60 protein-coding genes and 4 pseudogenes (2 of these 64 only partly in view) are annotated in these 54,242 nt (G+C 71.8%); 35 read left to right on the forward strand and 29 right to left on the reverse strand.

Translation table 11 applies throughout. The features are described from left to right. Both ACH47Z_RS06250 and ACH47Z_RS06255 read left to right on the forward strand, forming a co-directional pair. Window positions 1–2,803 carry the 3' portion of a sarcosine oxidase subunit delta family protein gene (locus tag ACH47Z_RS06250; protein ID WP_399071063.1) on the forward strand. Its footprint begins 449 nt before the window's first position, so 2,803 of the gene's 3,252 nt are visible here — the last part of the coding sequence; its start codon lies beyond the left edge, outside the window; its stop codon occupies window positions 2,801–2,803. Next, window positions 2,796–3,425 carry a sarcosine oxidase subunit gamma gene (locus ACH47Z_RS06255; protein ID WP_399071066.1) on the forward strand — a complete coding sequence of 210 codons (630 nt, stop codon included), beginning with the start codon at window positions 2,796–2,798 and terminating at the stop codon, window positions 3,423–3,425. The genes ACH47Z_RS06250 and ACH47Z_RS06255 overlap by 8 nt, the downstream gene beginning before the upstream one ends. 86 nt (window positions 3,426–3,511) lie before the next feature. On the opposite strand, the gene ACH47Z_RS06260 is transcribed toward ACH47Z_RS06255, so the two are convergent. Continuing rightward, window positions 3,512–4,309, reverse strand: coding sequence for an IclR family transcriptional regulator (locus ACH47Z_RS06260; protein ID WP_399071068.1), 798 nt, complete (start codon window positions 4,307–4,309; stop codon window positions 3,512–3,514). A 115-nt stretch (window positions 4,310–4,424) separates the two neighbouring features. After that, window positions 4,425–5,297 (reverse strand): formyltetrahydrofolate deformylase, encoded by an 873-nt coding sequence (purU, locus tag ACH47Z_RS06265; protein WP_399071070.1) that lies wholly within the window; start codon window positions 5,295–5,297, stop codon window positions 4,425–4,427. Between the two features lie 449 nt (window positions 5,298–5,746). Between purU and ACH47Z_RS06270 the strand changes: the two genes are divergently transcribed. The 4 genes and pseudogenes from ACH47Z_RS06270 to ACH47Z_RS06285 form a co-directional block, all read left to right on the forward strand. Beyond that, complete coding sequence (locus ACH47Z_RS06270) at window positions 5,747–6,880, forward strand: aromatic ring-hydroxylating dioxygenase subunit alpha (protein ID WP_399071072.1); 1,134 nt, start codon at window positions 5,747–5,749, stop codon at window positions 6,878–6,880. Between the two features lie 128 nt (window positions 6,881–7,008). Further along, the gene (locus tag ACH47Z_RS06275; RefSeq protein ID WP_399071074.1) at window positions 7,009–9,846 is read left to right on the forward strand and encodes a SpoIIE family protein phosphatase; all 2,838 of its coding nucleotides are present in this window, start codon (window positions 7,009–7,011) and stop codon (window positions 9,844–9,846) included. 168 nt (window positions 9,847–10,014) lie between these two features. Then, a complete protein-coding gene (locus ACH47Z_RS06280; protein WP_399071076.1) occupies window positions 10,015–11,196 on the forward strand; it encodes an NAD(P)/FAD-dependent oxidoreductase in 1,182 nt (393 codons plus the stop codon). 170 nt (window positions 11,197–11,366) lie between these two features. Beyond that, a pseudogene (locus ACH47Z_RS06285) lies at window positions 11,367–11,486 on the forward strand (L-serine ammonia-lyase, iron-sulfur-dependent, subunit alpha); the annotation flags it as partial. Between the two features lie 54 nt (window positions 11,487–11,540). On the opposite strand, the gene ACH47Z_RS06290 reads toward ACH47Z_RS06285, so the two are convergent. From ACH47Z_RS06290 to ACH47Z_RS06305, 4 genes are all read right to left on the reverse strand, one after another. Beyond that, window positions 11,541–13,130 (reverse strand): MFS transporter, encoded by a 1,590-nt coding sequence (locus ACH47Z_RS06290; RefSeq protein ID WP_399071078.1) that lies wholly within the window; start codon window positions 13,128–13,130, stop codon window positions 11,541–11,543. A 15-nt stretch (window positions 13,131–13,145) separates the two neighbouring features. Continuing rightward, window positions 13,146–14,558, reverse strand: a complete 1,413-nt coding sequence (locus ACH47Z_RS06295; RefSeq protein ID WP_399071080.1) for an alpha/beta hydrolase — start codon at window positions 14,556–14,558, stop codon at window positions 13,146–13,148. A 166-nt stretch (window positions 14,559–14,724) separates the two neighbouring features. Further along, entirely contained in the window at window positions 14,725–15,552 is an 828-nt protein-coding gene (locus ACH47Z_RS06300; RefSeq protein WP_399071386.1) for a PaaX family transcriptional regulator C-terminal domain-containing protein, read from the reverse strand. Window positions 15,553–15,613: 61 nt separating this feature from the next. Beyond that, window positions 15,614–16,711 carry a DUF5937 family protein gene (locus ACH47Z_RS06305; protein ID WP_399071081.1) on the reverse strand — a complete coding sequence of 366 codons (1,098 nt, stop codon included), beginning with the start codon at window positions 16,709–16,711 and terminating at the stop codon, window positions 15,614–15,616. Between the two features lie 99 nt (window positions 16,712–16,810). On the opposite strand from ACH47Z_RS06305, the gene ACH47Z_RS06310 reads away from it, so the two are divergent. The 6 genes from ACH47Z_RS06310 to ACH47Z_RS06335 all read left to right on the forward strand — a co-directional run bounded on the left by ACH47Z_RS06310 (window position 16,811) and on the right by ACH47Z_RS06335 (window position 20,828). Beyond that, window positions 16,811–17,281 carry an aminoacyl-tRNA deacylase gene (locus tag ACH47Z_RS06310; protein ID WP_399071083.1) on the forward strand — a complete coding sequence of 157 codons (471 nt, stop codon included), beginning with the start codon at window positions 16,811–16,813 and terminating at the stop codon, window positions 17,279–17,281. Between the two features lie 8 nt (window positions 17,282–17,289). Continuing rightward, window positions 17,290–17,925 (forward strand): LysE family translocator, encoded by a 636-nt coding sequence (locus tag ACH47Z_RS06315; protein ID WP_399071085.1) that lies wholly within the window; start codon window positions 17,290–17,292, stop codon window positions 17,923–17,925. Window positions 17,926–18,299: 374 nt separating this feature from the next. After that, the gene (locus tag ACH47Z_RS06320; protein WP_399071086.1) at window positions 18,300–18,491 is read left to right on the forward strand and encodes a hypothetical protein; all 192 of its coding nucleotides are present in this window, start codon (window positions 18,300–18,302) and stop codon (window positions 18,489–18,491) included. Between the two features lie 163 nt (window positions 18,492–18,654). Beyond that, a complete protein-coding gene (locus tag ACH47Z_RS06325; protein ID WP_399071088.1) occupies window positions 18,655–19,188 on the forward strand; it encodes a hypothetical protein in 534 nt (177 codons plus the stop codon). An 85-nt stretch (window positions 19,189–19,273) separates the two neighbouring features. Beyond that, entirely contained in the window at window positions 19,274–19,696 is a 423-nt protein-coding gene (locus ACH47Z_RS06330) for a YciI family protein (RefSeq protein WP_399071090.1), read from the forward strand. Next, window positions 19,689–20,828 carry an RNA polymerase sigma factor gene (locus tag ACH47Z_RS06335; RefSeq protein ID WP_399071092.1) on the forward strand — a complete coding sequence of 380 codons (1,140 nt, stop codon included), beginning with the start codon at window positions 19,689–19,691 and terminating at the stop codon, window positions 20,826–20,828. The genes ACH47Z_RS06330 and ACH47Z_RS06335 overlap by 8 nt, the downstream gene beginning before the upstream one ends. A gap of 82 nt (window positions 20,829–20,910) precedes the next feature. Here the strand turns inward: ACH47Z_RS06335 and ACH47Z_RS06340 are convergent. The 3 genes and pseudogenes from ACH47Z_RS06340 to ACH47Z_RS06350 form a co-directional block, all read right to left on the reverse strand. Beyond that, window positions 20,911–21,071: pseudogene (locus tag ACH47Z_RS06340) on the reverse strand (ATP-dependent endonuclease); the annotation flags it as partial. 119 nt (window positions 21,072–21,190) lie between these two features. Further along, the gene (locus ACH47Z_RS06345) at window positions 21,191–21,721 is read right to left on the reverse strand and encodes a hypothetical protein (protein ID WP_399071094.1); all 531 of its coding nucleotides are present in this window, start codon (window positions 21,719–21,721) and stop codon (window positions 21,191–21,193) included. 208 nt (window positions 21,722–21,929) lie between these two features. Continuing rightward, window positions 21,930–22,550, reverse strand: a complete 621-nt coding sequence (locus ACH47Z_RS06350) for a TetR/AcrR family transcriptional regulator (RefSeq protein WP_399071095.1) — start codon at window positions 22,548–22,550, stop codon at window positions 21,930–21,932. Between the two features lie 46 nt (window positions 22,551–22,596). Between ACH47Z_RS06350 and ACH47Z_RS06355 the strand changes: the two genes are divergently transcribed. Further along, window positions 22,597–23,043, forward strand: coding sequence for an SRPBCC family protein (locus ACH47Z_RS06355; RefSeq protein WP_399071097.1), 447 nt, complete (start codon window positions 22,597–22,599; stop codon window positions 23,041–23,043). 124 nt (window positions 23,044–23,167) lie between these two features. Then, window positions 23,168–23,674: an SgcJ/EcaC family oxidoreductase gene (locus tag ACH47Z_RS06360; protein ID WP_399071099.1), complete on the forward strand. Its 507-nt coding sequence runs from the start codon at window positions 23,168–23,170 to the stop codon at window positions 23,672–23,674. On the opposite strand, the gene ACH47Z_RS06365 is transcribed toward ACH47Z_RS06360, so the two are convergent. The 3 genes and pseudogenes from ACH47Z_RS06365 to ACH47Z_RS06375 form a co-directional block, all read right to left on the reverse strand. Next, complete coding sequence (locus tag ACH47Z_RS06365) at window positions 23,640–24,323, reverse strand: sensor histidine kinase (protein WP_399071101.1); 684 nt, start codon at window positions 24,321–24,323, stop codon at window positions 23,640–23,642. The genes ACH47Z_RS06360 and ACH47Z_RS06365 overlap by 35 nt on opposite strands. Before the next feature lie 388 nt (window positions 24,324–24,711). Continuing rightward, window positions 24,712–25,035 (reverse strand): annotated as a pseudogene (locus tag ACH47Z_RS06370) (response regulator); the annotation flags it as partial. Window positions 25,036–25,082: 47 nt separating this feature from the next. Then, window positions 25,083–26,075 (reverse strand): cation diffusion facilitator family transporter, encoded by a 993-nt coding sequence (locus tag ACH47Z_RS06375; protein ID WP_399071104.1) that lies wholly within the window; start codon window positions 26,073–26,075, stop codon window positions 25,083–25,085. 254 nt (window positions 26,076–26,329) lie between these two features. Between ACH47Z_RS06375 and ACH47Z_RS06380 the strand changes: the two genes are divergently transcribed. The 7 genes from ACH47Z_RS06380 (at window position 26,330) to ACH47Z_RS06410 (ending at window position 31,206) form a co-directional block, all read left to right on the forward strand. Then, window positions 26,330–26,911 carry a hypothetical protein gene (locus ACH47Z_RS06380; protein ID WP_399071106.1) on the forward strand — a complete coding sequence of 194 codons (582 nt, stop codon included), beginning with the start codon at window positions 26,330–26,332 and terminating at the stop codon, window positions 26,909–26,911. A gap of 44 nt (window positions 26,912–26,955) precedes the next feature. Continuing rightward, entirely contained in the window at window positions 26,956–27,375 is a 420-nt protein-coding gene (locus tag ACH47Z_RS06385) for a hypothetical protein (RefSeq protein WP_399071108.1), read from the forward strand. 44 nt (window positions 27,376–27,419) lie between these two features. Further along, entirely contained in the window at window positions 27,420–27,851 is a 432-nt protein-coding gene (locus ACH47Z_RS06390) for a CBS domain-containing protein (RefSeq protein ID WP_399071110.1), read from the forward strand. Window positions 27,852–27,913: 62 nt separating this feature from the next. Continuing rightward, the gene (locus tag ACH47Z_RS06395) at window positions 27,914–28,462 is read left to right on the forward strand and encodes a type 1 glutamine amidotransferase domain-containing protein (protein WP_399071112.1); all 549 of its coding nucleotides are present in this window, start codon (window positions 27,914–27,916) and stop codon (window positions 28,460–28,462) included. Window positions 28,463–28,573: 111 nt separating this feature from the next. Beyond that, window positions 28,574–28,993, forward strand: a complete 420-nt coding sequence (locus tag ACH47Z_RS06400; protein ID WP_399071115.1) for a CBS domain-containing protein — start codon at window positions 28,574–28,576, stop codon at window positions 28,991–28,993. Window positions 28,994–29,020: 27 nt separating this feature from the next. After that, entirely contained in the window at window positions 29,021–29,815 is a 795-nt protein-coding gene (locus ACH47Z_RS06405) for an alpha/beta fold hydrolase (RefSeq protein ID WP_399071117.1), read from the forward strand. Continuing rightward, window positions 29,812–31,206 (forward strand): hypothetical protein, encoded by a 1,395-nt coding sequence (locus ACH47Z_RS06410; protein WP_399071119.1) that lies wholly within the window; start codon window positions 29,812–29,814, stop codon window positions 31,204–31,206. Before ACH47Z_RS06405 ends, ACH47Z_RS06410 begins: the two co-directional genes overlap by 4 nt. Here the strand turns inward: ACH47Z_RS06410 and ACH47Z_RS06415 are convergent. Beyond that, window positions 31,184–32,011 (reverse strand): SigB/SigF/SigG family RNA polymerase sigma factor, encoded by an 828-nt coding sequence (locus ACH47Z_RS06415; protein ID WP_399071120.1) that lies wholly within the window; start codon window positions 32,009–32,011, stop codon window positions 31,184–31,186. The two genes, ACH47Z_RS06410 and ACH47Z_RS06415, sit on opposite strands and share 23 nt — an antisense overlap. Before the next feature lie 255 nt (window positions 32,012–32,266). Here ACH47Z_RS06415 and ACH47Z_RS06420 point away from each other — a divergent pair, with 255 nt between their 5' ends. The 3 genes from ACH47Z_RS06420 (at window position 32,267) to ACH47Z_RS06430 (ending at window position 33,828) form a co-directional block, all read left to right on the forward strand. Continuing rightward, the gene (locus tag ACH47Z_RS06420; protein WP_399071122.1) at window positions 32,267–33,004 is read left to right on the forward strand and encodes a UdgX family uracil-DNA binding protein; all 738 of its coding nucleotides are present in this window, start codon (window positions 32,267–32,269) and stop codon (window positions 33,002–33,004) included. Between the two features lie 41 nt (window positions 33,005–33,045). Continuing rightward, window positions 33,046–33,378, forward strand: coding sequence for a DNA-formamidopyrimidine glycosylase family protein (locus ACH47Z_RS06425; protein WP_399071124.1), 333 nt, complete (start codon window positions 33,046–33,048; stop codon window positions 33,376–33,378). Window positions 33,379–33,441: 63 nt separating this feature from the next. After that, a complete protein-coding gene (locus ACH47Z_RS06430) occupies window positions 33,442–33,828 on the forward strand; it encodes a zinc finger domain-containing protein (protein ID WP_399071388.1) in 387 nt (128 codons plus the stop codon). 13 nt (window positions 33,829–33,841) lie between these two features. On the opposite strand, the gene ACH47Z_RS06435 is transcribed toward ACH47Z_RS06430, so the two are convergent. The 8 genes from ACH47Z_RS06435 to ACH47Z_RS06470 all read right to left on the reverse strand — a co-directional run bounded on the left by ACH47Z_RS06435 (window position 33,842) and on the right by ACH47Z_RS06470 (window position 38,522). Beyond that, window positions 33,842–34,081 (reverse strand): hypothetical protein, encoded by a 240-nt coding sequence (locus ACH47Z_RS06435; RefSeq protein WP_399071126.1) that lies wholly within the window; start codon window positions 34,079–34,081, stop codon window positions 33,842–33,844. Between the two features lie 27 nt (window positions 34,082–34,108). Beyond that, window positions 34,109–35,110 (reverse strand): Ku protein, encoded by a 1,002-nt coding sequence (locus ACH47Z_RS06440; protein ID WP_399071128.1) that lies wholly within the window; start codon window positions 35,108–35,110, stop codon window positions 34,109–34,111. A 76-nt stretch (window positions 35,111–35,186) separates the two neighbouring features. Beyond that, complete coding sequence (locus ACH47Z_RS06445) at window positions 35,187–36,278, reverse strand: glutamate--cysteine ligase (RefSeq protein WP_399071130.1); 1,092 nt, start codon at window positions 36,276–36,278, stop codon at window positions 35,187–35,189. Between the two features lie 26 nt (window positions 36,279–36,304). Beyond that, window positions 36,305–36,670 carry an ANTAR domain-containing protein gene (locus ACH47Z_RS06450; protein ID WP_399071131.1) on the reverse strand — a complete coding sequence of 122 codons (366 nt, stop codon included), beginning with the start codon at window positions 36,668–36,670 and terminating at the stop codon, window positions 36,305–36,307. A 220-nt stretch (window positions 36,671–36,890) separates the two neighbouring features. Next, window positions 36,891–37,571 (reverse strand): SDR family oxidoreductase, encoded by a 681-nt coding sequence (locus ACH47Z_RS06455; protein ID WP_399071133.1) that lies wholly within the window; start codon window positions 37,569–37,571, stop codon window positions 36,891–36,893. 47 nt (window positions 37,572–37,618) lie between these two features. Further along, a complete protein-coding gene (locus tag ACH47Z_RS06460; protein WP_399071135.1) occupies window positions 37,619–38,050 on the reverse strand; it encodes a GNAT family N-acetyltransferase in 432 nt (143 codons plus the stop codon). Continuing rightward, window positions 38,047–38,172, reverse strand: coding sequence for a hypothetical protein (locus ACH47Z_RS06465; protein ID WP_399071137.1), 126 nt, complete (start codon window positions 38,170–38,172; stop codon window positions 38,047–38,049). Before ACH47Z_RS06465 ends, ACH47Z_RS06460 begins: the two co-directional genes overlap by 4 nt. Further along, entirely contained in the window at window positions 38,148–38,522 is a 375-nt protein-coding gene (locus ACH47Z_RS06470) for a winged helix-turn-helix transcriptional regulator (protein WP_399071139.1), read from the reverse strand. The genes ACH47Z_RS06465 and ACH47Z_RS06470 overlap by 25 nt, the downstream gene beginning before the upstream one ends. Before the next feature lie 113 nt (window positions 38,523–38,635). On the opposite strand from ACH47Z_RS06470, the gene ACH47Z_RS06475 reads away from it, so the two are divergent. The 3 genes from ACH47Z_RS06475 to ACH47Z_RS06485 all read left to right on the forward strand — a co-directional run bounded on the left by ACH47Z_RS06475 (window position 38,636) and on the right by ACH47Z_RS06485 (window position 40,989). Beyond that, on the forward strand, window positions 38,636–39,493 hold the full coding sequence (locus tag ACH47Z_RS06475) for an alpha/beta fold hydrolase (RefSeq protein WP_399071140.1): 858 nt from the start codon (window positions 38,636–38,638) through the stop codon (window positions 39,491–39,493). A gap of 52 nt (window positions 39,494–39,545) precedes the next feature. Beyond that, a complete protein-coding gene (locus ACH47Z_RS06480; protein ID WP_399071143.1) occupies window positions 39,546–40,367 on the forward strand; it encodes a maleylpyruvate isomerase family mycothiol-dependent enzyme in 822 nt (273 codons plus the stop codon). Window positions 40,368–40,443: 76 nt separating this feature from the next. After that, complete coding sequence (locus ACH47Z_RS06485) at window positions 40,444–40,989, forward strand: GNAT family N-acetyltransferase (protein ID WP_399071145.1); 546 nt, start codon at window positions 40,444–40,446, stop codon at window positions 40,987–40,989. Between the two features lie 33 nt (window positions 40,990–41,022). Here ACH47Z_RS06485 and ACH47Z_RS06490 read toward each other — a convergent pair whose 3' ends face one another. The 3 genes from ACH47Z_RS06490 to ACH47Z_RS06500 all read right to left on the reverse strand — a co-directional run bounded on the left by ACH47Z_RS06490 (window position 41,023) and on the right by ACH47Z_RS06500 (window position 42,885). Further along, window positions 41,023–41,802: a VOC family protein gene (locus tag ACH47Z_RS06490; protein ID WP_399071147.1), complete on the reverse strand. Its 780-nt coding sequence runs from the start codon at window positions 41,800–41,802 to the stop codon at window positions 41,023–41,025. A gap of 119 nt (window positions 41,803–41,921) precedes the next feature. Continuing rightward, window positions 41,922–42,134, reverse strand: a complete 213-nt coding sequence (locus ACH47Z_RS06495) for a hypothetical protein (protein ID WP_399071150.1) — start codon at window positions 42,132–42,134, stop codon at window positions 41,922–41,924. Between the two features lie 52 nt (window positions 42,135–42,186). Further along, window positions 42,187–42,885 (reverse strand): pyridoxal phosphate-dependent aminotransferase, encoded by a 699-nt coding sequence (locus ACH47Z_RS06500; RefSeq protein WP_399071390.1) that lies wholly within the window; start codon window positions 42,883–42,885, stop codon window positions 42,187–42,189. Window positions 42,886–43,205: 320 nt separating this feature from the next. Here ACH47Z_RS06500 and ACH47Z_RS06505 point away from each other — a divergent pair, with 320 nt between their 5' ends. Then, window positions 43,206–43,805 (forward strand): CGNR zinc finger domain-containing protein, encoded by a 600-nt coding sequence (locus ACH47Z_RS06505; RefSeq protein WP_399071152.1) that lies wholly within the window; start codon window positions 43,206–43,208, stop codon window positions 43,803–43,805. Window positions 43,806–43,938: 133 nt separating this feature from the next. On the opposite strand, the gene ACH47Z_RS06510 is transcribed toward ACH47Z_RS06505, so the two are convergent. From ACH47Z_RS06510 to ACH47Z_RS06520, 3 genes are read right to left on the reverse strand one after another with little or no spacing between them, the layout of a single operon-like run. Then, window positions 43,939–44,157, reverse strand: coding sequence for a hypothetical protein (locus ACH47Z_RS06510; protein ID WP_399071154.1), 219 nt, complete (start codon window positions 44,155–44,157; stop codon window positions 43,939–43,941). Between the two features lie 44 nt (window positions 44,158–44,201). Next, window positions 44,202–44,477 (reverse strand): Gfo/Idh/MocA family oxidoreductase, encoded by a 276-nt coding sequence (locus ACH47Z_RS06515; RefSeq protein WP_399071156.1) that lies wholly within the window; start codon window positions 44,475–44,477, stop codon window positions 44,202–44,204. Beyond that, complete coding sequence (locus tag ACH47Z_RS06520; RefSeq protein WP_399071159.1) at window positions 44,474–45,628, reverse strand: Gfo/Idh/MocA family protein; 1,155 nt, start codon at window positions 45,626–45,628, stop codon at window positions 44,474–44,476. Before ACH47Z_RS06520 ends, ACH47Z_RS06515 begins: the two co-directional genes overlap by 4 nt. A 112-nt stretch (window positions 45,629–45,740) precedes the next feature. On the opposite strand from ACH47Z_RS06520, the gene ACH47Z_RS06525 reads away from it, so the two are divergent. The 5 genes and pseudogenes from ACH47Z_RS06525 (at window position 45,741) to ACH47Z_RS06545 (ending at window position 51,082) form a co-directional block, all read left to right on the forward strand. Then, window positions 45,741–46,748, forward strand: a complete 1,008-nt coding sequence (locus tag ACH47Z_RS06525) for a LacI family DNA-binding transcriptional regulator (protein ID WP_399071161.1) — start codon at window positions 45,741–45,743, stop codon at window positions 46,746–46,748. A gap of 57 nt (window positions 46,749–46,805) precedes the next feature. After that, on the forward strand, window positions 46,806–47,762 hold the full coding sequence (locus ACH47Z_RS06530; protein ID WP_399071163.1) for a virginiamycin B lyase: 957 nt from the start codon (window positions 46,806–46,808) through the stop codon (window positions 47,760–47,762). A gap of 28 nt (window positions 47,763–47,790) precedes the next feature. Beyond that, window positions 47,791–48,915 (forward strand): hypothetical protein, encoded by a 1,125-nt coding sequence (locus ACH47Z_RS06535; protein ID WP_399071165.1) that lies wholly within the window; start codon window positions 47,791–47,793, stop codon window positions 48,913–48,915. A gap of 86 nt (window positions 48,916–49,001) precedes the next feature. Next, window positions 49,002–49,671, forward strand: a pseudogene (locus ACH47Z_RS06540) (hypothetical protein). Between the two features lie 352 nt (window positions 49,672–50,023). Then, on the forward strand, window positions 50,024–51,082 hold the full coding sequence (locus ACH47Z_RS06545) for a cation diffusion facilitator family transporter (protein ID WP_399071166.1): 1,059 nt from the start codon (window positions 50,024–50,026) through the stop codon (window positions 51,080–51,082). A gap of 46 nt (window positions 51,083–51,128) precedes the next feature. On the opposite strand, the gene ACH47Z_RS06550 is transcribed toward ACH47Z_RS06545, so the two are convergent. After that, entirely contained in the window at window positions 51,129–51,533 is a 405-nt protein-coding gene (locus ACH47Z_RS06550; RefSeq protein WP_399071168.1) for an ArsR/SmtB family transcription factor, read from the reverse strand. A 111-nt stretch (window positions 51,534–51,644) separates the two neighbouring features. Here ACH47Z_RS06550 and ACH47Z_RS06555 point away from each other — a divergent pair, with 111 nt between their 5' ends. Continuing rightward, entirely contained in the window at window positions 51,645–53,618 is a 1,974-nt protein-coding gene (locus tag ACH47Z_RS06555; protein WP_399071170.1) for a heavy metal translocating P-type ATPase, read from the forward strand. Further along, window positions 53,615–54,028, forward strand: a complete 414-nt coding sequence (locus tag ACH47Z_RS06560) for a (2Fe-2S) ferredoxin domain-containing protein (protein ID WP_399071172.1) — start codon at window positions 53,615–53,617, stop codon at window positions 54,026–54,028. Before ACH47Z_RS06555 ends, ACH47Z_RS06560 begins: the two co-directional genes overlap by 4 nt. A gap of 24 nt (window positions 54,029–54,052) precedes the next feature. Here the strand turns inward: ACH47Z_RS06560 and ACH47Z_RS06565 are convergent, their stop codons facing one another. Further along, a protein-coding gene (locus tag ACH47Z_RS06565) for a TetR/AcrR family transcriptional regulator (RefSeq protein ID WP_399071174.1) crosses the window boundary here: on the reverse strand, window positions 54,053–54,242 show its 3' end. 566 nt of this gene lie beyond the right edge of the window; only the last 190 of its 756 coding nucleotides appear in the window; the start codon falls outside the window, past its right edge; its stop codon occupies window positions 54,053–54,055.

The following is a 54,242-nucleotide window of genomic DNA, read 5'->3' on the forward strand; positions in this document are numbered from 1 at the left end:
CACCCCCACCGGCGGCCGCATTGCTCGCGACACCCCCCTCACCTTCATCTTCGACGGCACCGAATACCAGGGCTACCGCGGCGACACCCTCGCCTCCGCCCTCCTCGCCAACGGCGTCATCCAGGCCGCCACCAGCATCAAGCTCGGCCGCCCCCGCGGCATCTTCTCCGCCGGCGTCGAGGAACCCAACGCGGTCGTCCAGATCGAGGCCCCCTTCCCCGAACCCATGCTCCCCGCCACGACCGTCGAGCTCTACGACGGCCTGGTCGCGAGCAGCCTCCCCGGCCAGGGCCGCCTCGCCACGGAACCCGACCCCGCCCGCTACGACGCCGTACACGCGCACTGCGACCTGCTGGTCGTCGGCGCCGGCCCGGCCGGCCTCGCGGCCGCGGCGGCGGCAGCGCACACCGGCGCACGCGTCATCCTCGCCGACGACCAGCCGGAACCCGGCGGCAGCCTGCTCGGCACCGGGGAACACCTCGACTGGGTGGAGACGACACGCGCCCGGCTGGAAGCCGCCCCCGAGGTACGCGTCCTGTCCCGGACCACCGTCTTCGGCCACTACGACGACAACCACCTCCTCGCCGTCGAGCGCCGTACCAACCACCTCGGCGCCGAAGCCCCGGCCCATGTCTCCCGCGAGCGGGTCTGGCGCATCCGCGCCCGGCGCGTTGTCCTCGCCACCGGCGCCCACGAGCGCTCGCTGGCGTTCGGCGACAACGACCGCCCCGGCGTGATGCTGGCCGCCTCGGCCCGGACGTATCTGCACCGGTACGGCGTCCTGCCGGGCCGGCACGCGGTCGTGTTCACCACCAACGACAGCGCCTACGCCGCCGCGCTCGACCTGGCGGCGGCCGGAGTGGACGTCGCGGCGATCGTCGACACCCGCCCCGAGCCGGGTGAGTGGGCCGAGCGGGCCCGGTCCGCCGGGATCGAGGTGCTGGCCGGCCACGCGGTCACCGGCACGCAGGGCGGGGCCCGCCTCACCGCGGTGACGGTCGCCCCGTTCGGGGAGTCCGCCGGACAGCGGGAGTTCGCCGTCGACCTGCTCCTGGTCGCCGGCGGCTGGAACCCGGTCGCCCACCTGTTCAGCCAGGCGGGCGGCAAGCTCCGCCACGACGACGTGCTCGGCACGTTCGTCCCCGACAGCTGCCGTCAGGCCGTCGAGGCGGCGGGCAGCGCGAACGGGGCCCTCGACCTCGCCACGGCTCTCGCGCAGGGCGCGGCGGCCGGTGCCCGCGCGATCGGGGCGGAGGGCTACACGGCCCAGGCGCCCGCCCTTCCGGCCGTGGCCGCCCAGCCGTACACCCCGCCCATGCAGGTCTTCACCGTTCCGAGTGCCACCGATGCCCCCCGGTTCGTCGACCTCCAGCGTGACGTCACGGTCGACGACCTGGCGCGGGCGACCGGGGCGGGCCTGCACTCGGTGGAGCACACCAAGCGTTACACCACGGCCGGTACCGCCAACGACCAGGGCAGGACGGGCGGAGTCCTGGCGAGCGGGGTGGTCGCCGAACTCCTCGGCGTGGACGTCTCGGCGCTCGGCCTGCCCACCTTCCGGCCGCCGTACACGCCTGTCTCCTTCGCGACGCTCGCGGGCCGGGACCGTGGTGCGCTGCACGACCCGATCCGTACGACCGCGCTGCACGGCTGGCATGTCGAGCACGGCGCGCTCTTCGAGAACGTCGGCCAGTGGAAGCGGCCCTGGTACTACCCGCGGGCGGGCGAGGACATGGAGACCGCCGTGCTGCGCGAGTGCCGCTCCGCCCGCGAGGGCGTGGCCTTCATGGACGCCTCCACGCTCGGCAAGATCGACGTCCAGGGCGCGGACGCCGCGCAGTTCCTCGACCTGCTCTACACCAACATGATGAGCACCCTGAAGGTCGGCATGATCCGCTACGGCGTGATGTGCCGCCCGGACGGGATGGTGTTCGACGACGGCACGGTCATCCGGCTCGCCCAGGACCGCTTCCTGGTCACCACCACGACCGGCAACGCGGCGGCCGTGCTGGACTGGATGGAGGAGTGGCTGCAGACCGAGTGGCCCGATCTGCGGGTGCACTGCACGTCGGTCACCGAGCAGTGGGCGACCGTGGCGCTGGTCGGCCCGCGTTCGCGCGAGGTTCTCGGCTCGCTGGCACCCCAACTGGCCGTGAGCAACGAGGACTTCCCCTTCATGGCGTGGCGCGGGACGACGGTCGCCGGCCTCGACGCGCGCGTGTGCCGGATCAGCTTCTCCGGCGAACTCGCCTACGAGATCAATGTGTCGCCCTGGGACGCCCTCGAGCTGTGGGAGGCCGTGTACGAGGCAGGCGCCCCGTACGGCATCACCCCGTACGGCACCGAGACGATGCACGTCCTGCGCGCCGAGAAGGGCTACCCGATCATCGGCCAGGACACCGACGGCACGGTCACCCCGCACGACCTCGGCATGAGCTGGGCCGTGTCGAAGAAGAAGCCCGACTTCATCGGCAAGCGCTCCTACGCCCGCGCCGACACCGTACGCCCCGACCGCAAGCACCTGGTCGCGCTGCTCCCGGAGGACTCCGGCGCCTTCCTCCCGGAGGGCACGCAACTGGTCGCCGACAGCGAACTGCCCGCCCCGCCCGTGCCGATGCTCGGCCACGTCACCTCCAGCTACCGCAGCGCGGCGCTCGGCCGGACCTTCGCGCTCGCCCTGATCAAGGGTGGCCGGGACCGGATCGGCGAGCGCCTCTACGCACCCGTCGGCGACCGGCTGCTGCCGGTGACCGTCGCCAGTCCCGTCCTCTACGACCCCGAGGGAGCCCGCCGCGATGGCTGACACCGCCCAGATCGCCCGGCAGCGCAGCCCGTTGGCGCATGCCGCCGACCGCCTGGCCGCCGTGACCCGCTCCTCCGGGGGCGCGGTCCGGCTGGCCGAAGTCCCCTTCCTGGCCCAGCTGAACGTCCGCCTCGACGCCAAGAGCCCGGCGGCGGACGCCGTAGGACTCGCCCTCGGCCTCCAACTGCCCCTGGAATCCAACACGGTGGTCCGAGCCGCTGACCTGACCGCGGTATGGCTGGGCCCGGACGAATGGCTGGTGGTGGGACAGCCCGGCGCCCAGCGGGAGTTGGAGAGCCGGATCCGTGTGGCGGCGGGCGACGAGCACGTCTCGGTGACCGACGTCTCCGCCCAGCGCACCACCCTCCTGGTCACCGGCCCCCGCGCCCGCGACCTGCTGTCCCACGGCTGCTCGCTGGACCTCCACCCGAGCGCCTTCGGTCCCGGCCGCTGCGCCCAGACGACCCTGGCCCGCGCCCAGGTCGTCCTGGTCGCCCGCGACGAGACCAGGGCGGGCTTCTGGGTCCTGGTGCGCTCCACCTTCGCGGGCTACCTGACGGACTGGCTGCTGGACGCGGCGGTGGAGTACACCGATGGGCCGGCGGCCGGTTCCGCCGCCTGATCGCTCCGCTCGGTACAGGAGGAGGCGGGCCGCATCGCCGGTGACGGCGTCGGCCCGCCTCGCTCGCTCGCCGCCGGCAGCGGCTCTCAGCCCAGGTGGCCCATCCGGTGGCTGATCTCCCGCGCGCCCTGGAGCAGGGCCGGTGCGAGCTCGTGGAGGCGCTCCTCGGTGAAGCGGTACGCCGGTCCCGAGGCGCTGAGGGCGGCGATGACCTCGCCGTCCCGGGCGCGGATCGGCGCCGCGATGGCGTGCAGCCCGATCTCCAGTTCCTCCAGCGTCACCGCGTAGCCACGCTCGCGTGCCTCGGCGAGGTTCTTCTCGAGCTTCGTCCTGGCGGTGAGGGTGTGCGGCGTCAGCCTCTGCAACCCGGAGGCCGCGAGCACGCGGTCCCGGGCCGGCGCCGACAGGTGGGCCAGCAGGATCTTGCCGCTGGACGTGGCGTGGACCGGGGTGAGCTGACCGACCCAGTTGTGCGTGCCGACCGCGCCGGGGCCGCGTACCTGGTAGAGGTTGACCGCGTAATGCTCCTGGAGGACCGCGATGTTGACGGTCTCGCCGATCTCCTCGATCAGCCGCTCGCACACCGCCCGGCCCTGCTGGGTGACGTCGAGCCGGCCCGTGACCGCGCCCGCGAGGCGCACGATCCCGAAGCCCAGCCGGTACTTGCCCCGTTCGGCCGCCTGCTCGACCAGACCGCGTGCCTCGAGCGCGCCGAGCAGACGGAACGCGGTCGACTTGTGGACGTCGATCTCGGCGGCGACCTCACTGACGCCCGCCTCGCCGCGCTGGGCCAGAATCTCCAGGACGCTTACCGCACGGTCGACGGACTGCACCCCGTTCACAGCGGGACCCGCTGTTTCGCCATCTGCCGGGTAGTTGCTCATAGCGCAACTATACGCAAGCGGAGGTGTGCGGCGAGGGGACACGGTGACTGTTCGGGGGGTCCGTTGGGCACTGGACGCCGACTGTCCCCCCCGGCACTCTAGGACTGCCCATTCGTCAGCGGAAGACGACCGTGCAGCGGCCGTTGACCAGCACACGGTTCTCGCTGTGCCACTCCACGGCGCGGGCGAGCACCTGGGCCTCGACGTCACGGCCGAGGGTGACCAGTTCGTCCGGGGCGTGCGAGTGGTTCACGCGGACGACGTCCTGCTCGATGATCGGGCCTTCGTCGAGGTCGGGCGTGACGTAGTGCGCCGTGGCGCCGACGAGCTTGACGCCGCGCTGGTGCGCCTGGACGTACGGCTTGGCCCCCTTGAAGCTCGGCAGGAAGGAGTGGTGGATGTTGATGGCCCGGCCGTCGAGCTTCTTGCAGAGGTCGTCGGAGAGGATCTGCATGTACCGGGCGAGCACCACGAGGTCGATGTCCAGCTCGTCGACGAGCTGCAGCAGCCGGGCCTCCGCCTCCGCCTTGGTCTGGGGCGTCACCGGGATGTGGTGGAAGGGGATGCCGTAGTTCTGCGCCAGGGGCTCGAAGTCGCGGTGGTTGGAGACGATCGCCGGGATGTCGATGTTGAGCGCGCCCGTGGACCTGCGGAAGAGCAGGTCGTTCAGGCAGTGGCCGAACTTGGACACCATCATGAGCGTGCGGGTCGGGGTCGCGGCGTCGCGCAGCTGCCAGGTGATCCGGTAGGCCTCGGCGACCGGGGCGAAGCCGGTGTGCAGATCCTCCAGTGAGACCCCCGGATCCGAGACGTCGAAGTGCACCCGCATGAAGAAGCGGTCCTGAAGCCGGTCGTCGAACTGCTGGCTCTCCAGGATGTTGCCGGAGTGCGTGACGAGATACGTGCTCACGGCGTGGACGAGACCGGCCCGGTCAGGGCACGAAAGGGTGAGGACGAACTCGCGGCCGGGCTGCGGTCGAGGAGACATGACATCCTCCCTGGGTGCGCAATGCGCAACGGTGTGGGTTATATGCAACATGGTCGGGCGCGAGTGGGTGACTGGTCAAGAGCGCCGCCGGCCTCTTCTTCGGCGCCGTCACCGGCAAGCGGCGCAGCGCCACGCCAGGACAGCCCGCCGGAGGGCGGCGCCTCTTGACAGGGGTCCCCCTGGAGCGGACAGTTTCACCGAGTGTTGCTTATGGCAATGCACAGCGCGTAATACGCAACAGCTCCCACCTTCGGTCGTCGCGCCCGGCGACTTCGTCGTCCTCAACTGGTGTGCGGTGTGCGGAAAGTGCCGGTCCTGTCACCGGGGCAAGCCGTGGTACCGGGAAGGACCGAGCTGTCCCCGGCCCTGGCCATCGGCACCACCGATCACCCCATCGCCCTCTTCGACCCGCGCCGCGTGCGCGTCCGACACGTCCCGAGGTGACACCGATGACCACGACCGATCTGCCCTCGAGCCTGATCTCCACCCTGGCCGGGGAGTACTACACCGACCCCGCCGTCTTCGCGCTGGAGCAGGAGCGCGTCTTCGAGGCCATGTGGTTCTGTGTGGCGCGGGCCGCGGAGCTGGACAGGCCCGGTCGGTTCCGCACCTGTCAGGTCGGCCGGGAGAGCGTGCTGGTCTCCCGCTCCCGGGACGGCTCGGTCAAGGCGTTCCTGAACATCTGCCGGCACCGCGGCGCCAAGCTGTGCACCGAGGAGTCCGGCGAGGTCAAGCGGGCCTTCCAGTGCCCGTACCACGCCTGGACGTACGGCCTGGACGGCAAGCTGGTCGCCGCGCCCAACCTGACCTCGATGCCGGACCTCGACCGGACCGCGTACGGCCTGGTCAACGTCCATGTGCGGGAGTGGCTGGGCTATGTGTGGGTGTGCCTGGCCGACAACCCGCCGTCCTTCGAGCAGGACGTCATCGGGGCCGTGATCGAGCGGCTGGGCGACACCGAGTCGATCGAGAACTACGGCATCGAGGACCTCAAGGTCGGCCGGCGCATCGCCTACGACGTGAGGGCCAACTGGAAGCTCGTCATCGAGAACTTCATGGAGTGCTACCACTGCGCCACCATCCACCCCGAACTCACCGAGGTCCTGCCGGAGTTCGCCGACGGCTACGCGGCGCAGTACTACGTCGGACACGGCGCGGAGTTCGGCGAGGAGGTCAGGGGCTTCACCGTGGACGGCTCCGAGGGCCTGGACCGCATTCCCGGGGTCGCCGAGGAGCAGGACCGGCGCTACTACGCCATCACCGTCAAGCCGCAGGTCTTCATCAACCTCGTGCCCGACCACGTGATCTTCCACCGGATGTACCCGCTGGCGCACGACCGCACGGTGATGGAGTGCGACTGGCTCTACCTGCCGCACGTCGTCGAGAGCGGCAAGGACGTGGACCGGTCGGTGGAACTCTTCCACCGCGTCAACCAGCAGGACTTCGACGCCTGTGAGCGCACCCAGCCCGGGATGAGCTCGCGCGCCTACACCAAGGGCGGTGTCCTGGTGCCCAGCGAGCACCACATCGGCGAGTTCCACACCTGGCTGCGGGACAAACTCGACGTACGGCCCGTCGGCTGACCCCGCAGCCGCCCCCTACCGCCCGTCCACCTGCCGCTCGGCCCCTCCGGCAGGTGGACGGGCCCGTCGCCCGTACGGCCGTACGTACGCCCCGACACGTCCCGCCCGGGGCCACCCATACTGGAGACATGGCCATGCATCGGCGTGCGGCCCGGTCGCCGGGCGCGGCGCGGTCGGCCAGGCCCGCGGGGTGGTCCGGGCTCCAGGGCCGGCCGCGAGCCCCGCAGCGGCCACGGGCCCGTCTGCCCTCCGTCCTGAGCGTGCGCAGCGTCGCCGGACAGTTCCTCGTCCTGCAGGTGGGGGTCGTCCTGCTGCTCGTGGTCGCCGCGGTGGTGGCCCTGGTGCTCCAGGGCCGCAGCACGAGCCTTCAGGAAGCCAGGCAGCGCTCGCTCGTCGGCGCCGAGATGTTCGCGAACGCTCCGGGGACGCTGAGCGCCATGAAATCGGCCGACCCCAGCGCCCTGCTCCAGCCGCGCGCGGAGGAGGCCCGGAAACAGGCCAAGGTCAACTACGTCATCGCGTTCAGCCCGTCCGGCATCCGCTGGACCCACCCCGACCCGCGCCTCATCGGCAAACGCGTCGTCGGCTCCTACGCGGACGCGCTGGCCGGCAAGGTGCACCAGGCCACGTACAACACACCCGGCGTCGGCCGTGCCGTGGACACGATGGTCCCCGTCACCGACACCGACGGAAAGGTCGTCGGAGTGGTGTCGGTCGGCATCACGGTCAAGACCGTGAACATGCGGGTGATGGAACAGCTGCCACTCCTGTTCGGTTCCGCCGCCGTCGGGCTCGCGCTGGTCACGGGCGGGTCGGCCCTGGTGAGCCGGCGACTGCGGCGGCAGACGCACGGCCTGGAACCGGCCGAGATGACGCGGATGTACGAGCACCACCACGCGGTCCTGCACTCGGTCCGGGAAGGTGTGCTCGTCATCGGCGGCGAGGGACGGCTGCTGCTGGCCAACGACGAGGCCGCCCGCCTGCTGGAGCTGCCCGAGGACGCGACGGGCCGGCGCGTCACCGACCTGGGCCTGTCCCAGCCGGCCGCCGCGCTGCTGGCCTCGGGCCGGGCCGTCAGTGACGAGGTGGTCCGGGCCGGCGAGCGGCTGCTCGCGGTCAACGTGCGCCCGACCGCCCCGCACGGCGGGCCGCGCAGCTCCGTGGCGACCCTGCGGGACACCACGGAACTGCGGGCGCTCGCGGGCCGTGCCCGGATCGCGGGGGAGCGCCTGCAACTGCTCTACGACGCCGGGGTGCGGATCGGCACCACCCTCGATGTGTCCGGCACGGCCGAGGAACTGGCCCGGATCGCCGTGCCCCGGTTCGCGGACTACGCCACCGTCCAGCTGCGCGACGCGGTACGACGCGGCGAGGAACCGGACGGGACCAGCCTGACCATGCACCGTGCCGCCGTGCGCGGCATCCGGGACGACCATCCGCTGTACCCGGTGGACGAGACCATCACCTGGCTGCCGACGATGCCGCAGGCGCAGGGGCTGCGCGGTGGCCACGCCGTGCTGGAGCCCGATCTGCGCGCGGCGCGCGGCTGGCGGGCGCAGGATCCCGAACGGGCGCGCCGCGTCCTGGACTTCGGGATGCACTCCCTGATCACCGTGCCGCTGCTGGCCCGTGACATGGCGCTGGGTGTGGTCGACTTCTGGCGCTCGGAGCAGGACCCCTTCACCGAGGAGGATCTCGCCGTCGCCGAGGAACTGGCGGCCCGCGCGGCGGTCGCCATCGACAACGCCCGCCGCTTCACCCGCGAGCACACCATGGCGGTCACCCTCCAGCGCAGCCTCCTGCCCCGCGCCCTGCCCGAGCAGTCGGCCCTGGAGGTCGCCCACCGCTATCTGCCCGCCCAGGCCGGGGTGAGCGGGGACTGGTTCGACGTGATCCCCCTGCCCGGGGCCCGGGTCGCCCTCGTCGTCGGCGGCGTCGTCGGCCACGGACTGCACGCCGCCGCGACCATGGGCCGGCTGCGCACGGTGGTCCACAATTTCTGCGCCCTCGACCTGTCCCCCGACGAGCTGCTGAGCCACCTGGACGAACTGGTCGCGCAGATGGACGAGAGCGAGAACAGCGAGCGCGTGGACGGCGGGGGTGCCCAGGGCGAGGGAGCGGGCATCACCGGTGCCAGCTGCCTGTTCGCGGTCTACGACCCCGTCTCCGGCCGGTGCACCATGGCCCGGGCCGGCCATCTGGGACCCGCCCTCGTCAGCCCCGACGGCACGGTCACCTTCCCCGACGTCCCCGTCTCGCCGCCGCTGGGCCTCGGTGCCGGTCTGCCCGTCGAGACCGTCGAGCTGGAACTGGCCGAGGGTTCCCTGCTCGCCCTCTACACCGACGGACTCGTCGAAGGCCGCGACCGCGCCCTCGACACCGGGCTCGAACTCCTTCGGGGAGCCCTGGCACAGCCCGACCGGACCCCGGAACAGGCCTGCCGGGCGGTGCTCGACGCCCTGCTGCCCGATGGTCCCCTGGACGACATCGCCCTCCTGGTGGCCCGCACCCGGCTCACCGACCCGGACCGGGTCGCCGACTGGGACGTACCCGCCGACCCCGCCGCCATCGCCCCTCTCCGCGCCGCCTGCGCCCGTCGGCTGGCCGCCTGGGACCTGGACGAGATCTCCTTCACGACCGAACTCATCCTCAGCGAACTGGTCACCAACGCCATCCGCTACGGCGGTGAGCCCATCAGCCTTCGCCTGCTGCTCAACGGAGACAGTCTGATCTGCGAAGTCGCCGACGGCAGCAGCACCTCACCGCATCTGCGCCGCGCCGCCACCACCGACGAGGGCGGCCGGGGACTGTTCCTGGTCGCCCAGTTCGCCCGGCGCTGGGGCGTCCGGTACACCGCTCGCGGCAAGGTCATCTGGAGCGAACAGTCCCTGGAGGGCCCCGAGGCCGGGCCCGAGAGAGCCATGGGGGACATGCTGCTGGAGCTGGGGGACGTACCCCCGCTCTGATCACCCCATTGTTGCGCATGGCGAGAGTTGGTGCGTCATGGTGAACAAATGCCTGCCACTCCCTTGACAGCCCCTCGGCGCAGTGGAAAGCATGTTGCATATAGCGAATCGAGTTGTGTTATTCGAGACAGCGTATTCGTGGCAGCGTTCTGCACCCGGAGGACCGGCATGAGGAGCATCACCGTCGTCGGAGCGTCACTGGCCGGCCTGAGCACGGTGCGCGCGCTGCGCGCGGAGGGCTACGACGGCGAGATCGTCGTGGTCGGGGAGGAGCGCCACGCCCCCTACGACCGCCCGCCGTTGTCCAAGGAGTTCCTCAAGGGCGACCTCGAGGCCGACGCGCTCGCGCTCGGTGACGCGGACGAGTACGAGGAGCTGGGGGCGCGGTGGCTGCTCGGCGAGCGTGCGGTCCGGCTGGACCCCGCCTCCCGCTCCGTGACACTGGCCGGAGGGCAGGAGGTGCGCACCGACGGGGTCGTCATCGCGACCGGCGCCAGTCCCCGTACGCTCCCCGGCACGGACGGCCTGGCCGGCGTCCACACCCTGCGCACCCTGGACGACGCCCGGGCCCTGCGCGCCGGTCTGCGGGGCGGCCTGCCCCGGGTCGTCGTCATCGGCGCCGGCTTCATCGGCGCCGAAGTCGCGTCCACCGCCCACCGGCTCGGCCTCCACGTCACCGTCGTCGAGGCGCTCGACGTCCCGCTGGAGCGCCAACTGGGCCGCGAGATGGGGCTGGTGTGCTCCTCGCTGCACAGCGATCACGGGGTCAGTCTGCTGTGCGGCACCGGCGTGGCGGGATTCACCGGCAACGGCCGGGTCACCGGCGTGCGGCTGGCGGACGGGCGGTTGCTGCCCGCCGACATCGTCGTGACCGGGGTGGGCGTGCGCCCGGCCACCGGCTGGCTCGCCGGCTCCGGCGTCGAGGTGGACGACGGCGTGGTGTGCGACGCCGGCTGCGGGACCAGTGTCCCGGGCGTGGTCGCCGTCGGCGACGTCGCCCGCTGCCCCCACCCGTTCACCGGACGGCACGCCCGCATCGAGCACTGGAGCAACGCCACCGAGCAGGCGACGACCGCCGCCCGCACGCTGCTGTCCGGGGTGCCGGCCGCCGCCCCGCTCACAGCGCCGTACTTCTGGTCCGACCAGTACCAGGTGCGCATCCAGCTCGCCGGACACGTCGCCCCCGGCGCCGAGGCCGAGGTCGTCGACGGCGACCTCGACAGCCGCTCCTTCACGGCCGTCTACCGGCGTGAGGGCTCCGCCGTCGCCGTGCTCTCCCTCAACCAGCCGAAGCTGTTCAACCGGCTCCGCCGCACCCTCGTCCCGGCCACCGCGGCCGTGACCTCATGAGCCTCGTGCTGTCCGCACACCGTCGGCCGGCCACGGGATCCCAGGGCCGTACTCCTCGGTCTGGAGGGCAACGAGCCGCATCCGGCTGCTCGGCTTCGACGTGCCGACCCAACTCGTCCTGTACCGCAGGCGATCACTGCCGTACCACGCCAACGGGATGACCGTCTTCCGGCCTGACCTGCGCCCCGGTCGCCGGCCTGGTCCAGATCCCCTGCATCGAGCGCAACGGCATGGCCGCGGTCAAGGCGGTGACCGCGGCCCGGATGACCCTGCGCGGCGACGGCCGCCACCGGCGCGTGAAGTGAGCCGGTACGTCACGCGCCCCGGAGCGTTCCGCCCCGCTCTCATCCCATGCTGAGCGCCGTCCGCTCCGTACCGTCCTCCGCTCGCGACGCGCCCTCCTCGGCCGTACGCCCGCGCAGCGCCGTCACCACCAGCAGCGCGGAGAACAGCGCGGCCGAGCCGCACACCACGAAGCCGATCGCGTAACCGTGGCCGAGGGCGTCGAGGGCGTACGCGCGGGCCGCGCCCGGCGGAGAGGCGGCGGGGACGGAGTTCAGGGCGAGCGGGCCGCCCTCCTTCAGCACCGCGCCTGCCGCCGCCTTCGACTGTGCGGTCAGCGACGGCGAGGTGGCCAGCGAGGAGGTCACCCGGGACGCGGCCTGGCTCAGCGCGACCGCGCCGATGACGGCGGGGCCGAGGGTGAAGCCGAAGTCGCGCAGCAGGTTGGTCGCCGCGCTCGCCATGCCCGCGAGCGGCAGTGGCACCGTGTTGACGGCGGTCGCGGTGATCGACGACACCGTGAAGGCGAAGCCGATGCCGACCAGCCCGAGCGGCAGGATCAACGAGGTCAGGTTCCGGTCGCCGACGTCGAGTCCGGCGGCCAGGAGGTCACCCGCGGCGATCAGCGCCAGCCCGGCGGTGAGCGGCACCCGTGCGGGCAGCCGGTGCAGCAGCCGGGAGGTCAGCGGGGTGAGGACCGGGGTGATGCCGTTGAGCAGCAGGAACGCGAAGGCGGCGCGCATCGGGCTCTGGTGCTGGATGGGGCCGAGCCGGATGCTCGTCGCGTAGGCCGTGCCGAGGAAGCTGAACATGCCCACGACCGCGACGACCGACGCGATCGCGAAGGAACGGTTGCGGAACAGGTCCAGGCGCAGCAGAGGGGAGCGGGCCCGGCGCTCGGCGGCCACGAACAGGCCCACGAACAGCGCGGCGATCACGAACGCCACGACCACCGGAGCCGATCCCCAGCCGTCCGTCGGCCCCTGGATCACGGCGTACAGCAGGGCGAACAGACCGACACCGATGGTGATCTGCCCGCCGAGGTCAAGCGAACGGCCTTCGGGAGAACGGGAGTTGGCGGCCAGCCACAGGCTCACCAGGGCGCTGAGCGCGGCCAGCACGGCGACCACCACGAACGCCGAGCGCCAGGAGCCATAGGTGCCGGTGATGCCGCCGAGCAGTGGGGCGAGGAAGCCGCCCGCGGACAGGCTGGAGGCCCATACGGCGATGGCGCGGGCGCGCTCGGCGGCGGTGTGCGTGCCGGCCGCGATCATGGCGAGCGAGGTGGGGAAGAGCGCGGCGGCGCCGAGACCGGCCAGCGCCTGCCCCACCCACAGCTGATGGATTCCGGAGGCGCTCGCGGCGACGACCTCGCCCGCGCACAGCAGCGCGGCGCCGCCGACGAGGAGCCGCTTGCGGCCGAAGAGGTCGCCCAGCACGCCGAAGGTGAGTTCGAGGACGGCCACGGGCAGCAGGAACGCGTCGGAGATCCAGGTGAGTTGGGAGCCGACCGGGTGGAGGTGTTCCTGGAACAGGCCGTTGAGGGTGGCCGGTATGGCGAGGCCGATCTGGGCGAGGCAGACGGCGAGACAGCCGGCGACGAGCGTACCGAGGGGGAGGGACGTGCGCGGCGCGGTGGAGGTGTCGGACATGAGCGGGTCCCGGGGTCAGTGGTGGGTGGACTGCGTGGGCCGGTCGCGGCCGACCGTCAGGGGTGCGGGGCGGAAGGGGACGTACGCCGCCCCGTCCAGGCCGAGCGCGGTGGCGGACCTCTGGAGCGCGGCGGGGGTGGCGGCGTCGTCCCAGTGGCCGGTGGTGACGCGGTGTTCGAGCGCGTGCACGGCGGCCACGGTCTCGGCGGTCGTGAAGGTGCAGTGGCCCTGCCGCTCGACGTAGGCCTGCCGCAGCAGCGCGCCGGCCCCGGCCGCGCGCACCCGGTCGCCGAACCGCCGTTCCTGTTCGACCGGGACCAGGTTGTCGGCGACCGTGTGCACGTCCAGCAGCGGTACGCCGAGGCTCTGACCGGCGGAGGAGGTGCGCTGCGCGGTCGCCACGGCGGCCGGGTCGGCGGTGATCGAGGCGGCCCGGGTCAGGGATGTCAGATCGGCGCGCAGGTCGAGTCCGGCCGCCTGGTACAGGGCGCGGACCTGCGGGGCGTGCACGGAACCGGCGAGCAGGCGGCCGTAGTCGACGCCCCGGTTCCAGGAGTTGTTGCCGCCGACGGACTGTTCGACGGCGTACCGGCCGCCCTCGACGAACGACAGGATGCCCTGCGCGAACCACGCGTACTGCTGCTGCTCCTGGCCTGCCCAGTCCGTCGGTGCCGGCTGGTCCTGTCCCGGCGCCCAGGCGGGCAGGCTGAGGAAGGCCGCGGCCAGCGCGATCCGGGCGCGGCCCTGCGGGGTGGCCTGGGCGGCGGTGACGGCGTCGGTGAGCCGCTTGGCGGTGGCGGCCGCGGCGTCCGCCGAGCCGAAGCGGACCAGGCCGACGTCCTGCCCCGGCAGAAGCAGCCGGGTGATGGTGTACTCGGCGTCGAGCTGGTAGTTGTCCAGGTCGGTGCCGCCCGCGACCAGGCCGCACAGCCCGAGCGCGCCGTCGACGCGGCCGGCGCCGTCACGCGCGATCTGCGCGTTGACGAGCCCGCCCATGGACTGGCCGACGGCCAGGGTGCGCCGCGGCGCACCGATCTTGGCGCCGACGGCGTCGAGCGTGGCGAACTGGTCCCGTTCGGCGCTGTTCAGAGCCCACATCGAGCCATGGGGGTCGTACGACGACCCGGCCATCGCATAGCCCTCGGCGAGCAACTCGGTGCGTACGGCGTCGGAGGGCGCGTCTTTCGCGACGGTCGGGCCGAACCCGTGGCTGAACAGCAGCAGGGTGCCGTTCCAGCGGGCGGGGACGTCCGCGATCCAGGTGGCGCCGTCGGTGAGAGTGCCGGTCAGCCGGGTGGCGGCCGACGAGTCCGCCTGGGCGGCCGACGCGGGGGAGAGGGCGAGGGCGGTGGACGCGAGGGTGGCCAGGGCGGCGAGGGCGGTGCGCAGACGGGTGCGGGACGTGCGGGGGCGGGGGCTGGCAGGCATGGAGGCGGCTCCTTGTGGGCGGCTGCGGAGCGGAGACCCGGGCAGATGCTCAGTGCACTGAACGAAGGTGTGGAGGAATGTAGGGCTGTTTTCTTGCGGCGGTCAAGAGAGTGCACAACATCGCTTCGGGCGACAGTGCGCGCAGGTGTGTCACGTGCGCACGGCGCTACGCCGTCGGAATCGTCTCGATCAGTCGGCGTGCCGCGTCCCGGGCGGGTGCCTCCAGCAGGGCGTGGACCGCGCGGAACGTCTGCTCCGCCGCGGCCGCGGGCCAGTCCTCCGGAAGGTGTCGTACGGGCAACCGGGGGTCGCCGCGGATGACTTGGAGCCACTCGGCGGTCAGCCGGAGGCGCAGCGCGAGGGCGTCCTCGGCGGCCAGGTCCGCGCTGCCCGACGTGTACGGTCGCCAGGTCGCGACGAAGTCCCGGTAACGGGAGGCCAGTTCACGCACGTCCCAGGTGTCGTCGATCATCTCGGCGATGTCCATGCCGGTGTCCGCGTGGGCGCGGAAGACCTTCACATGCGTGGCCAGGCCCAGTTCGGCGACGATCCCGGAGACGTCGACCTCGCCCGGCGCGATCCACAGCCCGCTGAACAGCGCACCGAAACCCGCCCAGGTCAACTGCGAGCGCAGATCGTGCCGTTGGCGCTGCCACGACTCCGGGAGCGAGAACCCGAGCAGCGTCCAGGTGCCGTCCCAGTCCCGGTTGACCGCGCCCGTCTTCCAGATCCGCCGCTCCCCGTCGCGCAGGATCGCCTCGGAGCGGTCGGTGAGTCCGACATAGGTCCGCCGGCCCGCACGCCGCCGGCTCAGCAGCCCGCGCGCGACCATCCGGGTGAGCGTGGACCGGGTGGCCTGCTCCCCGACACCGGCGCGCCGGAACACCTCGATGACACTCCCCGTGTACACGCACACACCACGCCCCAGCACCTCGTCACCGAGGAAGCTGAGGAGGAGGGACTGGGGGCGGGGGACGGGACTCGTCACGCGGATACAGTACGAGGCCCGCCTGCCGCTGACACACACACGATCGCCGGCCGTCCCGGGCGCCGCGTCAGTCGCGGGGCGTGGCGAGGCCGGTCAGGGCCGCCGCGATCCGGGTGAGGCGGGCCGGGTCGAGGGAGTAGAGGACGTAGTAGCCCTCGCGCCGGGTGGTGGTCAGGCCCGCCTGGGTCAGTTGCTGGAGGTGGCGGGAGACCACGGACTGGGACAGGCCGAGGAGGGTGGCGAGTTCCTGGGTGCTGCGGCTCTGCGCGGCGAGGCAGGAGACGATCTGCAGGCGTGGGGCGGCGGCCAGGGCCCGTAGCGCGGTGAGTGTCTCCGCTTGGCTGGCGGGGCGGGCGGCCGAGGCCGGCGCGAGGGGCGGGGCGGGATAGGTGATCCGCAAGGGCCAGGGGGCGTCGCAGGTGACGCGCACGTGGGGCCAGACGTAATGACTCGGGGTGAAGGTCACCGGGCGGGCGCGGGTGACCGCGATGTCGTGGTGGTGCGGACGGTCCAGCCGGAGCGTCCGCCGTCCCGGGTCGACACGGATCTGCGGTACCAGGGTGCGGAGCATGGGGAGGACCCCCTGGTGGGCGATCTGCTGTCCGGCATGGGCGATCGCCTGGTGCAGGGTGGGTTCGACGCGCTCCCACTCGGCCGCGAAGGCGGCACTCCAGTAGTCCCCCAGTGCCGTGAGCACGCCCTCGAGGACCGGGAGGGGGTCGGTGAGGACGTCGCTCAGGCGTGCCGCCCGGGCGGAGTCGGTCTGCCGGAGCTCGGCGAGTGCGGCGTCACGGGTGACGGCGTCCTCGATGAGGTCGGGCCCCCGGTAGCGGGTGGTGTCGACAAGGGTCTCGGAGAGCTCGGCGGCCAACTGCGCGGGCGGCAGGGCGCGTACGGCCGCGAGCTGCTCGGTGAAGTCCGCGTCGTGATCGTCCGCCAGGCTTTCGAACAGGGCCGGGATGTGGTCGGCCACCACGAAGCTGTGCTCGCGCAGCAGCCTGCGCAGTGCGGCGGGCAGGCGCCGGCAGCGCCGCACCCAGGGCACGTGCAGGGCATGGTGCCCGGGAGCGGTGAGCACATGCCAGGAATGGACCGCTTCGAGCAGCGGGGAGAGGGAGAAGGCGAGGTCCTCCTCGGCCGTCTCACTGAAGCGCACCGTGATCACGATTGCATGATTCCACAATCAGTTGATCGGATCCGGCCGCGTCGTTCAGGCTCACCAGAGCAGCACACGCCCCTTCCCTCAGTCGAAGGCCAGTCACGCATGAGCATCCGTGAGGAATCCTGGCAGGCCCTGCTCGCCGCGGACGGCAGCGCGTACACCGTCCACGAGCACACCGCCGCCCACAGCGTCGCCGAACGCAAGGCACTGCCCTTCGCCTGGTCACAGGCCGTCAAGACGCTCGCCTTCACCACCCCGCGGCTTCCGCTCCTGCTCGTGGCCCTGCGCGCGGACGACCGGGTCGACTTCGCCCGTCTCGCGGCGGCCGCCGGCACCAGCCGCGCGCAGGTGCGTACGGCCGACACCGGCCTGCTCACCGCGGAGGGACTGGTTCCCGGAGGCATCCCGCCGATCAGCCCCCGGCCCGGCGTGCCGTGCCTGATCGACACGGCGGTCGTCTCATCCGGACAACCGGTCTTCTGCGGCGCCGGATCCGCCGACCGCACCCTTGAGGTGCGGCCCGAGGTCCTCGCCCGGCTTCCCCGCGCCCACGTGACCTTGCTGCACAAGTAGTCCGGCCCATGGTGTCCACGTCGAGCCTTCTGGCGTTCGCGGCGATGTGTTTCGTGGTGATCGCGATCCCGGGACCGAGCGTCCTGTTCGTCATCGGCCGCGCCCTCGCCGACGGCCGCCGCACCGCGCTCGCCACCGTGCTGGGCAACCTCCTCGGCAGCTACGCTCTCGTCGTCATCGTTGCCCTGGGCCTGGGCCCCCTGATCCAGGGCTCGGCCCACGCGCTCACCGCCGTGCAACTGGCCGGAGCCGCCTATCTCGTCCACCTCGGCATACAGGCGATTCGGCACCGCGACCGACTGCGCGTGGACATGTCGGTCCCGGCGAGCCGGAAACGGGGCGATCTGCGCACCGTCCTGGACGGTCTCCTCGTCGGCGTCACCAACCCCAAGGGACTGGTCTTCTTCGCGGCGGTCCTGCCGCAGTTCGTGAACCACGACGCCGGCAGCGTCCCGGTCCAGATGATGATGCTCGGCCTGGTCCCGGCCACCGTCGGACTGTTCTGTGACACCCTGTGGGGCTTGGGCGCCTCGGCCGCCCGCTCCTGGCTCGCCGGTTCGGACCGCCGTCTGTCGGCGATCGGCGGCGCGGGTGGCGCCGCGCTGATCGGCCTGGGCGTCGTCATCGCCGCCACATCCCACTGATGTCGGCGAAGGGCGCCGGCGATGGACCCCGACAGCCGTCCGGAGATGATCGCTCGGGCCGCAGGCATCGGGGAGGGCACCGTCTTCCGCGTCTTCGCGGACAAGGAGGAGCTCCGGGACGCGCGCGTGGCGGAGGCGCTCGGCCCGGCCCGCGCCCTGGACGAACTCGCCCTGGTCTCCCTGGACCAGCCACTCGCCGCCCGGCTGACCGAGGCCGCCTCGGCGTTGCAGCTCACCTGGACCGGGCCGGTGCGGTGGTCGGTGCGCTGCACGCGACGGGCGGGCGGGGGCGAAGTGGCCGTCCCGGCAGCGGCGGGGCCCCGCCTGATCGTGCGGCCGGCTTCCCGCCCGTACGCGAGGCGCGGGCCGAACTCTTGGAACCCGAGCGGGAGTTGCTGCGGTTGTCGCCCGAGCAGGCGGCGTTGGTGTTCATGGACCTGCTGTTCGTCGGAGCCGGCGGACCGCCGACCGGAGGCAAGCCGGCGGACCCGGCGCTGCCGATGGAGGTGCGCGACCTCGTCGACGTCTTCCTGCACGGCGTCCTGAACCAGCCGGCCGAGAACTGAGAGACGGAGCACGCCTGTCCATCACGCTCGACCACACCATGGTTCCGGCCGTCGACAACGACGCGGCGGGTGCCCTACGGCAACGACCCCTCTACGAGGTCATGTCCCCCAGGCAGGGGTACGGTCGGCCCATGACGCACGTCATGCGAGCGCCGGTGGCCCCGTGAGTGGGTGGTGGACGTACCTGGAGGACCAGACCCGCCACGAGGTCGACACGCACGTGCTGGACGACCGTCCCTTTCTGGCGGTGAAGGCCGTGTGGGAAGCACTGCGCCCGCTGGGGCTGGGGTTGAACGAGGCGCAACAACTGGTCAGCGAGCGCTACGAGGCCCTCGGCGACCGGGTGAGACGCAGGGAACCCGATCCGCTCGACGTGCCCTCACTGGCAGCCCGTGCCACCGCCCACCCGGGCCGGGTGGCCGCGGTCGAGGCGCTCTGGGACGGCGACACCGTCCACGACTGGTTCGTGCTCCTGGTCGCGGTCCTGGACGACCCGTCGGGCGAAGCCCGCCTCGCGACCGTCTGTCGCCGCCCGGGCGGACCTCTCCCCGGCACCGCGGCCGACGAGGCCGGCCGGGCCCTGGCCGACCACCTGGGCGTACCCTTCCACTTCACCTCCCCGGACGCCCCTGACGACGAAGCCCCACGGTGGCGTACGGTCCAGGGGCTGTCCGAAGGACCGCGAAAAAATTTCTGACGGCGATGTCGAGAACCCGTGACCGGCTCCGTCCCCGTGGTGAAAGCGACCACAATGGGTCGCACCAGCACCGAGGAGTATCACGATGGCCAAGTACCTGCTGCTCAAGCACTACCGCGGCGCCCCGGCTCCGATCAACGACGTGCCGATGGACCAGTGGACGCCGGAGGAGATCTCGGCCCACATCCAGTACATGAACGACTTCGCGGCCCGGCTGGAGAAGACCGGCGAGTTCGTCGACGGTCAGGCGCTCGCTCCCGAGGGCGCGTGGGTCCGGTACGACGGCGAGGGGCGCCCGCCGGTGACCGACGGCCCGTTCGCCGAGACCAAGGACCTCATCGCCGGCTGGATGGTGATCGACGTCGACAGCTACGAGCGCGCCATCGAGCTGGCCGGGGAACTCTCGGCCGCCCCCGGGGCGGGCGGGAAGCCGATCCACGAGTGGCTCGAGGTGCGCCCGTTCCTGGCCGCGCCGCCCACCATCACGGAGTGCCTCGCCCATGGATGAGGCGCTGCTGCGCAGTCTCACCCCGGGCGTGCTCGCCGTCCTCGTCCGCCGCGGAGCCGACTTCGCGGCGGCCGAGGACGCCGTGCAGGACGCGCTGGTGGAGGCGGTCCGCGTGTGGCCCGCCGACCCGCCGCGGGACGCCAAGGGCTGGCTGGTCACCGTGGCCTGGCGCAAGTTCCTCGACGTGACCCGCTCGGACGCCGCCCGCCGCCGGCGCGAGGACCGCCTCGACGAGGAACCGGCGCCCGGGCCCACGCCCGCGATGGACGACACGCTGCAGCTCTACTTCCTGTGCGCCCACCCGTCGCTGACGCCGGCGTCCGCCGTCGCACTCACGCTGCGCGCCGTCGGCGGGCTCACCACCCGGCAGATCGCCCAGGCCTACCTGGTGCCCGAGGCGACCATGGCGCAGCGCATCAGCCGGGCCAAGCGCACCGTCTCCGGTGTGCGCTTCGACCAGCCCGGCGACGTCGCCACCGTGCTGCGCGTCCTCTACCTGGTCTTCAACGAGGGCTACTCCGGTGACGTCGACCTCGCCGCCGAGGCCATCCGGCTCACCCGGCAGCTCGCGGTGGCGATCGACCACCCCGAGGTGGCGGGGCTGCTCGCCCTCATGCTGCTCCATTACGCCCGGCGCGCCGCCCGCACCGCGCCCGACGGCAGCCTGGTCCCGCTCGCCGAGCAGGACCGAAGCCGGTGGGACACGAAGCTGATCGCGGAGGGGGTGGAGATCCTGCAGGCGGCTCTCGCCCGCGACCGGCTGGGCGAGTTCCAGGCCCAGGCCGCCATCGCCGCCCTCCACGCCGACGCGCCCCGTGCCGAGGAGACCGACTGGGTGCAGATCGTCGAGTGGTACGACGAGCTCGTACGCCTGACCGACAGCCCGGTCGTCCGGCTCAACCGCGCGGTCGCCGTCGGCGAGGCCGACGGACCGCGCGCCGGCCTGGCGGCGCTCGCGGAACTGGACGCCTCGCTGCCCCGCCACGCCGCGGTGGCCGCGTACCTCCACGAGCGCGACGGCGACCTGGCGACGGCGGCACGGCTGTACGCCGAGGCGGCCCACAAGGCCCCCAACCTCGCCGAACGCGACCACCTGACACGCCAGGCCGCCCGCCTCAACTCCCGCCGGTGACGCCGGCATGCCGGCGAGCAGGGCCTCGATCGGGGTCGGGATGCGGTCGGGGTCGAGGGCCTCGACGAGGACGCGGCCGTAGACCGAGGAGACGGGTGAAGCGGCCGACGCTCATCGCGCCGCCGATCGGCAGGACGCAGACCCCTTCAGCCGCCAGGTTCCGCCGCGGCGCGCGGCCGGCGCACCGACCGTCGCAAACGCGGGGGCGCCGGGGCCACCGGCCGCCCACGCGATCACGGCCATGAGACGAGTCTCCGCCCCCATCCGGCCACCACGCCAGGGAATGTGCGCCGGCACGGCGCGGGGAAAGGGGCCGGTCGCCCCCGAGGGAGGTCACCGGCCCCTGTGGTGTGGGCGTGGGCTCAGCTGAGGCCGAGGCTCGACAGCGCCGTCGTCCAGTCGGTCTCGACCGCGTTCTGGGCGTCCGAGAGGCTGACGGTGCCCGCGCAGACGGCCTTCTTGAGCTTGTTCTCGACCGTGTCCTTGTCGGAGGAGGTGTAGCCGCCCGTGTCGTAGCGGGGCTCGGGCCAGAGGTTCTGCTCGCTCGTCGGGTTGCCGCCGAGCTCGAGGGGGACGAAGTGGTCCTCTTCGTAGTCGGAGGTGCTGGTGTCGGTGTAGCCGTACTCCACTATTTGCTTCTTCTTCAGCGCGGTGGTGTACGAACTGGAGGGCCGCACCGTCGCGGTCCAGCCGGAGACGCAGATCGTGGAGTCGATGGTGTCCTGCGTGACGTCCGGGTTGAGGTCGCCGGGCTGGCAGCTGGGGTCGGGGAGGGGGAGGTAGGACTGGCTGCACGACTGCGCGTGCGCGGTTCCGGTGGTCACCGCGAGCCCCGCCGCGGCAAGGGCGAGGGTGGACAGCGTGGTCACCAGGGGGCGCGCTATTCGGGACATGTGGGGGTCTCCCGGTTGGTTGCCCGGCACGGTTCCGGGCGGACATGAGCATGACAGCAGCACGCTCATCTATGCGGGTAGACCCTTTGCCCCCTTGGGCGGTCCTTTGGTTGAAGATTTGGCTACAGCTGGGTGCGCCGAGAGGAAGTCGTGGCCGGAACTTGGTTGTTGACGAGAGAGCGGAGCCGATGCCTATGGGCGAACCGCGTCACTCCGGGCCGTAGTAGAGCCGGAGGAACTCCTCCATCGCCGCGTCGACGCCGGCGCGGTCACCGGTGGCGAGCAGGTCGAGCAACAGGCCCCGGACGGTGGCGAGTCCCAGCCTGGCGCGGTTCCGGGCCGTGACGGGATCCACCCCCGCGGCCGTCTCGGCGGCGACGAGCGGCTCCAGCCAGTCCGTCACGAGTCCTTCGAGGACCGGCACGGCCTCGGGGCGGCCCCGCAGCGCGTGTCCGCAGATCTCGAAGAACAGCCGCTCCTGGCCGGCCAGTTGGGGGTCCGTCAGCTGCTGCCACAGGCGTCGTGCGACATCGGCGGGCGAGAGGCCGGGCTCGGTGCGGAGCTGGGAGAGTAGCTCGCGCTGGCGCCGCTCCGAGGTCCGGACGATCTCGACGAGCAGCTGTTCCTTCGAGCCGAAGTAGTGGATCAGCATGCGGTGACTGACGCCGATCGCCGCGCCCAGACGACGCAGACTCAGATCCGTGATGCCGTACGACGCGACGTGGTCGACGGCGGCGGCGACGATCCGGGCGCGCCGGGCCCCGTCCGTGCCGCGCGCGGCTGTGCCCTCGGGGCGAGCGTCATCCGTCTGCGCCGCGTCATTCACCACGTCACGAGTGTACCAATCGGTACGTGCCACATGTACCGTGTGGTACATGAAGGCTGTCACCGTGTCGATCGACGTACCGCAGACGCCCGAACAGGTCTACGACTTCCTCGATGTCATGGCCCACCACCAGCGATTCACCGACCACTACCTCAGCAACTGGCGCTACGGCGGCCCCGATCGCGGCATCGGATCGTCCGCCACGGTCACCGCCGCGCTGGGCGGGACGAAGACCGACGTCACCATCGAGGTCGTCGAGGCCGACGCGCCGCGGCGCCTCGTCGAGCGCAACGTCAGCGCGGGCGGCCGGCGCCTGGCCCACGGCACCTACACCGTCGAACCGCTGCGAACCGGCGGGAGCCGTGTGTCGTTCACGTACGCCTGGGTGCGCGCCCCGCTCGCCGACCGTCTGCTGGCACCCGTCGTCCGCTCCGTGATGCGGCGCGCCAACCGCACGGTCATGAGCCGCCTGGCCACCGAGCTGGCCCGCACCTGAGGCATGGCGAGCGCCGATTTGTGCGGTTGCTGGGGCTGCGCTGTACGTCCGTTGCACGGGCCCTGACCGGCGCGAAGCGAGTCTGGAATCACTTCGACAGGCCGCTTGCGCAAGGGAGTTCAGCGTGAACCGTACGACCCGTACCCGTGCCACCGTCATCACCGCCACCGCCACCGCCACCGCCACCGCCACCGTGACCGCCGGAGTGGGGGTGGCCGGGGCGAAGGACGAGCCGCAGCCCAGGGCGACCAAGGCGCAGATCGCCTCCCTCTTCGACCGGTGGAACGCCGCCCTGCGCACCGGTGACGCCGAGAAGGTCGCCGACCTGTACGCCAAGGACGCCGTGCTGCTGCCGACCGTCTCCAACAGGATCCGCACCGACCACGCCGGAATCGTCGACTACTTCGAGCACTTCCTGCAGAACAAGCCGGTCGGGAAGAAGATCGAGACGATCGTGAACGTGCTGAACCGCAACTCCGCGCTCGACACCGACCTTTACCAGTTCACGCTCACCGACCCGAAGACCGGTGCGAAGAAGGTCGTGAAGGCTCGGTACACCTACGAGTACGAGAAGCGCGACGGTGCGTGGCTCATCGTCAACCACCACTCCTCGCTGCTGCCCGAAGGCTGATCGACACGCACAGTCCGCCACTCGGAGCGTCCCGCAGGGCCACCGTTCCGCCGTCGTCCGTCACCAGCTGGCGTACGACGGACAGGCCCAGCCCCGAGCCCGAGCGGCCGGTCAGGCCGTGGCCGCGCCAGAAGCGGTCGAAGGCCCGGGACTTCTCCTGGTCCGTCATGCCCGGTCCTTCGTCCAGCACCGACAGCACCACCTCGTCGGCGCCGGGCTCGACCCGGACGGTGATCGTGCCACCGTCCGGGGAGACCTCCAGGGCGTTGGAGAGCACGTTGTCCAGCACCTGGTCCAGATGGCCGGGGCCGGCCAGCACGGTCGGCCCGCCGTCCGGCCCGCCGTCGAACGCGATGCGCACACCGCGTTCGTCGGCGGCCGGCCGCCACACCGAGAGGCGTTCGCGGACGATGTCGCCGAGCGGGAGCGGTTCCGCCGCCGTCACCTTGGCCTCGGCGCGGGCCAGCACGAGCAGGCCGTTGACCAGGCGGCTCATCCGGACCACCTCGGTCGTCGCCTGCTCCACGTCCTCCCGTACGAACGCGTCGTCCACCCCGTCCGCGATGTTGTCCAGCGACAGGCGCAACGCCGTGAGCGGGGTGCGCAGTTGGTGGGAGGCGTCCGCGACGAAGATGCGCTGGGACGCCACCAGCGTCTCCAGGCGTTCCGCGCCCTGGTTCAGCGTGCGGGCCAGGGTCTGGGTCTCCTGGGGCCCGGTGACCGGGGAGCGTGCCGTCGGTCGCCGTCGCGAACCGGCTCGCCATGTCGTTGAGCTGGCGCAGCGGGCGGGTGAGACGGCGGGCCACCGCCACGCCGATCAGCGCGGCCACGACCAGGACTGCCACCGCGAGGGCCGCGCGGAAACCCCAGATCGTCCGCAGACGGTGGGTGAGACGGTCGGTGGAGTACACGATCCGGACCGCGCCGACGACCTGACCGCCGTGCCGCGCCGGGACGGTCACGACCAGATGGCGGCCCCAGATGACGTCCGAGCCCCAGTCGGTGGTCAGGGCGCCGGCGCGCAGGGCCCTGGTGAGGGCCGCGTCCTGGGCCGTACGGGGCCGGGCCCGGCGCATCACCGCCCTTGTCCGGGCGATGACCTCGCGGACACCGAAGGGCTTGGAGACATAGTCGTCGGCGCCCAGCTCCAGGCCGACCACCCGGTCCGTCTCGTCGCTGCGCGCGCTGATCACGATGATCGGCACCTCGCCGCGGGCCCGCAGTTCCCGGCACACGTCCAGACCGTCCGTGTCCGGCAGACCGAGATCGAGGAGTACGACGTCGTGGGCGCCCTACCGTTGCAGTCCGCGGCGAAGGGATTCGGCCACCGGCTCATCGTCTTCCACCAGAAGTACGCGCACGCCCCGCACTGTGATGCGGGGCACGCTCCGCGTGGCGCGCCGTCCCGTCAAGGGCTCCGGCTCGTGCCGTCGTGACCGAGGCGGCCGGAGAAGCGGGGTGCGTTCTCCTCGGGGCCGGGTGCCTCGGTGATGTCCAGGAACACATGCTTGGCCGACGGCCACTTGGCGGTGATCCGCCGCTTGAGCCGTACACAGACCAGCTCGACCTCCTCGCTGTCGAGCCCCGGCACCAGATCGACGCGGGCGGCGACCAGGACCGAGTCCAGTCCCAGTCGCATCGTCAGCAGTGCCGCCACCTTGTCGATCTCGGACTGGGACGCGAGGAAGTCACCGATGTGGTCGCGCAGTTCCGTGTCGACCGCCTCACCGATCAGCCGGTCCCGCGCCTCCCGGACCAGCCGACAGGCCACGCACACCAGCAGGATGCCGATTCCCATGGACGCGCCGGCCTCCCAGGCCACCTGCCCGGTCGCCAGGTGCAGCGCGATGCCGACCGCCGCGAGGAGGACACCGATCACGGCTGTCGCGTCCTCCCCGATCACCGTGCGCAGCGCCGGGTCGGTCGCGCCCTCCCCCTGCCGGCGTGCCTGGTGCAGGGCGCGGATCAGGGAGACACCGTCGGCCAGCAGTGCGACTCCGAGCACCGCCAGCCCCACCAGGTAGCCCTTCAGCGACTCCTGATGGCCGGTGCGCAGGGCCTGAACTCCCTGGTACACCGAGAAGCAGCCGCCCATGACGAAGATGCCCACCGCGGCCAGCAGCGCCCAGAAGTAGCGCTCGTTGCCGTAGCCGAACGGATGACGGTCGTCGGGCGGCCGCTTGCTGCGGTGTACGGCGATGAGCAGGAACACCTCGTTCAGGCTGTCCGCGACCGAGTGCGCCGCCTCCGAGAGCAGCGCGGGGGACCCTGTGAAGAGCCCGGCGACCGCTTTGGCCGCGGCGATCAGGAGGTTGGCGCCGAGGGCGACGAAGACGGTGATCCGGGTACGTACGTCCCGGGCCGTGGTGTCCCGTTCGTGCTGCCCGTCCGTATGGGTCACCGGCACAGCCCTCCAGCCCAGCGGGCATCCCGGGCTCGCCGCTGCGGCAAGGATCCGGCAGCCGCCTCTTTCCGGCGACTGCCCCGGCGAGCGCCTTTCATGCGGGGCGGCGGGATATCGAATTCATGCGCCACGCGTCTGTCCGCGCCTCGGCCGGGTACTCGTCGGGCACTCCGTCGACGAGGACTTGTTCGCACTGCATGCCCAGTGCGCCGAATTCGGTCGAATTCAGAAGCGGCAATGAGGAGGTTCTGATGACGACCACTGAAACGTTGATCGCCATCATCGTGCCCATCGTGGTCATCGTGGCCCTGGGCGCGGTGGGACTCGCGATGCTGGTGAGGCGTCGGCGGCTGCGGGAGCGGTTCGGGCCGGAGTACGACCGGACCGTGAGCTCCGAGGACGGTCGGCTGTCCGGTGAACGTGAGCTGCGCTCGCGCGAGAAGCGGCACGCCGAACTGGACCTCAGGGAGCTGCCCCCAGACGCCCGCGTACGGTATGCCGAGCAGTGGAGGAGCCTGGAGCAGAGCTTCGTGGACGAACCCGATGAGAGCGTCGACGGGGCGGACCGCCTGGTCACTCGGGTCATGGCGGACCGCGGTTACCCGGTGGAAGGCTATGAGCAACGGCTCAAGGATCTCTCTGTCGAGCACTCCAGCACCCTGGACCAGTACCGTGCCGCGCACGAGGTCGCGCTCCGTACCCGGCACGGCGACGCGACGACGGAAGAGCTGCGGGGCGCGATGGTGCGTTACCGCGCTCTTTTCCGGGATTTGCTCAGCAAGTCCGAAGGCACATCGGGTGGATACGGAATCACCGGGCACGGCGCGGCCTGAGAAAACGACGCGGCTCGAGGAAACAGGGAATGAAGTGATGCGAGATGGGAACCGGGCACGACACGAGCTTCACATCGAACACCGAACTGACGACGGAGGATCTGGCCCGCACCGAAGCGGAACCCGAATCCGGCGAGTCACAGGAGCCCGAGCGGCCCGAGGAGCCCGAGCGGGCCGAGAAGCCCGAGGAGCGTGAACAGCCGCTGATCGACCCCGAGAAGGCGGGGTCCTACCGCAAGCGGTGGGAAGAGATTCAGGGCACGTTCGTGGACGACCCGAAGGAGACGGTGCGTTCGGCGGACGCCCTGGTGGCGGAAGTGATCAAGTCACTGGCCGAGACGTTCGCCGCCCACAAGCGCGAGCTCGAGGATGAGTGGAGCCGTGGCGAGGACGTCGAGACCGAAGGGCTCCGGGTGGCGCTCCGGCGCTACCGGACATTCTTCAACCAACTGCTCCAGGCCTGAGGACCGGCTCTTCTGACAGGAACTTTGACGGGAAGGGGATCGCGATGGCCAGGAACGTACGCGACATCATGACCGACGCACCGACGACCGTGTCCGCGCAGATGTCCGTGACGGCGGTCGCCCAGGTGATGCGGAACGAGGGCATCGACCTCGTCCTGGTGCTGGACGGCGGCGACCTGATCGGGATGGTCAGCGATCGCGATCTGGTGGTCGGCGCCGTCGCGGACGGAGCCGACCCTCGGCGGATGCCCGTGGGCCGGGCGGTGCAGCGCGAACCGGTCACCGTCCGCGCGGACGACGACATCGACCAGGCCGCACGGACGATGCGTGACCGGTCGGTCCGGCGTGCCGCGGTCATCGACGACGGCGAACCCGTGGGTCTCGTCTGTGCCGACGCCCCGGCCGCCGAGGCGACTTCGGCACCCACGGTGGCGCCGACACCGGACCTCCACGGCAGCGCCGGACCCGGCGCATGACCGCGTGACCGCATGACCGCATGACGAGGACGGGCGAAGACCGGAAGGAGAGTCGACCGATCATGCGTATCGCGTTTCTGACAGCGCCCGAAGGCGTCGAACAGGTGGAACTCACCGAACCCTGGCAGGCCGCCCTCGCGGCCGGACACGATCCGGTGCTGGTGTCGACCCGCCACGGCGAGGTCCAGGCCTTCCACCACCTCGACAAGGCGGACAGGTTCACCGTGGACGAGGTCGTCGGTGACGTGTCGGCGGAGTCCTTCGCGGGTCTGGTGCTCCCGGGCGGGGTCGCCAATCCGGACTTCCTGCGGCTGAACGACAAGGCCGTCGCTTTCGTCAAGGAGTTCTTCGAACGGGGCCGCCCGGTCGCCGCGATCTGCCACGCGCCCTGGACGCTCGTCGAGGCGGACGTGGTGCGGGGGCGTGAGCTGACTTCCTGGCCGAGCGTGCGGACCGACATCCGCAACGCGGGCGGCACCTGGGTCGACGAGCAGGTCAAGATCTGCGACCACGGGACCAACAAGCTGGTCACCAGCCGCAAACCGGACGATCTGAAGGCGTTCTGCGAGGCGTATCTGGACGTGTTCGAGGAGGAGACGGCGGGACGTTGAGCGCAGGTGAGCGGCCGGCCGGTTCCGGAGTCGTGCGACGGAGCGCGGGTACTCGGAGAGCGGGATGTCGCAACGGACGTCCTCCCGTTCCCCGAACCCGAGGGAGGAAGCATGACTCAGCATGTTCGCGACATCATGACGAAGGACCTCGTCATGGTGGCCCCGTTGACATCGGTGATCGACGTCGCCCAGCTGATGCGCCGTGAGGACATCGGCGACGTGCTGGTGGTCGACGACGGCCGGCTGCGCGGAGTGCTCACCGACCGCGATCTCGTCGTCCGCGTCATGGCGGAGGGCGGGAACACCGGCGACCGGACCGCGGCGAGCGCGTGCAGCGACGACCTGTTCACCGTCACTCCCGATGAGGACGTCGACCATGTCATCGATCTGATGCGGGAGCACGCGGTGCGCCGGGTACCGGTCGTCGAGGGCGACCGCCCCGTCGGGGTCGTCTCCCTGGGTGACCTGGCCATGGTGCGGGATCCCGGCTCCGCGCTCGGGCAGATCAGCGCGGCCCGGCCCAATGAGTAAGGCGCAACCCCACCGGAGCGAGCCGTCATGCAGCGGATGACCCGGGACGTGGCAGGCTCGCCGATGGTCGCCTGGCGGGAGGCCGGGCGGGGGCCGCCTGTGGTGTGCGTGCACGGCGCGGGGATTTCCAGCCGGGAGTTCCGGCCCCTCCTGGAGGCACTCGGTCCGCACCTGGACGCCTGGTCCGTGGATCTTCCGGGCTTCGGAGCCGGCCGCGGGCCGAAGCGACCGCTCGGACTGCGGGCGCTCGCCGACGCTCTGGCCGAGTGGCTGACCGCGGCAGGCCTGGAGCAGGTGGTGCTGCTCGGCTGTTCCTTCGGCTGTCAGATCGCCGTCGATCTCGCTGCCCGGTTCCCGGAGCGCGTCACCGCACTCGTACTGGTCGGGCCGACCGTCGACCCCGCGGCCCGTGGTTTCCTGCGCCAGGCCCTGCGCTGGGCGCGCAACGCACCCCAGGAACGGGCCTCGATGGCGCCGCTCAACCTCGCCGATTACCGTAACGCTGGGCCGCGCCGCCTGGTCGGCGTGTTCGCCGAGTCGCTGAGTGACCGCGTCGAGGACAAGCTGCCGCACGTCTGCGCGCCCACCCTGGTGGTCCGGGGCGCGCGTGACCGGCTGGTTCCCCAGGAGTGGGCCGAGGAGGTCACCCGGCTGCTTCCTGCGGGACGGCTGGCCGTCGTACCGGAGAGCGGCCACATGGTGCCCTATCGGCGGCCGCGGGCGCTGGCCGCTCTGGTGCGGTACTTCCTCGCCCAGGACCAGGTCACCGCGGCCCGTGCGCGGGCCGGCGGACGCGCGGCGGCACGGAGGGCGGCGCGGTGAAGGCGGCCGGATCCGTCGCGGCGTGCGACTCGGCCACCGGCATGCTGCGGGCGCTGTCCCGGTTCCTCCAGGGGCGCGACATCCCGGCCCTCGGGCAGGTGCCGGCGGCCTTCGAGTCGCCGCTGTCCGGGCTGCTCGGCGCCCTGAACCGGCTGCCGACCCCGGTCCAGGAAAACGTCTACGCGCTGAGCGGCTGGGCCGAGGCCATCCCGCCCCGCCGGGCCGGCGAGGTGCGCTCCGAGGCGCTCGCCGAGTGGATCACGGGCCACTATCCCCGGCGCCGCTACCCGGTGATCTTCGTCGGATCCGCCAACGGCGCCCTGGTCCATCTGGCCGCGGCAATCGACGCCGCGTGGCTGCCCCAGACGCTGCTCGTGCCCGTGCGCCGCCACGGCGTGGCCCCGGACGACCCGTGCGGCGACCTCGACGCCGCCCGCGACGCCGGCCATGCCCTGCTCGCGGCCAACCCGGGCCTCGCGCTGCACCACATGCACGATCCCAACAAGGACCGGCTCATGATCGCCGGCATGACCTGCTTCCGGGTCAAGTGGCTGCGCCTGCCGGCCCCGTACCGCCGCTTCATCCTCGACCACCTGGCGCCGGGCGGCCGGCTCGTCGCCGTCGACTGCACCCTGAGCCGGCCCACCACGACGGTCGAGGACCGCTACGTCTTCCAGTTCGGCGCCCTCAGCGACGCCACCGCCGAGGAGTACCACCAGGGCGGCCCGCGTGTCGCCGGCCTGCTCGCCCGCTACGGCGCGCCCGTGCGTCACTGGGACCCGCCGGCGCCCGACGGTGAGAGCCCCGAAGCCGAGTGGGGTCTGCACCCCGCCCTCCTCGACGACCTGGCGGCCTTCGCCCGGCGAGACCGCCTCCACCTGGACGTACTGCGTTTCGACACCCCCCAGCGCCTCAGCCCCGCGGTGGCCGACCTCTGCCGCGAGGCGTACGCCGAGCGCGGCGTGCCCACGGGCCGCCTCCTGGTCGAGTCGTTCCTGCTGCTCGATCCGCGGCAGGCGCTGCGCACGGGCTCGGTGCCGTACTGGACCGTCTTCGGCACCGAGGCCTGCCGTGCCGGCCTGGAGGAGTACCTCGACGGCACCGAGCCGTACGACGAGATCCGCGTCCTGCTCTTCAACCACGGCACCGAGTCCATCGGCTTGGCCCGGGCGGAGGACTGGCGGCGTACGGCCGCCCGCGCCCGCAAGATCGGCGTCCTGACCGGCGTGGACGCCGCCGCCTGCCCGCGGGACTTCGCCAGTCTGGTCCGGTCGCATCAGGCGCTGAGCAGAATCCGTACGCGCTGGCCGCTGCCGCTCCCGCAGGGCGTCGACGCCGCCGTGGAGGCGCTCACCGGACGCGATGAGATCAGCTGGAGCCAGGTGGGGTGACCTGGTCGCGCCGGGCGGCGTCTTGCAGTACCTCGTCGCGTACGCGCCGGCAGGTCCGGCTGATCAGGCGCGACACCTGCATCTGCGAGATCCCGAACTGCTCGGCGATGCGGCTCTGCGTCATGTCCTGGAAGAACCGCAGGTAGAGGATGGCGCGTTCACGCTCGGGGAGCGCCGCCAGGTGGGGTTTGACGGCCTCGCGGTCCACGACGATCTCCAGGGCGGGGTCGGTCCCGCCGAGGGAGTCGGCGAGGTGGTGGCCGTCCGCGCCGCCGCGAAGCCCGGCGTCGAGGGACAACGCGCTGTAACTGTCCAGGGCCTGGAGCCCGGCCCGGACCTCCTCCTCGCTCAGCCGGGCGTGCTCGGCGATCTCGGCGACGCCGGGCAGGCGGTCCGAGACGCTCCCCGACAGGTCCCGGCAGGCGAACCGTACGCGGTTGCGCAGTTCCTGGACCCGGCGCGGTACGTGCAGTCCCCACATGTGGTCACGGAAGTGCCGCTTGATCTCGCCGGTGACCGTGGGTACGGCGTAACTCTCGAAGGCGTGGCCGCGGTCGGGGTCGTAGCGGTCGACGGCCCGGACGAGACCGAGCGCCGCGACCTGACGCAGGTCCTCGTCACTCTCTCCGCGATGACGGAACCGTCCCGCCAGCCGCTCCGCCATCGGCAGCCACGCCTCGACGATGTCCGTGCGGAGCTGGTCGTGCTGCCGTCCCTCGGGGAGCGCGACGAGCCTGCGGAAGGCTTCCTCCGTGTCCGGGGCGTCGTCGTGCGGACGGCGCCGTGCTGTCACTCGAGTGCGCATGATGCCTCGCAGTCCTGTAGGGGGTGGGCGGGCACCGCAGGAGTGCGGACGTGGTCCGGGCAGCTCCGTCCCGGCGACGCGTGCGACGCTCCCACGGACGTGCTTATCCCGTCCGCTGCCCGGGACCGGCTGCCGCAAACCGTCCCGCGCCATGTCCGACGGCCAACGAGTGGGTGATCGTCGCGGCGCGTGCACCCCGCCTCGCGGGGTACCCGGAGCGGCGCGCAGGGGGGGCATGCACGAGGAGGAACGGCCATGGGCACCGATCCCACCGATCCGGCCGAGGGGCACGACGCCTCGCCCTTCCTCCCGGGACGGCGCGCGGGCCTGCCCGGGTTGCGGAAGGCGGCCGCGCAGTGCCGGGGCTGCCCGCTGTACCGGGAGGCGACCCAGACCGTGTTCGGCGAGGGCGACACGGACGCTCGTGTCCTGCTCCTCGGCGAGCAGCCCGGGGACCAGGAGGACCGGCAGGGCAGACCGTTCGTCGGCCCCGCGGGCAGGGTACTGAGACGAGCGCTCGCGGACGCGGGCATCGACCCGGAACGGGTGTACGTCACCAACGCGGTCAAGCACTTCAAGTTCACGGTCCCCGAGGGCCGTAAGCGCCGTATCCACAAGGCTCCGAGCCTGCGGGAGATGACGGCCTGCCGGCCCTGGCTCGTGGCGGAGATCAGGCTCGTGTCACCGGAGGTGGTCGTCGCCCTCGGCGGGACGGCGGGCAAGGCCCTGCTGGGCTCGGGATTCCGGGTGACCGAGCAGCGGGGTGCCCTGCTGCCCTGGCCCGGCCTCGGCGGGAACGGCGAGGACGAGGGGACGGGCACGGCGGAGGAGGGGATCAACGCTCTGGTGGCCACGGTCCACCCGTCCGCCGTACTGCGCGCCGACGACGCCGACCGCTCGAAGGTCTACGACGGCCTCGTCGCCGATCTGCGCCTCGTGGCCGACGTTCTCGCGGACGGCGACGGGCAGGCCCGGACAGCCGAGAGCAGCTGACCTTCCCGACCGACCCTGACGACGTGCTCCGGGAGGCGGTCATGCCGGAGTTGCCCGACGTGGAGGGCTTCCGCGACGTACTGAACACCTGTGGCCGCGGCCGACGCGTCCGCCGTGTCGACGTGCGCGACACCGGCGTGCTGCGCGGGGTCACCGCGCAACGCCTGCGACGGGAGGTCGAGGGACGGCGGCTGGGCCGCCCGTGGCGTCACGGGAAGGTCCTCGTCGTCCCCGTCGACGACGGCCCGGCCCTCGTCTGGCACTTCGGCATGACCGGTGAGCTGGTGTGCGCCGGCGCGGACGATCCACCGGACGCGCACGACCGGGTCGTCCTGGCCCTCGACGGTGAACGACAGCTGCGCTACCGCGACTAGCGCAAGCTCCAGGGCATCCGGCTGTGCCCGGACCCGGGCGCGCTGGAGCGGCTCCTGGACCGGCTGGGCCCCGACGCCCTGGAGATGGCACGCCCGGACTTCCTGGAACTGCTCGCCGGGCGACGCGGAGCCGTCAAGGGCGTGCTGATGGACCAGTCCCTCATCGCCGGCCTGGGGAACCTGCTCAGCGACGAGATTCTCTGGCGGGCGCGCGTGGCACCCCGGCGCCCGGCGCGGGACCTCGACGACACCGAGGCCCGTCACGTGTACACGGCGATGCGTCGCGTACTCGCCACCGCCACCCGCGCCGGCTGCGTGCCCCCGCGCCGTACCTGGCTCACCGGCCGTCGCGACGATCCCGAGCCGGCATGCCCCCGCTGCGGCGATCGGCTGCGGTCCCGCCGGGTCTCCGGCCGCCGCACCGTGTGGTGCGCGCACTGCCAGCACTGACCGCCGTACGACGCTAGCCGGAGGGCTCGTCGGGTACGGGCTGGTCCGGATGGACTCCGGCCTGCCGTGGGGCGCCACGCGGCCCCGCACCGGCCTCGTCCACGTCGGGGACGTCGCCCGTGCCTTCCGCTTCCGGCGTGCGCTCGCCGGCCGTGTGCGGCTCCCACCGGTCCTCCCCGTATCCTGCCTGCTGGTCGGGAGGGTCTCTCGGCACGGGCCGGGGGCCCTTCGTCTGCGGGCGTGGCTTCCTCATGACGTCTCCTGCCGGATCGGCGAATGATCACGAAGCCTTGGCGCGGCCCTGCGCACCGGTGCGCGAGAGCGCTCCGACAAGCTCCTCGCGATTCATGGCGGAGCGGCCCCTGACGTCGGCCTCGGCCGCCAGGTCGTACAACTGCGCCTTGGTGAGCGAGTCGAGCGAGGTCTCCGCCCGCGCACGCGTCCGACGTCCGGTGGTCGCCTTCCTCGACGTGCCGCCCTTCCTCCGGGGCGTGCTCCCCTTCTTGGACTTCGCGCGGTCCACACTGGCCCGCAGCGCGTCCATCAGGTCGATGACGTTCGTGGCCTCGGCCGGCTGCTCCGCCTTCTCGACGCTCTCGCCCTTCTTCTTGGCCTCGACCAGCTCCTGCACCTTTTCGTGGTAGGTGTCGTGGAAGTCGTTCGGGTCCCACTCCATGCTCAACGCGTCGATCAGCTGCTCGGCCGTCTTCAGCTCGCGGTCGGCGAGTCTCACCCGGCCGGGGAGTTCGTCGATCTCGGCGCGCGGATCCCTGATCTCGTTCGCCCAGTGCAACGTGTGCAGGGTCAGGATCCCGGACTCGGCCTTCACCGCGACCAGATACTCCCGGTTGCGCATGACGAAGGTGGCGATCCCCACCTTGCCCGCACGCTCCAGGGCCTTCTGCAGCACGGCGTACACCTTCTCGTACTGCTCGCCCTTGGGGCCCATGTAGTACGTCCGGTCGAAGAAGATCGGCTCGACGTCCTCGAGGTCGACGAAACCGGTGATCTCCAGCTCCCGGGAGCGGCCGGGCGCGATGTCCTCCAGTTCCTGGGGCTCGAGGATCACATAGGCGTCTCCCGCGTCCAGGCCCTTGACGATCTCGTCCGGCGGTACTTCCTCGCCGGTGCGCTCGTTGACGCGTTTGTTGCGCACGCGGTCCGCGGTGCCGCGCTGAAGCTGACGGAACCGGATGGTGTGGCTGTCCGTAGCCGTGAACAGCTGGACCGGCAAGGACACCAGACCGAAGGTCAGGGCACCGTTCCACACAGCACGTGCCATCCCGAGGCCACCTCCGTTCCCTCAGCTTTCCCGCGAGGACCCGGGTACCCAGCGCGGGGCGACGCATACGGCCTTCTCAGCAGCGCTGGGTGCGTCGTACACACTCGGTGACGACATCCCGCAGGCTGCCCGTGCGCTCCATGAGCAGCCGCTGCTCGCGCGCGCCGTTGCCCTTGCCGAACAACCCGGCCATGGCCGCTTCGACGGCGGCCGCGTCCCCGTAGTCGGTCAGCGCGTCACCGACATGCTCCAGCAGGGAGCGCACCACGTCCGCGGCGGGCCGGGGCCGCATGGTCACCGGGTCGAGCAGGTCCTCGTCCAGGCCCGACCGGGCGGCCTGCCAGGCGGCCAGCCGCAGCAGGAAGGCACCGTGGTCGAGCGGTGGTCTGCCCGCCCGCCAGTCGCGTGCCGCCGTCTCCACCAGGGCCCGGGCCAGCGCGGCGACGAGGACGGCGGTGTCCGCGCGCAGGCACACATCCGCCACCCGGATCTCCACCGTCGGGCAGTGCGTGGACAGGCGCGCGTCGAAGTACGCCATCGCCTCGTCGAGGATGACCCCGGTGGCCAGCATCTCCGCCACCCGCCGGTGATACCGCTCGGCGGACCCGAACAGCTCCGTCGGCCCCGCCGACGGCCAGCGCCACCACACCAGGGTGCGGTAGGCGGCGTAGCCGGTGTCCCGGCCCTGGCAGTACGGCGAGTTGGCGCTGAGCGCGCCCAGCACGGCGAGCCATGGACGCAGCCGGTCGATGACGGCCACGCCCTCCGCGTCGGACCCCACCGACACATGCACATGGCAGCCGCACACCAGCTGCTCCTGGGCGGTGATCCCGTACCGCTCGGCCATCCACCGGTAGCGCTCGTTCACGTTGAGCAACGGGCTCACCGGCAGCGGGGACATGGCCAGCGCGGCCACCGCGCACCCGACCTCCCCGGCGTGCCGCGCGGCCTCCGTGCGGCAGCGGATGATCTCGGCGCCGAGCGCCGCCATCTCCGACTGCGGGTGCGTGGCGTATTCCAGCATCTGTCCGAACAGTTCCTTCTCGAACACGCCCTGTCCGGGATCGTCCTGGGCCGCATGGGCGAGGACGGCGGCCGCCATCGCCTTCGGTTCCCCGCTGGCCGGGTCGACCAGAAGGAGTTCCTCCTCCACTCCTACGGTGCGCACCGCTCACGCCACCATGAGCTCGCCCGTCACCGTGCGGCGACCGGGCAGGTGACCGGCGGGGCATTTTCGGCCAGGACGGCCCTTGTCTCCGCCAGCGCGGCGTCCAGTGCCGTCCGCAGGCCGTCGGGCAGCCGCTCGGTCACCACCCAGTCGACGAGGTACTCGGCGACCGCACCGACTCCGATGCCGGTGCGCCGGGACACCGCCGTGAGGACGTCGACGCCCTGGTCGGGGCGGAGTCCGCCGACGGTGATGACGACGCCGATCGCCTGGTCGATGACAGCGTGTGAGAGGACGGCCTCCTGCAGATGGCGGATCTCCCGCCGCACGTCGCTGATCTGGCTCTGGAGATCTCCGCCGCCGGACAGTGCGGCCACGTCCGTGGGGATCATGTGAGCTGTGTGCCGGTAACTCATCGTAATCACGTCCCAGAACTGGCTCGCCGCCGCGAACTGCTGCGGGCGGCGCTCCATACGGCGAGGAGTAATTCCCGAGTACCCACAGGATGCGCCTTCGTGCGCCCTTCGCGGGAGTCCCGCCGTTGGTGCGGCAGGCGCACGCCACGGATCGGACACGGCGGAAATCCGAGCGCGTGGACGTCATGCCTCGACGCTACCCGGTGAGGCCGAGGGCCGCCCTGGTCTGCCGGGTGCGTTCGTCGGCGAGCACTTCCGTCCGGCCCGCTTCGACGGCGTCGAACGTCTGCCGAGCGATCGCCTCCGGGGTGTTCTTGGGGCCGGTGACATGGGCGGCCATGTCCGTGTCGATGTAGCCGCAGTGCATGCCGACGACGAGGACGCCGGTGTCGTGGAGTTCCTCGCGGATCCCGTTGGTCAGGGCCCAGGCGGCGGCCTTGGAGGCGCTGTAGGAGCCCATCGCCGGGTTGGTGAACCAGCTCGCGATGGACAGGACGTTGACCAGGGCGCCGGGCGCGTTGCCGACGAGCAGCGGCGCGAAGGCGCGGCACACGGCGAGCGTGCCGAAGTAGTTGACGTCCATCTCCGTACGGGCGGCAGCCATGTCGGGTGCGCCCAGCAGGGCGCTGTTGGTCAGTACTCCGGCGTTGTTGATCAGCAGGGTCACGTCGGAGCACGTCGTGGCCGCCGCGGCGACCTGGGCGGGATCGGTGACGTCGAGACGGACCGGAACCACACCGGGCTCCACGACCGTCCGCGGGTCCCGGGCCCCGCCGTAGACCCGCCGGGCGCCGTGCTGCAGGAGCATCCGGGCCATCACCTGCCCGAGCCCGCGGTTGGCACCGGTGACGAGCGCCGTCGCACCGTGGATCTTCACGCTGTCCTCCTCGCCTCGCCCGGACCGGTCCGGGCGCAGCTTTCCGATCACGTAGTGGACCACTTGAGATACGTGGCGGTCTCGTGGAACCCGAGGCCGCGATAGAACCCGGCCGCCCTGCGGGTCGGCACGGTCACCTCGACGTCCTGCGCTTCCCTGGCCCTTGCCAGCACGGCCCGGATCAGTGCGGTACCCGTACCGCGGCCGCGCACGGGCGCGTCCACGGTGAGTTCCAGCAGCTCCAGGACCGTTCCGCCGGCGAACAGGGTGGGCATGCGCAGCGCGAGCAGGTACCCGACCACGCGCGTGTCCTGCTCGGCGACCAGGAACTCGGCCCTGCCGTCCGCGGCGGCCTCGATGATCCGGGGGAAGGTGACGTCGTCGAAAACGGCTCGCTCGGGCTCGTAGCTCGTCACGAACCCGCTCAGCAGACGGTAGACGTCCTCGGCGTCCGAGGGCACGGCGTCGCGGACGGTCATGCCGGCTCGTCCACCGGGCGGCCGGTGATCATGACGATGAGGTTCACCTCGCCGAGACTACCGTGCACGGAACGGGAGTTGATCCGGCTCGGGCGGATCAGTCCGGTGTCGACCGTGACCACATCTCCTCGATCTCCGCCATGTGCTGTTCGGCCCACGCACGCAGCGCGGCGAGCGGTTCCTCCAGGGAGAGGCCGAGGTCGGTGAGGCGGTAGTACACCGCCGGCGGCACGGTCGGCGCCACGCGGCGGGCGATCAGACCGTCACGGACCAGGCTCTGCAGGGTGACGGAGAGCATCTTCTGGGAGATGCCCGGCATACGGCGCCGTAGATCCGCGAAGCGGACCTCGCCGGGGGCTTCCTCGGCGAGCACCTTGATGGCCATCGAAGTCCACTTCGTCCCGATCCGGTCCAGGAGCTGCCGTGTCGGACAGAGCGGATCGAAGAGGTCACCGCGCCGTGACGTGGTCACGTCGGACTCACCACCTGAGGGAAAAGTGCCGTCTTGGGGCCTCCACGCTAGTTCCCTAAGGTTGCCTTGTCACCATCGGTAACCACCTTCTGCCTTTCCTTCTGGAGACTTGCATGCCTGAGCTGCGCCGGGTCGCCGTCAACGGTGTGGAGCTGAACGTGGCCCTGGACGGGGCGGGGCCGCCCGTTCTGCTGTTGCACGGATTCCCCCACACCTGGGAGCTGTGGCGGGAGATCATGGCCGGGCTCCGCGACCGGCACACGGTCATCGCGCCGGACCTGCGCGGTTTCGGAGCGAGCAGCCGGGCCGAGTCCGGATACGACGCCGGCACCCTGGCCGGCGACACCGGAGCCCTGCTGGAGGAACTCGGGGTGTCCGGCGCCGCGGTGGTCGGCATCGACGCCGGCACGCCCCCGGCGTTTCTCCTGGCCATGCGGCGCCCGGACCTGGTGCGCCGGCTCGTCGTCATGGAGGCCCTGCTCGGCCGGCTGCCCGGTGCCGAGGACTTCCTCGTGGCGGGCGCTCCGTGGTGGTTCGGCTTCCATGCCGTGCCCGGCCTCGCGGAGGAGGTCCTCAGCGGAAACGAGGCCCACTACATCGACTGGTTCCTCACCACCGGCACCCTCGGCGACGGCGTCCCGCCCCGGATCCGGGACGCCTTCGTCCGCGCCTACACCGGACGTGAGGCGCTGCGCTGCGCGTTCTCGTACTACCGGGCTCTGCCCGACAGCGCGGCGCAGCTGGAGCGGGCCGTCGCCGCCGGAGGGCTGACCGTTCCGACGATGACCGTGGGGGCACACCCCGTCGGCACGGCGTTGGGGAACCAACTCCGCCCCGTCGCGGCCGATCTGACGGAGCGTCTCCTGAAGGACTGCGGCCACATCATCCCACTGCACCGTCCTCGAGCCCTGCTCGGTCTGCTCCGGCCCTTCCTGGCCGGCGCGCCGGTGCCGGACGCTGCCGGAAGCTGAGGCCACGCCGGGGAACTCCTGACAAACGGGAGGTGGTTCGGGCGCCGTACCGGTGAACCCTGTGACGGTCACCGAGCAGGCCCGCGTCGGTGGTCCGGGCCGGGAAAGCGAGTTGATGCTCACCGTGGCGAATGACGACGCCTCCACTGCCCGCGCCGGCTTCGACCCCGCCGCCGTCCTGGCGCACATCGACGCCGCGACGGAGCACCTCCTGCGGACGGCAGCCCGGTTCACCGACGGCGACGTACGCGCACCCTCGATGCTGCCGAACTGGTCGCGCGGGCACGTCCTGACGCATCTGGCCCGCAACGCCGACGGCGGGCGCCGACTGCTCATCTGGGCCCGGACCGGCGTGGAGACTCCGGAGTATCCGAGCCTGGCGGCCCGGGAAGAGGAGATCGAGCGCGGGGCGGGGCGCAGCGCCGAGGCCCTGGTGGCCGACCTGCGTGACAGCGCTGCCCGGTTCGCGGCGGAGTACCGGCGGATGACCTCCGCGGCATGGAAACGCAAGGTTCGCTGGACGCGGGGGCAGGAGCGTCCCGCGGCCCGGGCCGCCGACTCCAGGCTGAGCGAGGTGCTGATCCACCACGCGGACCTGGACGCCGGCTACACCGCCGCGCAGTGGCCCGCCGCCTTCGTCCACGACATGCTCGGTCGGGTGGCCACATCGCTCGGCGTACGGGACGGCGCCCCCGCCATGCGTTTGCACGCCACCGACACCGACACCTGGTACGACATCGGCGGCGCGCGGCCCGCGCCGGTGATCCACGGCGCGGAGAGCTCACTGCTGAGCTGGCTGATGGGACGCACCCCGGGCACCGACCTGACACCACAGGACTGCACGGCACTGCCCGCGCCGCCCTTCCTCTACTGATCCCTCACCGGTCCGCCACCGTGTGCAACAGGTCGAGTCGGCCCGTACACATCAGCCGCCCAGAGCCGGAGGCAGCGTGACCCCCGTCGTTCCCGAGGCCATCCGCACGGGACGGCTGGACCTGTTGCCGTTGTCGGTCGAGCACGCCGACGAGATGGCCGCAGTGCTGTCCGATCCCGACCTGCATACGTTCATCGGAGGGATTCCGGCCACCGCGCAGGCCCTGCGCGCCCGCTACGAACGCCTGGTTGCCGGCTCTGTCGATCCGGCTGTCGACTGGTGCAACTGGGTCATGCAGCTCCGCGATGCGGCTTGCCTGACGGGGACGGTTCAGGCGACGGTCACCGCAAGCGACCACGGACGCGTGGCGGCGATCGCCTGGGTGGTGGGAACTCCCTGGCAGCGGCGGGGCTTTGCCAAGGAGGCAGCCAAAGCGTTGGTCGCCTGGCTGGGAGCGCACGGCGTGCGGACGCTCGTCGCCCACATCCATCCCGATCACAAGGCATCGGCCGCCGTCGCCACCGCCGTCGGCCTTGCCCCCACCGATCAATGGCATGACGGAGAAAGAAGGTGGCAGCTGACGATCCCCACGGCACGCGACCGGCATCCGCGTCCGGGGTGATGCTGCACGGGAACGGCGGACGTTCCTCACGGCCTACCGCGGATTCGGCTGGATCATCGCGAACGCGGCGCCCTGCGGGTCGGTGACCACCGTCATACGGCCGGCCATCATGTCGAACGGCGGTACGAGGACGGTGCCGTTGCGCTTGGTCAGGGCGTCCGTGGTGGAGTCCACGTCGTCGACCGCGAAGTAGGTCAGCCAGTGCGCAGGGGTGTTTGGCGGGTCATTGGCGAGCAGTGTGACGCCGCCGGCCCCCCGGCCGCCGACCCGCAGCTCCCAGTACGAGTCCGCGCCCTCCATCGGCTCGATCTCGATGCCGAACACCTGGCCGTAGAAGGCGGTGGCGGCGGACACGTCACTGGTGTGCAGCTCGTTCCAGGTCAGCGCGCCGGGCTCGTTGACCACCTGTGCGCCGAAGAACTCGCCGGGCTGCCAGACACCGAACACCGCGCCCTGCGGGTCGGCGGCGACCAGCATCCGGCCGAGCGTGCCGACGTCCATGACGGGAGCGATCAGGGTGCCGCCCGCGGCGACGATCGCCTCCTGGGTGGCCTGGGCGTCGGTGGCGGAGAGGTAGCTGGTCCAGACGGTCGGCGGTTCCGGCACCCCCTCGGGTGCCATCGTCGGGCCGATACCGGCCACCGCCCTGCCGCGCAGCGCGCAGACCGCGTACCCGCCGAACTCCGGCGAGCCGGGCCGGCCCTGCCAGCCGAGCAGGTCGCGGTAGAAGTCCAGCGCGGCCTGCTGGTCCTTCGTCATCAGATCGACCCAGCACGGGGTGCCGGTGGCATACGCGGTGGTGACTTCGGGCATCTCTCGCTCTTTCCGGTGAGGTCCCCCAGCAGTCACCCTTGCGCCGCGGACCGGAATCCGCCACCCGAGAGCCGCGGCGGCGATCCGGGGCCGTCACGACCCTGGACCTCACCGAGGACCTACACCTCGTGGGAGGGGACGCGGGCGGCGAGTTCCGCTGCGAAGTGCCGGGCCTGCGCGCCCCAGTCGTGGTCGGTCGTGCCGAAGTGCTGGAGGACGTCGAGCAGCTCGTGTGCCTCCGAAAGGGTGAACAGCGGCAGGCGCGGCTCGCGCGGTTCGTGCATGCCGAATGCGGGATCGAGGAGTTCGTCCATGCCGGGCGCAACGGGCACCGACCGCGCGGGTTACGGGTGTCGGCCGGGCCGGGCGCGGTCTTTGCCGAACTCATGCCCGGCGGAGCCGGCCCAGTGAGGCGGTGAGCCGGGTGAGGCCCTCGTCGAGGGTGTCGAGGTCGGTCGCGAAGGACAGCCGGATGTGTCGGTGTCCGCCGGGGCCGAACTCGCTGCCGGCGCGTACGGCGACGCCGTCCTGGAGGAGATGCCGGACGACCTCGGGGGAGGGGAGATCGACGTCGTAGCGGGGGAAGGCGTAGAAGGCACCCTCGGGTTCGTCGCCGTGCAGGGCGTCCGTGGCGGCGAGGCGTTCGGCGACGAAGTCGCGGCGCTCCTGGTACGCCCGCAGCATGGGCGCGGCCGGCTCGGGCCCGAGGCGCAGGGCGGTGAGGGCGGCGCGCTGGACGGCGGTGTTGGCCGAGAAGTTGAGGGTGCGGTGCACCTGGCGGATCGAGGCGGTGATGTCGGCCGGGGCGAGGGCGCAGCCGATGCGCCAGCCGGTCATCGCGTACGTCTTGGAGAGCGTGGTGCAGTGGATCAGCCGCTCACGGAGGGCGGCGACGGCGAGCGAGGAGGTGAACAGCACGCCCCTGTAGACAAGTTCGGCGTACGCCTCGTCCACAGGGACGAGCGTGTCGGTGCCCGCGAGGAGTTCGCCCGGCTGCAGTTGCCGGGCCGGGAGGACGGATCCGGTCGGGTTGGACGGGGTGCAGAGCACCAGCAGGCGCGCGCCCGGGAGCGCGGCGGACAGTGCCTCGACTCGCCGCCGGCCAGGCGTACGGCGTCGGGGGAGAGGGAGTACGTCGGTTCGGAGATCACCACGCGGTCGCCCGGATCATCACCGCCGACGCCGAAGGCACCCCATCGCCTACCGGCCCCTCACCGACCGCGCCGACATCGTCGAACTCTCCCTCGTCACCCGGGCCGGCACCCACGAGCCACTGGCCCGGGAGTTCCTCCGCATCGCCGCGGACGAGCCGTCCATCGGCAAGACTGCCCAGCTCTGATGAGGAGGTATGCCTCACGGATGCACGCACGCTGTACCGTGAGACGGGCCGTACCATGAAGGGCATGAAGGAATCCGTGACGGAAGAACCCGCTCTGCCGCCCGCGCAGGGCGAGGAAGAGCATCTCTCCCTCGCCCTCGCCAACAGCGCCATCACGCTGGCCGGCGGGCACACGGTCGACCTTCTGCGGACTCCCGCACTGGCGAACCACTGGCTGAACGAACACGGCCTCGCCCCGGTCGACGCGGGCGTGCGGGATCTGTGTGCGACACGGCTGCGCGCGCTGCGTGAACAGGTCAGGTCGCTGTTCGCGGCCCGAGACGCCGGGCTCCCCGCGCTCCCCGCCGCTGTCACGGCCATCAACGACGCGATGACCCGGGTCCCCACGGCCCCGCTGCTGCAGTGGGACGACAAGGCCGGTCCCTACCGCGCCACCCCCCACCCCACCACCGAGATCGTCGACCACGCCCTCGCGACCCTCGCCGCCGATGCCGCCGACCTGCTCACCGGCCCCGACGCCGACCGCCTCACCGCCTGCGGCTCCGCCCCCTGCAACCGCTACCTGCTCCGCCACGGCCGCCGCCACTGGTGCTCCACCCGCTGCGGCGACCGCGCCCGCGCCGCCCGCGCCTACGCCCGTCGCACCCAGCCGCCGACGGAGTGACGGGTCCGCCCGACGCCGGATCCCCGGCGGGCTCGACGGCGACGCTCATCGCCGGCCTCAGGACCGCACCACAGGTCGCGAACGTCGCGGCCTCCTACGCCAACCGCCTGGTGAGCGCGTCCGGCGGCATCGCCTACACCCAGGTCGGGGTCGGGACGGCGATCTTCGCCCTGGCCATGGCCACCGCGGTGTTCGACATGAGCTCCAGAGCCTCGACGCTCGCCCTGATGCCGGGTCTGGCGGTCGCCATCGACCACGTCACCCACAACCCACTGAAGGTCCTGCTCGTCTCGGTCGCCGTGCCGGCTCTGCTGGCGATGTCGTTGAAGCTGACGCTGCCCGACGACAGCATGGCCGCGCCCGGCAGGTCGAAACGGCGTATGAAACCCGGCGAGATCAGGCGGTCCCCGCCTGCCGCTCCTCGCGGACGACCCGGACGCAGTCCTGCGTGGTCGGCGCGAGCGGCTTCTCGCGCAGCACCGGCTTTCCGGCCGGTACGGCGGCGACAGCCGGGTCCGCGTCGGTCGTGTCGTGCGACGCGATGACGCCGGCGTCGACGTCCGGGTCGGCGACGCTCACGACCTGCGCGCCGGACACCGAGCGGTGCAGCGTGTTCACGTGGTCGGCGCCCATGGTGCCCGCGCCGATGACCCCGATGCGTACGGTGCTCACTCCGTACTCACCCACGTTCCCTGCTCGGCCGAGCGCCCCATCGCGTCCAGCGCCGTCGCACTGGCCACGGCATCGCTCAAGGTGGCGCCCACCGGGGTGCCCTCCGCGATGGAGCGCAGGAAACGGTACGCCTCGATCACCTTCAGGTCGTCGTAGCCCATGCTGGTGGCCGCCCCCGGCTGGAACGCGGCGTACTCGCCGTGCCCGGGGCCGACGTACAGCGTGCTGACGGGCTGGTCCTGGTAGGTCGAGCCACGGCTGACGGCGAGTTCGCCCATACGGCGGAAGTCCCAGAAGACGGCGCCCTTGGTGCCATGCACCTCGAAGCCGTAGTTGTTCTGCTCACCGACCGACACACGGCACGCCTCGAGGACGCCACGGGCGCCGGAGGCGAAGCGCAGCAGGCAGTTGACGTAGTCCTCGTTCTCGACCGGGCCGAACTCGCCGCCGGTGGCGAGACTGTGCCCGGCCGTGGCGCCGGTCGGGCGGGCCCGCTCCGGGACGAAGACGGCGGTGTCGGCGGTGAGCGCGGTGATCTCGCCGAGCAGGTACCGGGCGAGGTCGACACCGTGCGAGGCCAGGTCGCCGAGCACCCCGCTGCCGCCGCGCCCACGCTCGTAACGCCAGGTCAGGGCGCCCTGGGGGTGAGCGGCGTAATCGCTGAAAAGCCGGATGCGGACGTGGGTGACCGTGCCGATCTCCCCGGAGGCGATCAGCTCGCGGGCCGTCTCGACGGCCGGTGCGTTGCGGTAGTTGAAGCCGACCGTGCCCTGGACTCCGGCCTTCGCCACCGCGTCGGCCACCGCGCGGGCGTCCCCGGCCGTGAGGCCGACCGGCTTCTCGATCCAGATGTGCTTGCCCGCCTCGGCCATCGCGACGCCGATCTCGCGGTGCAGGAAGTTCGGGGCGGTGATGCTGACCGCCTGGACCCGGGGATCGGCGGCCACCTCGCGCCAGTCCCGGGTCGCGGAGGCGAAGCCGTAGAGCCCGGCCGCCTCCTCCGCCCGGCCGGGTACCTCGTCGGCGACGGCGACCAGTTCCGGCCGCAGGGACACCTGGGGGAAGTGGTGCGGCAGGCGGGCGTACGCCTGCGTGTGGACCCGCCCCATCCAGCCGAATCCCACGACGGCGACGCCGAGAGTGTTCACCATGAGAGCCCTCTTCTTTGGACCGTTCCAGAGCTGCGCCGCTCACGATGAGTCCTGTTTCTCTCGAATGTCAAGGGTCTTTACAGGCGCAGACGGATTATGGAACGGTCCAGTCATGAGCTCTCCGACCATCCGTGACGTGGCCGAGCGGGCCGGCGTGTCCAAGTCCCTGGTCTCGCTGGTGCTGCGGGGCTCGGAGGGCGTACGGCCGGAGAAGCGCGAGGCCGTCCTGGCGGCGGTCGAGGAACTCGGTTACCGGCCCAACGCGGCCGCGCGCAGCCTGAGCGAGCGGCGCACCCGCACGGTGGGCGTGCTCCTCAACGACCTGCGCAATCCGTGGTTCGTGGAGCTGCTCGACGGCCTGAACGCCCGGCTCTACGACAGCGGCCTGCACGTCCTGCTGGCCGACGGCGCCCTCAACCGGCGCCTTGGCGAGGACCTCACCCGTACCTTCACCGAACTGCGCGTCGACGGCCTGATCGCCGTCGGCACCCTCCAGGACCCCCAGGCGCTGCGCACCGCGGCCGGCCACGTCCCCACGGTCGTCGCCGGCACCCGCGAACCGGTGCTGCCCGGCGTGGACATCGTCGCAGGCGACGACGAACTCGGAGCCCGCCTGGCCACCGAGCACCTCATCGGCCTCGGCCACCGGCACATCGCCCACATCGCCGGTCAGGGCGCGGTCGGCGAACTGCGCCGGCGCAGCTTCGAGGCCACCATGCGCGAGCACGGCCTGGCCGACACGGCACTCGTGGAGCAGGGCGACCTCACCGAGGAGGGCGGCTACCGGGCCGCCGTACGGCTCCTGAGCCGCCCGCAGCGTCCCACCGCCGTCTTCGCGGTCAACGACATGACCTGCGTCGGCGCACTCTCCGCCGCCGAGGAGACCGGCCTGCGGGTGCCACGCGACCTCTCCCTGGTCGGCTACGACAACACCTACCTCTCGCGCCTGCGCCATCTGTGGCTGACCACCGTGGACAACGCCAGCCGCGACGTGGGCCGACGCGCCGCACAGCGGCTCCTCGACCGGATCGACGCCCCGGGCCGGCCGGCCGAGGTCGACCTCGCCACTCCGTCCCTGGAAGTGAGAGGCACGACCGCGCCGCCGCGCGCCGAAGCCTGACCGGCGGCGGTCGGAAATGATCAGCGGGCCGCGGGCCCGCGATCGTACGATCACCGCATGACGGCTGATCAGCGCATTGCTGTGCACCATTCCGGGTCCCCGGCCATCAGGGAGATCTCCGTGGCGGACAAGGAGGCGGGGCCCTACGGCATCACGACCGGCCCTGACGGTGCCCTGTGGCTCACCCTCGTACACGGTGGTCGCATCGCGCGTCTCACCCTCGACGGCGAACTCGAGGAATATCCCCTGGACTCGGCCGAGTGCCGTCCGTCGGTCATCGCCCCGGGGCCGGACGGGGCACTGTGGTTCACCCGGTCCCAGGACCACCGGATCGGTCGCATCACCACCGACGGTGAAGCGGAGTCCTTTCTCGTACCGACGCCCGACAGCGGACCCTTCGGGATCACCGCCGGTCCGGACGGGGCGATGTGGTTCACGCAGATGAACACCGGCCGCATCGGTCGCATCGCCGGCGACGGAGAGATCACCGAATTCCCGCTGCCCGTCGAGGGCGCCTTCCCCGCGGCGATCACCACGGGCCCCGACGGAGCCCTGTGGTTCACCCTCAACCAGGCGAACGCGATCGGCCGCATCACCACCGACGGCGACATCGCCCTGCACCCCCTGCCCACACCGGGCGCCGCACCCGTGGGCATCACCAGCGACGGCGAGGCCCTGTGGTTCGTCGAGATCGCGGCGGGCCGGATCGGCAGGATCTCAACGGACGGCGGAATCACGGAGTTTCCGCTCCCCGACCGAACGGCCAGACCCCATGCCATCGTCGCGGCCGCCATCGGGGACTGCTGGTTCACCGAATGGGGAGCCAACCGCATCGGTCACATCACCGCGAACGGCGAGATCACCGAGTACGACCTGCCGTCACCGTCCTCCGAACCGCACGGCATCGCCCTCGGTCCTGACGGTGCCCTCTGGTCGGCCCTGGAGACGGGAGGGGTCGCGCGGGTGGCGCCGTGGCGAAATGCCGGAGCGCGGAGCGTGTCCGTGCGGACCTGAGCTGACCAGCACTTTTAACGTGACGCTCATGAGATATCACCTTCTGTCACCCCTGGTGCGAGGGCTGTCCGCGTGGACAGCCGCCGCGGCCCTCTCGGTAACGGCTGCGGCAGGTACCGCCTCGGCCGACGGGACGTTCCTCGGCCGGCTGCACAGCGTCCGCGAGGTCGCCTCCACGGTTCCCGCGAACGGCGACGTGAACCCCTACGGCACCGCCGTCGTCGCGCGCGACGTGGGGAACCTCCGCAGAGGCAACGTGCTGGTCGGCAACTTCGACAACAGCCAGAACCAGCAGGGCACGGGCACCTCCCTGGTCCAGGTCGGCCCGCGGGGCACCGCCACGCTGTTCGCCCAGATCGACCCGGCCCATCTGCCCGGTCCCTGCCCCGGTGGTGTGGGTCTCACCACCGCCCTGAGCATCCTGCCCGGCGGGTGGGTGGTGGTCGGCAGCCTGCCGACCGCCGACGGCACCTCCGCCACCGCCCGGGCGGGTTGTCTGCTGGTACTGGACAGCCATGGCAAGGTCCGCGAGACGCTCGCCGGAGGCGGCATCGACGGACCGTGGGACATGACCGCCGCGAGCCACGGCGACCGTACCGAGCTGTTCGTCACCAACGTGCTTAACGGCACCGTGGCGGGCGGCGGCGAAGTGGACCGGGGCACCGTCCTGCGCATCACCCTGAGGCGCCATGACGACCAGCCACCGGAGTGGGTGAGGACCACCACGATCGGCTCGGGCTTCGCCGAGAAGACCGACCCCGCCGCCCTGGTGGTCGGCCCGACAGGCGTCGGACTCGCCAAGAACGGCTCGCTCTACGTCGCCGACACGGTCAGGAACCGGATCACCGTCATCCCGCACGCCGTGACCCGGGAATCCAGCGCTGGCACCGGCCGGGTGGTCAGCGGTGACGGCAGGCTCAACGGTCCCCTCGGGCTGGTCATCGCACCGGGCGGCCACATCCTGACCGTCAACGGCGGTGACGGCGACGTCGTCGAGACCACGCCGGCGGGCCGCCAGGTGGCCTTCCGCCAACTCGACAACAGCGGCACCCCGCCCGGCGCGGGCGCGCTGTTCGGTCTGGTGGTGGACCTGGACCATGACGCCGTGTACTTCGTCGACAACGCCACCAACTTTCTCAACGTCCTGGAGTGAACCACGACAGACACCGCAGGCCCCGGATCCCCACCGGGGGCAACGTCCTTGATACGGCGGCCGTGACGGTGTTGCAGGCTGTGCTCATGACACGCACGAGGAAGATCGCCGCCGCGTTGTCAGCCGCATCGGCCGCGCTGTTCGCGACACCCCCCACCGCCTCCGCCACGCCCACCACGCACACAACTCTCTTCAGGGAGAGCTTCGATCACCTCCCCCTCGGTCCCGTCACCGCCGGGCGTGGCTGGACCGCGGACACCTCCAACGGCTGGCTGACCGTGGAACCCGGTGCCGCCGGTCACGGCCGCGAACTGCGGCTCCACACGGAGGGCAACGGCCGCGCCTTCCTCGTCCTGTCCGGCCTCGCGCCCGTCGGCAACAGCTTCTGGGGCCGGCTGCGGCTGCGCGCCGACCACTTCCCCGCCGCTCCCGACTGGGCGCACTGGATTATTGCGGAGGCGTCCGGCTCCGATGTCCCCAGGCTGGTACGCCCGTTGGGCGGCCAGTACGTTCCCGGCTCCCGGGCCAACTTCTGGGGCGTCGGCTCCGACCTGGGCCCCACCGGGGACTGGACCGCCTGGAAGACCACGGCACCCGCCACCGCCGGGACCTGGACCTGCGTCGAATTCCACCTCGACGCGACCGCTCAAGCTGGGCTGGCAGTTGTACCAGTCCGGCCCCACCCCGTCGTCGTACGACTTCCGCATGGACGACGTGGCGCTGAGCACCAAGCGGGTCGGGGGGGGCTCCTCATGACCCGGCATCTGCCGCGCCGGGGTCGGCCCGGCCGGGCAGCGGATCCTCGTCGATCGGCATGCTCGCCGCTCACCTGCTCGCCGCGCCTGTCCGACGTACCGGACTCGTAGCTGGCCGTCGAGCCGGCCCAGCCGCGCGGCCGCTCCCGCGTGGCCCGAGCGCGCGCGACCTTGACGGCCCTGGCGGTGGTGGGTGGAAGCCGGTCCCGCTTCCGCCCGACTGGATTGCTTCTCCACAGGTCAGAGCCTTCTTAAAGGAGATGACAACGGTCACCGGTGCAGCCTTTGGCGATTGTGCCGACCGTGCGTTTCACTGCCGCCAGGGACCCGAGAGCATGGGGGAGGCTTACGCCATGAGTGATCACGACCACGGCCACGACGCGGGCCATCAGAACGGAGCGCACGGGCACGGGCACGCGCACGACGCCGGCGGTCACGCGGGCCACTCGCACGGTGTGTCGGCGGACGCCGATCGTCGCTGGCTGGCCATCGCGCTCACCCTGATCACGGTGTTCATGGCCGCCGAGGTCGCCGTCGGCATCATCGCGAGTTCCCTGGCCCTGATCTCCGACGCGGCGCACATGCTCACGGACGCCGCCTCGATCGTGCTCGCCCTCGTCGCCATGCGGCTGTCCGCGCGCCCCGCCCGCGGCGGCTTCACCTATGGACTCAAGCGCGCGGAGATCCTCTCCGCCCAGGCCAACGGTCTGACTCTGCTGCTGCTCGGGGCCTGGCTGGCGTACGAGGCGGTCCGCAGGCTCATCAGTCCGCCCGTGGTCGAGGGCGGACTGATGCTGGCGACCGCGCTCGTCGGCATCGCCGTGAACCTGGTCGCCAGCTGGTGCATCTCCAAGGCCAACCGCACTTCCCTGAACGTCGAGGGTGCCTACCAGCACATCCTCAACGACCTGTTCGCCTTCATCGGCACCGCCGTCGCCGCACTCGTCGTCGTGCTGACGGGGTTCGCCCGGGCCGACGCCATCGCCACGCTCGTCGTGGTCGCCCTGATGGTCAAGGCCGGTTACGGACTGGTCCGCGACTCCGGACGGATCTTCCTGGAAGCCGCCCCGGAGGGCTTCGACCCGGACGCGATCGGGGACGAACTCGCCACACAGCCCTGCGTCGTGGAGATCCACGACCTGCACGTGTGGACCATCACCTCCGGCGAACCCGCCCTCTCCGCCCACGTCCTGGTCGAACCGGGCGGGGACTGCCACGCCGTACGGCGCCATCTCCGGCAACTGCTGCGAAACACGCACGGCATCGGTCATGCCACCCTCCAGGTCGACCACCTGGGAGAGGACGCCGACGCCGGGCAACTGCTGCAGATCACCACACCGTCGGCCGAGTCGGCGGAGCACTGCGACGACGCCCACGGCCCCGTCCACCGGCCCGGCCCGCACGAGCACTGAAGTCCCGGCGGGCTCTACGGACCCTTCGACGACGTCGGCGTACTGCTCAGGGGCTGACCCTGCCCGGGGCCTTCGCCGGCTCCTCGAAAGCCTTGGCCGGGGTGTCGGTGATGCCGAGGCGCAGGTGCTCGACGTGGTACAGGGCCTGGTCGAGCAGTTCGGCGACGTGGTGGTCGTAGAGGGCGTAGACGACGGAGCGGCCCTTGCGGGTGCCGGTCACCAGACCGAGGTTGCGCAGCAGGCGGAGCTGGTGCGAGCAGGCGGACTGCTCCATGCCGACCTCGGCGGCGAGCTCGGTGGCGGGCAGCGGGCCCTCGCGCAGCCGGGCGAGGATCAGCAGCCGCGAGGGGGTGGCCAGCGCCTGGAGTGTGGTGGCCACCCTGGCGGCGCTGTCGGCGTCCAGGCGGGTGTGCGGGACGGTACTGGCGGGGGTGGCTGCTCCATGACCCATGCCGGTCATGCTACCGACAGGAACACATGAAGGCTTCTTCATGCATTCCTGTATGGTGAGGGCGTCGGATCGAACCGCATCCCCGTCCCCCGTGCATGAGGAATCCGCCGTATGTCTTCCACCCTCGCCCGGCCGGCCCCCGCCGGTGCCCTCCGTGACGTGGTGGCGCCCAGGCGCCGCACGCGGGTCCTCGCCCTGCCGGAGGCCCGGTGGGCCGCCGCGGCCCTGGTGCTGTTCCTGCTCGCGCTGCCGTTGCAGCTGACCGGGGCGCCGGCCTGGACATGGGGCCCGTTGTACGCGCTCACCTACCTCACCGGTGGCTGGGAGCCCGGCTGGGCCGGACTTCAGACGCTGCGGGAGAAGACCCTGGACGTGGACCTGCTCATGGTCGTCGCCGCCCTCGGCGCGTCCGCGATCGGTCAGGTACTCGACGGTGCGCTGCTGATCGTCATCTTCGCCACCTCCGGTGCGCTGGAGGCCGTCGCCACGGCCCGCACCGCCGACTCCGTGCGCGGCCTGCTCGATCTGGCCCCGGCCACCGCCACCCGGCTGGCCGACGACGGCAGCGAGGAGACCGTCCCCACCGAGCGGTTGCGGGTGGGCGACGTGATCCTCGTACGGCCCGGGGAACGGGTCGGTGCCGACGGCCGGGTGCTGGACGGCACCAGCGAGGTGGACCAGGCCACCATCACCGGTGAGCCGCTGCCGGTGGCGAAGGAGTCCGGGGACGAGGTGTTCGCGGGCACCCTGAACGGCACCGGGGCGCTGCGGGTGAAGGTCGAGCGCGACCCGTCGGACTCGGTGATCGCCCGGATCGTGACCATGGTCGAGGAAGCCTCCGAGACCAAGGCGCCGACCCAGCTGTTCATCGAGAAGGTCGAGCAGCGGTACTCGATCGGGATGGTGGCCGCCACCGTCGCTCTGTTCGCGCTTCCCCTGCTCTTCGGCGCGGCCTTGCAGCCTACGTTGCTGCGGGCCATGACCTTCATGATCGTGGCCTCACCGTGCGCGGTGGTGCTGGCCACCATGCCGCCGCTGCTGTCCGCGATCGCCAACGCGGGCCGCCATGGCGTGCTGGTGAAGTCGGCCGTGGTGATGGAGCGCCTGGGACAGGTCGACGCGGTGGCGCTGGACAAGACCGGCACCCTCACCGAGGGCACCCCGAGGGTGACGGACATCCGCCCGCTGGCCGACCCGGGGCTGAGCGAGGCGGAGTTGCTGCGGCTCGCGGCGGCGGCCGAGCACCCCAGCGAGCACCCGCTGGCCCGTGCCGTCGTGGACGCCGCCCGCATCCGCGACCTCACCGTTCCGCTGGTGGAGGACTTCGACTCCACTCCTGGCACCGGCGTGCGGGCCACGGTCCACGGCGAGGTGGTCGCGGTCGGCAGTCCTGCCCGGCTCCTCGACGGCCGGGCCCACCCGGCTGCCGACCTGGCCGCGAAGCTGGAGGCCGAGGGCCGCACCGCCGTCCTGATCACCCTCGACGGCACCCCGGTGGGGGTGCTCGGCATCGCCGACCAGCTGCGCGAGGACGCCGCAGCCACCGTCACCGCGCTGACCGCCCTCACGGGCACCACGCCCGTGCTGCTCACCGGCGACAACCCGCGCGCCGCGGCCCGCCTGGCCGACGAGGTCGGCATCACTGACGTCCGCGCCGGTCTCCTGCCCCAGGACAAGGTCAGCGCCGTCCAGGAGTGGGAGCAGGCCGGACGGAAGGTCCTCGTGGTCGGCGACGGTGTCAACGACGCCCCCGCGCTCGCCGCCGCGCACACCGGTGTCGCCATGGGCCGGGCCGGATCCGACCTCGCCCTGGAGACCGCCGACGCGGTCGTCGTCCGTGACGAACTGGCCACCATCCCCACCGTCGTCGGCCTGTCCCGGCGGGCACGGCGCCTGGTGGTGCAGAACCTGGTCATCGCCGGGCTGTTCATCACCGGCCTGGTCGTCTGGGACCTGGTCGGCACCCTGCCGCTGCCGCTCGGTGTCGCCGGCCACGAGGGTTCCACGGTCATCGTCGGCCTCAACGGCCTGCGGCTGCTGGCGGACGGCGCATGGCGCCGTGCCCGTACCGGGAGCGGCCGGTGAGCCGTCGTACCCGTAAGACCGCCCCCGCCGACGCCGCGGGGACGGCGGCCCGCTGCACCGTCACCGTCTGCCGGGGCTGCTGCTGCGGCACCGCCAAGGTGCCCGGCGTGGATCACGCCGCCCAACTCGCCGGCCTGCGTGCTTCCTTGGCGCAGGTGGCCACCGTGCGGCCCGTCAACTGCCTGGACACCTGCGAGCACGCCAACGTCATAGTGGTCCAGCCCTCCGCCGAAGGCCGGAAGGCGGGCGGACGTCCCGTCTGGCTCGGCCTGGTCAACGACCCCGACGCCACCGGCGACATCACCGCCTGGATCCAGGCCGGCGGCCCCGGACTCGCCGACCCGCCCGGCATCCTCGACCTGTACACCTTCACGCCCTCCCGCCGCATCCGCCAGGCCATCGACGACTGACGTCTCGTACGGAGCGGCGTGGGACTACTGGTCGTTCCCGGGGCCGGTATCGAGCAGACCGAGAATGTCGCGGAGGTTGTGCTCGAACAGCGGCCCCGGATCGGTCAGGGCGAAGTCCAGGTGTCCGAACACCTCCATGGACACCATGCCGTACAGACGGGACCAGGCGAGGACGAAGACGTACAGGGCTTCCAGCGGCGGCTGTGCGGAGCCG

The organism is Streptomyces sp. NPDC020192 (genome assembly GCF_044388685.1).
Classification (GTDB): domain Bacteria; phylum Actinomycetota; class Actinomycetes; order Streptomycetales; family Streptomycetaceae; genus Streptomyces.

Excerpts from the sequence above, each read along its gene's own strand:
- ACH47Z_RS06310 (WP_399071083.1), top strand. The coding sequence starts at position 16,811 with ATGAGCATCCGTGAGGAATCCTGGCAGGCCCTGCTCGCCGCGGACGGC.
- ACH47Z_RS06490 (WP_399071147.1), bottom strand. The coding sequence starts at position 41,802 with ATGCCCGAAGTCACCACCGCGTATGCCACCGGCACCCCGTGCTGGGTC.
- ACH47Z_RS06345 (WP_399071094.1), bottom strand. The coding sequence starts at position 21,721 with ATGTCCCGAATAGCGCGCCCCCTGGTGACCACGCTGTCCACCCTCGCC.
- ACH47Z_RS06425 (WP_399071124.1), top strand. The coding sequence starts at position 33,046 with ATGCCGGAGTTGCCCGACGTGGAGGGCTTCCGCGACGTACTGAACACC.
- ACH47Z_RS06555 (WP_399071170.1), top strand. The coding sequence starts at position 51,645 with ATGTCTTCCACCCTCGCCCGGCCGGCCCCCGCCGGTGCCCTCCGTGAC.
- ACH47Z_RS06335 (WP_399071092.1), top strand. The coding sequence starts at position 19,689 with ATGGATGAGGCGCTGCTGCGCAGTCTCACCCCGGGCGTGCTCGCCGTC.
- ACH47Z_RS06260 (WP_399071068.1), bottom strand. The coding sequence starts at position 4,309 with ATGAGCAACTACCCGGCAGATGGCGAAACAGCGGGTCCCGCTGTGAAC.
- ACH47Z_RS06355 (WP_399071097.1), top strand. The coding sequence starts at position 22,597 with ATGAAGGCTGTCACCGTGTCGATCGACGTACCGCAGACGCCCGAACAG.
- ACH47Z_RS06315 (WP_399071085.1), top strand. The coding sequence starts at position 17,290 with ATGGTGTCCACGTCGAGCCTTCTGGCGTTCGCGGCGATGTGTTTCGTG.
- ACH47Z_RS06275 (WP_399071074.1), top strand. The coding sequence starts at position 7,009 with ATGGCCATGCATCGGCGTGCGGCCCGGTCGCCGGGCGCGGCGCGGTCG.
- ACH47Z_RS06450 (WP_399071131.1), bottom strand. The coding sequence starts at position 36,670 with ATGATCCCCACGGACGTGGCCGCACTGTCCGGCGGCGGAGATCTCCAG.
- ACH47Z_RS06420 (WP_399071122.1), top strand. The coding sequence starts at position 32,267 with ATGGGCACCGATCCCACCGATCCGGCCGAGGGGCACGACGCCTCGCCC.
- ACH47Z_RS06395 (WP_399071112.1), top strand. The coding sequence starts at position 27,914 with ATGCGTATCGCGTTTCTGACAGCGCCCGAAGGCGTCGAACAGGTGGAA.
- ACH47Z_RS06545 (WP_399071166.1), top strand. The coding sequence starts at position 50,024 with ATGAGTGATCACGACCACGGCCACGACGCGGGCCATCAGAACGGAGCG.
- ACH47Z_RS06535 (WP_399071165.1), top strand. The coding sequence starts at position 47,791 with ATGAGATATCACCTTCTGTCACCCCTGGTGCGAGGGCTGTCCGCGTGG.
- ACH47Z_RS06270 (WP_399071072.1), top strand. The coding sequence starts at position 5,747 with ATGACCACGACCGATCTGCCCTCGAGCCTGATCTCCACCCTGGCCGGG.
- ACH47Z_RS06385 (WP_399071108.1), top strand. The coding sequence starts at position 26,956 with ATGGGAACCGGGCACGACACGAGCTTCACATCGAACACCGAACTGACG.
- ACH47Z_RS06330 (WP_399071090.1), top strand. The coding sequence starts at position 19,274 with ATGGCCAAGTACCTGCTGCTCAAGCACTACCGCGGCGCCCCGGCTCCG.
- ACH47Z_RS06475 (WP_399071140.1), top strand. The coding sequence starts at position 38,636 with ATGCCTGAGCTGCGCCGGGTCGCCGTCAACGGTGTGGAGCTGAACGTG.
- ACH47Z_RS06440 (WP_399071128.1), bottom strand. The coding sequence starts at position 35,110 with ATGGCACGTGCTGTGTGGAACGGTGCCCTGACCTTCGGTCTGGTGTCC.
- ACH47Z_RS06550 (WP_399071168.1), bottom strand. The coding sequence starts at position 51,533 with ATGGGTCATGGAGCAGCCACCCCCGCCAGTACCGTCCCGCACACCCGC.
- purU (WP_399071070.1), bottom strand. The coding sequence starts at position 5,297 with ATGTCTCCTCGACCGCAGCCCGGCCGCGAGTTCGTCCTCACCCTTTCG.
- ACH47Z_RS06295 (WP_399071080.1), bottom strand. The coding sequence starts at position 14,558 with ATGCCTGCCAGCCCCCGCCCCCGCACGTCCCGCACCCGTCTGCGCACC.
- ACH47Z_RS06530 (WP_399071163.1), top strand. The coding sequence starts at position 46,806 with ATGACGGCTGATCAGCGCATTGCTGTGCACCATTCCGGGTCCCCGGCC.
- ACH47Z_RS06390 (WP_399071110.1), top strand. The coding sequence starts at position 27,420 with ATGGCCAGGAACGTACGCGACATCATGACCGACGCACCGACGACCGTG.
- ACH47Z_RS06280 (WP_399071076.1), top strand. The coding sequence starts at position 10,015 with ATGAGGAGCATCACCGTCGTCGGAGCGTCACTGGCCGGCCTGAGCACG.
- ACH47Z_RS06525 (WP_399071161.1), top strand. The coding sequence starts at position 45,741 with ATGAGCTCTCCGACCATCCGTGACGTGGCCGAGCGGGCCGGCGTGTCC.
- ACH47Z_RS06460 (WP_399071135.1), bottom strand. The coding sequence starts at position 38,050 with ATGACCGTCCGCGACGCCGTGCCCTCGGACGCCGAGGACGTCTACCGT.
- ACH47Z_RS06290 (WP_399071078.1), bottom strand. The coding sequence starts at position 13,130 with ATGTCCGACACCTCCACCGCGCCGCGCACGTCCCTCCCCCTCGGTACG.
- ACH47Z_RS06510 (WP_399071154.1), bottom strand. The coding sequence starts at position 44,157 with ATGCTGTCGTCGGGCAGCGTCAGCTTCAACGACATCGCCAGCAGAGCC.
- ACH47Z_RS06405 (WP_399071117.1), top strand. The coding sequence starts at position 29,021 with ATGCAGCGGATGACCCGGGACGTGGCAGGCTCGCCGATGGTCGCCTGG.
- ACH47Z_RS06400 (WP_399071115.1), top strand. The coding sequence starts at position 28,574 with ATGACTCAGCATGTTCGCGACATCATGACGAAGGACCTCGTCATGGTG.
- ACH47Z_RS06380 (WP_399071106.1), top strand. The coding sequence starts at position 26,330 with ATGACGACCACTGAAACGTTGATCGCCATCATCGTGCCCATCGTGGTC.
- ACH47Z_RS06255 (WP_399071066.1), top strand. The coding sequence starts at position 2,796 with ATGGCTGACACCGCCCAGATCGCCCGGCAGCGCAGCCCGTTGGCGCAT.
- ACH47Z_RS06520 (WP_399071159.1), bottom strand. The coding sequence starts at position 45,628 with ATGGTGAACACTCTCGGCGTCGCCGTCGTGGGATTCGGCTGGATGGGG.
- ACH47Z_RS06505 (WP_399071152.1), top strand. The coding sequence starts at position 43,206 with ATGAAGGAATCCGTGACGGAAGAACCCGCTCTGCCGCCCGCGCAGGGC.
- ACH47Z_RS06415 (WP_399071120.1), bottom strand. The coding sequence starts at position 32,011 with ATGCGCACTCGAGTGACAGCACGGCGCCGTCCGCACGACGACGCCCCG.
- ACH47Z_RS06435 (WP_399071126.1), bottom strand. The coding sequence starts at position 34,081 with ATGAGGAAGCCACGCCCGCAGACGAAGGGCCCCCGGCCCGTGCCGAGA.